Genomic DNA, 43,326 nt, shown 5'->3' with positions numbered 1-43,326 from the left:
GGCGCGGTGCCAGCTGGCACCGCGCCTCCTGGCCGTCAGACGGTCGCGTCCGGAATCCGCCGCTCGCCGCCCAGCCGCGCGATCCGCACGAGCGCCGCGCGCTCCGTCCCCGGCTGGTGCCCGAGCACGGCACCGATGCCGTCGAGCACCACGCCCGCGGTCCGCCGGACCGGGAACTCCACCGGCCCGACCGCAGGCGTCCGCAACCCGAGCATCGAGCGGTGCCGCGGATCCAGGGAGACGACCGCGCCGTCGAAGAGCGCCCGGTACCCGGGGCGCAGCAGGCGTGCGAGGGGCGGGTCCTTGATGAACCGGACGACGTCGAGCGTCCGTGCGGTCGCGACGAGTTCCCCGCGGTCGAGGTACCCGTTCATCTGGGCGCGGAGCTCGGCGTCGGACTCGGGGGCGTCCTCGACGCCCATCAGCCGGCCGGCGATCGCCCATTCGCGGACGTAGGCGTCGGCACCGCCGGGGATGGGTTCGCCCCACAGCTGCGCACTGCGGAGGAAGGCGTCGGTGAACGCGAGGTGCACCCACCGGGCGAGGTCCGGGTCGTTCGCGGCGTACGGCTTCGTGACCCCGTGTCCGTCGACGTACTCGCCACGGACGCGCTCGTGGAGCTTCCGGACCCAGGCGCTCGCGGACCGGGCCGCCGTGGTGTCGCCGTGCGAGACCGTGTAGATCCAGCGGATCGTGCCGGCGAGGCGGCCGAACGGGTCCTCGCGGTAGCGGGAGTGGTCGGCGACGCCGGCGAGCGCCCCCGGGTGGAGCGCCTGGACGAGCAGGGCGCGGACACCCGCGAGGATCGTCTGCTTCCCACCGTGCACCGACCAGGTGGCGGAGCCGGGCCCGAAGAACCCGGCGTCCGTGCCCTGTTCGAGCTCGTCGATCCAGGCCGGGCGCTCCGTCGCACCACCGGTGAACGTGTCGTTGAGACGGGATCGGAAGGCATCGGCGACAGAGGGCATGACGCCATCGTCCGTCGTGCCCCTGACAACGCGCTCGGGTGGCCCGCTAGGTTGGTCGGCGTGAGCATCGACACGCCTCGTCCCTGGCTTGCCTCGTACGCCCCGGGGGTCCCGCACGACATCGACGAGCCGACCGGCTCCCTGTACGACATCGTGGAGGGGTCCGCCAGGCGCTTCCCGAAGAAGGTCGCACTCGAGTTCTTCAAGCGGACGACGACGTACGCCGAGCTCGAGGAGCAGATCCTCCGGGCGGCGAACGGCCTCCGCAAGCTCGGGGTGACCGCCGGCGACCGGGTGGCGATCGTGCTGCCGAACTGCCCGCAGCACATCGTGGCCTTCTACGCCGTGCTCCGCCTCGGCGCCGTGGTCGTCGAGCACAACCCGCTGTACACGCCTCGCGAGCTCCGCCACCAGTTCGAGGACCACGGCGCGAAGGTCGCGATCGCGTGGGACAAGTCGGTGGCGACGCTGCAGGACTTCCCCTCGGACGTGAAGCTCGACGCGATCGTCTCGGTCGACCTCACCCGCGCGATGCCGCGTGGAACCCGGATCGCGCTGTCGCTGCCGGTCGCGAAGGCCCGCGAGTCCCGGGCGAAGCTGACCACCACGGTGCGCGGCACGACGCCGTGGGACGACCTCGTGTCGAACCGGAAGCTGTCGAAGCGCCACCCCCGACCCGCCACCGACGACGTCGCCCTGATCCAGTACACGTCGGGCACGACGGGCGTGCCGAAGGGTGCGGTGCTGTCGCACGGCAACCTCATCGCGAACGCCGCACAGGCCCGGGCGTGGGTCCCGCAGATCCAGCCCGGAGACGGCAGCGTGGTCTACGCGGTCCTGCCGATGTTCCACGCCTACGGCCTGACGCTCTGCCTGACCTTCGCGATGAGCATGGCCTCGCGGCTCGTGCTGTTCCCGACGTTCGACCCGGCACTCGTGCTCGCTGCGATGAAGAAGCACCCGCCGACGTTCCTGCCGGCGGTGCCCCCGATCTACGCGCGGCTGCAGCACGCGGCGGACTCCGCGAAGGTCTCGCTCGAGGGGATCGAGATCGGCATCTCCGGGGCGATGGCGCTCTCGAAGGAGGTCGTCGAGCCGTGGGAGGCCCGCACCGGCGGCTACCTCGTCGAGGGCTACGGCCTGTCCGAGTGCTCCCCCGTCCTGCTCGCGAACCCGGTGTCCCCGGCCCGGCGCCTCGGGTCGATCGGCCTGCCGCTGTCCTCGACCGAGGCGCGGGTGGCCGACCCGGACGACCCGACGAAGGTCCTCGGGACCGACGAGCCGGGCGAGCTCCAGGTCCGCGGGCCCCAGGTCTTCCGTGGGTACTGGGGCAAGGCCGAGGCCACCGACGAGGTCTTCACGCCGGACGGCTGGTTCCGGACCGGTGACATCGTGGCGATCGACGCCGACGGGTACGTCCGGATCGTCGACCGTCTCAAGGAGCTCATCATCACCGGCGGGTTCAACGTCTCCCCGACCGAGGTCGAGGACGCCCTGCTCAAGCACCCGAGCGTGCGCGAGGTCGCGGTCGTCGGGATCACCCAGGCCGGCAACGAGCAGGTCGTCGCGGCCGTCGTGCCGAAGGACCCCGCGACGTTCGACGCCGATGCCCTGCGGGCGTGGTCGCGCGAGCACCTCGCCGCGTACAAGGTGCCCCGCCGGGTGGTCGTGGTCGAGGACCTGCCGCGCTCGATGATCGGCAAGGTGCTGCGGCGGAAGGTGCGCGACCAGATCCTCGGCGAGTAGCGGCGAACCCCTGGCGGCGCGCCCCTGGCGGCGCGCCCGTACCGCTAGGCGCGCGTCCGCTCCGGCACGGCCAGGACCGCCAGCCCGACGACCACCAGCCCGATGCCGACCCAGCCTCCGGTACCGACGTGCTCCCCCACCACGAGCACGGCGAGCACCGCGGCCACGACGGGCTCGAACAACGACAGCAGCGTCGCGACCGAGGCGCTCACGGACCGCAGCCCGACGGCGTACAGCGAGTGGCCGAGCACCGTCGGCACGAGCGCGAGGTACAGGAACACCGGCCAGTTCGCCGCGACCCCGAGCGACGCCTGCCCGCCCACGACGGCGAGCACCACGAGCGGGACCGCCGCGAGCCCGAACACCGCCCCGACGAGTCCACGCTCACCCGGCAGCGACGCGCGAGCCAGCAGCGAGGCACGATCCGCCACGGACACACCGCCGGGCAGCGCGACGGGAAGGGGCACCGCACGCATGCCCCGCGCGACCGCCCACGAGTACAGCGCGTACGTCAGACCGGCGAGCAGCGCACTCCCGAGGCCGAGCACGAGCGACCCGTCCCGATCGGAACCACCCGACGCGCCCGCATGCTCGGAGGACCGCGCGAGCGTCACGACGACCATCCCGACCACGCTCACCAGGGTGGCGACGACCCACTTGCGCGTGACGCGCCTCCCGTCCGCCACCCACTCGACGAGCCCCGCGAACACGGGCGACGACCCGATGGCCACCGTCGTGCCCAGCGCGACGCCCGCGTCGGCGAGAGCCGCGTAGAACGCGACCGCGTAGACGACGAGCGACGCCGCGCCGAGCAGCGCCCAGCGACGGCTCGCCGGGTCGGCGACCGCGCGGAGCGTGCCGCGACCGGCGCCGAGGGCGAGGACGATCCCGCCGAGGCCGAACGTCACGGCCCCGAACACGAACGCGGGGACCCCGGGCGCGAAGTGCGTCGCGGTGCCGGTGGTCCCCCACACGGCCGCGGCGACGAGGACCGCCGCGAGCCCGCCGACGGGCCTGGAGGCGCGGCTCGCGTCCGCCCCGCCCGTCACGACACGTGGACGCTCGGTCGACGGTTCACGTCGGGCTCCGCCTCGCGCAGCACCTCGCGCGTCACGGGGGCGACGTCACCGACGCCGGTGAACACGAAGCGGATGGCGTTGCGGATCGGGCTGCCCTCGTTCCACTCGAAGTAGATGCTCGGGACGACGCCGGCGATGTCCCGGATCGCGAGGAGCGTCGACGCGATCGTGTTCGGCACGTTGCCCGACCGGACCTTGAGCACGCGGTGCCCGTGGATGACGTGGCCCTCGACGACGAGGTCCTCCTCGAAGTCGGAGGAGTCGGCGGGCAGGACCTCGAGGAACATCGTCGGCACGCGGGCGGGGATGCCGGAGTCGCGGCGTTCCTCGCGCCCCTTCGACCGGTACGCCTCGGCCGTGCCGGCACCCGGTTCGTTCGCGATGATGCAGACCGAGCTGAACTGGTCGGCGTCGGCCTCGATGAACTGCCGGGCGGTGGCGTCGAGCTCGATCGACGACGCACGGAGCTCGAACGACCGGCGGACGCGGGAGACCAGCGAGACCACCACGATCGCGATGATGAAGATCGCGGCGATCCGGACGCCGTCCGGCCGCTCGATGACGTTCGCGACGGTCGTGTACACGAAGACCACCGCGATGATGCCGAACCCGATCGTGCGCTTCTTCTGCTGCTTGCGCCGGGCCGACAGCGTCACCGCGACCGCGGCGCTGGTGATGAGGACGAGCACGCCCGTGGCGTAGGCGCCGCCCTGCGCGTCGACGTTCGCCTGGAAGATGATCGTGATCACGAAGGCGATGAGCGTGAAGATGATGACGAGCGGCCGGGTCGCCCGCGCCCACTGCGGTGCCATGCCGTAGCGGGGCAGGAACCGGGGCACGAGGTTGAGCAGACCCGCCATCGCACTCGCACCGGCGAACCACAGGATCGCGACCGTCGAGAAGTCGTACACGGAGCCGAACACGCCGCCGAGGTACTCGTGCGCCAGGTACGCCAGCGCCCGCCCGTTCGCACCGCCGCCCGGCTGGAACTCCTGCTGCGGGATGAGGAACGTCGTGACGATCGACGAGGTGATGAGGAACGAGCTCATGATGACCGCGGCGACGGTGAGCAGGCGCTTCGTCCCGCGGATCCGCCCCTCGGGTCGGGCGCTCGTGTCGTCGGACGCGTCGCCGCGCACCTGCGGCATCACCGCGACGCCGGTCTCGAAGCCGGACAGGCCCAGCGCGAGCTTCGGGAAGACGATGAGGGCGATGCCGATCATCACGAGCGGGTTGCTGTGCTGCGCCGTGAGGCCGCTCCACCAGTCGCTCGCCACCATCGGGTTCTCGAACACGTGCCACAGGGACACCCCGACGACGACCGCGTTGAGCAACAGGTACACCGCGACGAGCGCGACCGCGATGCCGATCGCCTCCTTGAAGCCGCGGAGGAACACCACCCCGAGCAGGAGCAGCAGTGCGAGCGTGAGCGGCACCGGGATCTCGGTGAACCAGTGCGGCGTGAAGGGGTTCTCGGCGATGTGCGCCGTCGCGTCCGCCGCGGACAGCGTCATCGTGATCATGAAGTCCGTCACGGCGAACCCGAGCAGCACGAGCACGAAGAGCTTGCCGGCCCACCAGGGCAGGAGCTTCTCGAGCATCATGATCGAGCCGGCGCCCCGGAAGCTGTCCTGGGCGACCCGACGGTACACCGGCAGCGCGCCGAACAGCGTGACGAGCACGAGCACGATCGTCGCGATCGGCGACAGGAGCCCTGCGGCGAGCGCGGCGATCGCGGGCTGGTACCCGAGCGTCGAGAAGTAGTCGACGCCCGTGAGGCACATGACGCGCCACCACGAGTGGGTCTTCTCCACCTCGACCTGGTGCGGGCCCTGGTGCGAGGCGCCCTGGTCGGCCCCGTGCAGCATCCAGCGACGCACACGGGTGCTTCGGTCGAGGGGAGGCTCGGTCGCGTCGCGTTCCGCGGCCCGCTCGGCGTCTGTCGCGGTCACGGACACGATCGTAGGCCGTCCTAGCGCCGTGGTCTCGCGATCACCGCCGCGACACCGGCCACCACGAGCAGGACCCCGGCGGTCAGGCAGGCCCCGAGCAGGAGCGTCATCGGGTCGACGGTGAACCACGGCAGGGCGCTCACGGCCATCGCGGCGGCGAACACGAGGAGGACGACCCCCCAGAAGACCGTGCCGAAGCGGGGTGCACGGCGCGGGCGGCGAGCGGGTGCCGGGGCCCCGTCGAACGGGGTGGTCGGGGTGGTCGGGTCGACCGGGGTGGTCCGGTCGTCGGGGGTGGTCTCGTCGTTCGTCATCGTCTCGTTCCTCACTGGTCGACGGTCACGGCGCGCGGCACGTCGACGCCGCCGCCGATGACCCACACGTGCACGGTCGTGGTCTCGGCGGCGTCCGCCGATCGCGCTGCCCGGTTCTCGACGGTCGTCGTGCCGAGCGCGCCACCGAGGCTGTCGTCCGCGTCGTCGTCCGGACGGAGCTCGACGCCGTACCCGATGCCGCTCACCCGGACCCGGACGGGTGCGTCGGTCGGCAGCTGGACCTCGGCTCCCCCGGCTCCGAGCCAGAGGTTCACCGTCCCGCCGCCGTCGGCCTCGTCGAGCCCGCGGAGGTCCAGCGTCGGCCCACCGACCACCATCGCGTAGTTCCGCTCGGTGCCCGGCCGCACGTCGTCCACCCGCCAGGTGGTCCCGCCGACGACCGTGACCTGCGTGCCGGTCGGCAGCACACCCGTCACGACGAGCGCGACGACCCCGATGGTCGAGAACAGTCCGAGGCCACCGCTCTCCCGCCCGCGCACGCCGGCCACGACGGTCGCCACGGCGAGCACGGCGACCGCGGCGGCGATCCCGAGCACCGGCACGGGCAGGTCGGTCTGCTGCGCCCACACCGCGACGCCGGCTCCGACGACGAGGGCGAGGCCCAGGCTCACGGCGACGTACCCGGCACCGGGGAGCCGGTCGGCTCGCTCCGCGCGCCGTTCCGCCTGACGCTGCCGTTCCGCGCGCATCCGCTCGGTGTGCTGACGGTGTCGGTCCGCCGCGGAGGTCGTGTCCCACTGCCAGGAGGTGCTGCTCGCCCCCGCCGCGGACCCACCGGGAGCGACGTGGTCGGGTCCACCCGCCGTGGTCGCGCCCGTCGCCGCCCACGGCGTCGGCGTGGGGTCGTCGGCACTCGTCCAGAAGTCGCGCCGCGTGCCCGGCTCCGCCTGCTCGCCGGCTGCCGGCTGCGAGCCCCGGCGCGCCAGGACCACCACGAGCCACACCGCGCACCCCACGAGGGCGATCGTCCACGCGGTCCCGAGCGTGGCCGAGAGCCAGCCGGGCATCCCCCACGCCACCGGGACGCCCTGCCACCAGATGCCCTGGACGGCGGGGACGAAGGTCAGCACCACGAGGACGCCGATGGCGATGAGCGCCGGGTCGAGCACCCCGCGGATCATCCGCTCGACGTGGATGCGTCCGGACGAGTCCGGCAGCAGCGCCCACCCCGCCGCGTAGGCGAGGAACACCGGGCCGCCGAGGAGCGCCACGACGATCGCGACGCCCCGCACCACGAGCGGGTCGAGCCCGGTGCGCTCGGCGACGGCGCCGCACACGCCGGCGAGCCAGCGGTCGTCGGACCGGGTGACGTGGATGCCCCGGATCCAGTCGAAGAACCGTGTCGCCGACGCGGGGCCGCCGGTGTCCTGTTGTGTCATGGCCACCAGCATCGTGGCCGCCGACGGTCGGCACCATCGGGGTTCACCCTGATCGTCCCCTGATCCCCGCCCCCGAGCCCGCGGTCGGCGGACCCGGGGTGCCAGGATTGGCCCATGCCGACCGCCACGATGTCCCGCCCGGCCCTCCGGGTCGTCGGTGGCGTGTGCGGCGGGTTCGCTGCCCACACCGGGCTGCCCGTCGGCGCGGTGCGGCTCGCGACCGCGGTGCTGGCGGTGTGCGGCGGGGCCGGTGTCCTGCTCTACGCCTGGCTCTGGGCGACGACGCCGAGCCAGGGTCCGGCGACGCCGACGTCCCTGCGGGCGGTGCTGACCCGTCCCGCAGCGGAGGCCGAGGCCGCGCCGGACGAGCACGCGCGCCGGGCGCCGGTCGTGGAGATCCTGCTCGGCATCGCCCTGCTGACGGCGGGCGGCGCGATGGTCGCCTCACGGCTCGGCGCCGACGTCCCGCTCGCGTTCATCGTGCCGGCGATCGTCGTCGCCACCGGAGCGGCACTCGCGTGGCGGCAACTCGACGCCCTCCGGAACGTCCGCGCCGCGGGGTCCTCCGCCCTCGTCGTCCGGGCCCTCGGCGCGCTCGTGCTCGTCGTGCTCGGCATCCTGCTGTTCTTCACCTCGAGCACGCACCCGAACGTCTGGACGGTCCTCACCGCCGCGACCGCGGTGCTGCTCGGCGTCGCCGTCGTGGTCGCGCCCTGGGTGGTCCGGCTCGTCCGCGACCTCGCCGAGGAGCGCGCCGCCCGCGTGCGCGACGTCGAGCGGGCCGAGATCGCGGCGCACCTGCACGACTCCGTCCTGCAGACCCTGGCGCTCATCCAGCAGCGGGCCGAGCCGGGCTCCGACGCCGCACGACTCGCGCGGGCACAGGAACGCGAACTCCGGTCGTGGCTGTTCGCCGAGCAGGCCGAGCCGACCGCCGACCTCGGGGCCCAGCTCCGGGCGACCGCGGTCGAGATCGAGACCGAGTACCCGGCGCAGGTCGAGGTGATCGCGATCGGTCCGGCGCGCGCCGACCTGCCCGAGGGCATCGTCGCGGCCGCCCGCGAGGCGATGCTCAACGCCGCTCGGCACGCCGGCGGGACCGTCCGGGTGTACGCCGAGACCGCCCACGACCGCGTGGAGGTCACCATCGGCGACCGCGGGCCGGGCTTCGACCCCGCGGCGGTCCCGGAGGGCCGCTACGGCGTCCGCGAATCGATCGTCGGCCGGATGCAGCGCATCGGTGGCACCGCGACGATCGCGCCGGGGCCGGGACGCACCGGCACCGAGGTCCGTCTGGTCCTCCCCCTGACCGCCCCCGACCGGCCGACCGAGGAGCACCCGTGACCGACGACCCCACCGCGCAGCCGCAGGCCGCACCGCTCACCGTCGCCATCGTGGACGACCACTCCATCTTCCGGGCCGGCGTGCGCGCCGGGCTGCCGCCGCGCCTCCTGGTCGTCGGTGAGGCCGCGACCGTCGACGAGGCCGTCGACCTCGTCGCCGCGACCCGACCGCGCGTCGTCCTGCTCGACGTCCACCTGCCCGGCGGTGCGGGCGGTGGTGGCGCCGAGGTGATCGCGCGCGCCGCCCCGGGCCACCCGGACACCCGGTTCCTCGCGCTGAGCGTCTCGGACGCGGCGGACGACGTGGTGCGGGTGATCCGGGCGGGAGCGCGCGGGTACATCACCAAGAGCTCGTCGGAGGCCGACGTCGCCGAGGCGATCGACCGCGTGGCCGAGGGGGACGCGGTGTTCTCGCCGCGGCTGGCCGGTTTCGTGCTGGACGCGTTCGGCGCGGTGAGCGGCGAGACCGCGCAGGTCGACACGGAACTCGACCGCCTGTCGGCGCGCGAGCAGGAGGTGATGCGGCTCATCGCCCGCGGGTACGCCTACAAGGAGGTCGCCGCGGACCTGTTCATCTCGGTGAAGACCGTGGAGACGCACGTGTCGAAGGTCCTGCGGAAGCTGCAGCTGTCGAACCGGCACGAGCTCACGGCGTGGGCGCTCCAGCGGAAGCTCCTCTGAGCACGCGGTCGACGCCTCACTTCGAGCTGATGCGCGTGTACTTGTTCACCGACCACGGCACGAACACCACCAGCATCACCGCGATCCCGATCAGCACCGTCACGATCGGGTGCTGCATCGTCCAGATGTCCGGCACCGGCGCCGAGCCGACGTTGCCGAACAGCTCGCGGGCGGCCTGCACGAGCGACGACACCGGGTTCCACTCCGCGAAGACCCGCAGCACGAGCGGCAGCGTGTCGCTCGGGACGAAGGCGTTGGAGATGAACGTCAACGGGAACAGGATCATGAACGAGGCGTTGTTGATGACCTCGGGCGTCTTGACGCTCATGCCCAGCAGCGCCATCACCCAGCTGAACGCGTAGCTGAACAGCAGCAGCAGTGCGATGCCGGCGAGGAACTCCAGCGGCGACGAGTTCACCCGCCACCCGACCGCGAGCCCGGTGAGCATCATGATCGCCATCGAGATGCCGTTCAGCACCAGGTCGGAGTTCGTCCGGCCGACGAGCACCGCGGACGCCGACATCGGGAGCGTGCGGAACCGGTCGATCAGCCCTTCCTTGAGGTCCTGCGCCATCGCCGAGCCGGAGAACGTCGCGCCGAACACGACCGTCTGGGCGAAGATCCCCGCCATCAGGAACTGCGTGTAGTCGGTCCCCTGCACCTGGATCGCGCCGCCGTAGACCTGGCTGAAGAGCAGGACGAACATGATCGGCTGCAGCACCGCGAACACGAGCATGTCCGGCGACCGCTTGATCTTGATGAGGTTCCGCTTCGTGACCGTCCAGCCGTCCTCGAACCAGACCGCCGCGGGCGAGGTGACGACGACGGGCAGCTGCCGGCCGAGTGCCGTGGCGGGTGTGGTGGCGGTCATCGTGCCGCCTCCTTCTGCTTCGTGGCAGCCGGGTCGACCGCATCGTCGTCCGTCGCCGCGTGGCCGGTGAGCCGGAGGAACACGTCGTCGAGGGTGGGGCGTCGCATGCCGGCGTCGTGCAGCTCGATGCCGGCGTCACCGAGGTCGGCGAGCACCCGCTGGAGGGCCGAGGGTCCGGCCTCGACCGCGATGGCGTGGGTCCGGCCGTCGCCGGAGGCCTCGACCTCGCCGACGCCGTAGCGACGGAGGACGGTCGTGGCGGCGTCCGCATCGCCCTGGTCGACCAGCGTGACGACGACCCGGTGGCCGCCGACCTGGGCCTTGAGGTGGTCGGAGGTGCCCTCGGCGATGACGGTCCCGCCGTCGATCACCGCGATGTCGTCGGCCAACTGGTCGGCTTCTTCGAGGTACTGCGTGGTGAGGAGCACCGTCGTGCCCTCGGCCACGAGCCCCTCGATGATGCCCCAGAGCGCGAGCCGGCTGCGCGGGTCGAGCCCGGTGGTCGGCTCGTCGAGGAACAGCACGCGGGGGTTCATCACGAGCGCGCCGGCGAGGTCGATCCGCCGCCGCATGCCGCCGGAGAAGCCCTTCACGGGGCGGTCCCCGGCCTCGGCCAGGTCGAAGACGTCGATGAGCTCGCGCGCCCGTTCCCGCGCCGTCCGACGACCGAGGTGGTAGAGCCGCCCGATCATCTCGAGGTTCTCGAACCCGGTCAGGTTCTCGTCGACCGCGGCGTACTGGCCGGAGACCCCGATGGAACGCCGGGTGGCCTGCGGGTCGGCGATGACGTCGATGCCGTCGATCGTCGCCGTGCCGCTGTCGGGCGTGATGAGCGTGGTCAGCACCTTCACCGTGGTGGTCTTGCCGGCACCGTTCGGCCCGAGCAGCGCCTTGACGGTGCCCTGCGGCACCACCAGGTCGAGCCCGGCCAGTGCGTGCACGGGACCGGACTTCGATCGGTACGTCTTGGTCAGCCCGGAGGCTTCGATGATGGCCATGTCGCTCCCTTGTCGAGCATGGAACATATCAGATGGTCGGTGCCGACCGTGACGCGCTACACGTCGAAGTCACCACCGAAGTCGCTGAAGCCACCGCCGAAGTCGGATCCGCTGTCGCCCCAGCCCGCACTCTCGAACCCGCCGCCGTCGGACGCGCCGCTGTCGGACGCGCCTCCGTCACCGGAGTCGGCACCAGTGTCCTCCGAACCACCGTCACCCGCAGCATCGGTACCGCCGTCGAACGATCCGGGGTCCGGCAGGAAGGCGCTCATGATGGCCGAACCGATCACGTAGCCGGCGACCGTCCCGAGGATCGAGGCGCCGATCATGCTGCCGAACGAGGGACCGGAGCGCTGCCCGGCACCGCCGAACATCCCGCCGCGACCGTTCCCGACACCACCGAGCGAGCGCTCCATGAACCCGGGCTGCCGGATCTCCGAGCGCGTCGCGGCCTGGGCCAGGGAGCGCGGGTCGTCGCCGCGCGGGGCCTCGCCGGCCGGCGCGGACCGGGTGAACTCGTCGTAGACCATCCGGCGCTGCTCGTCCGTGAGCTTCGCGAAGGCCTCGGCGTGGACCTCCTCGATGCGCTCCGGCGGGGCCGTGCGGAGCAGGTAGCGGTAGCGCTCGACCGCACGCTCGTCGTCGGTCGACGCCTGCTGGCCACCGGTCGGGTCGCCGCCGCCCCACTGCGGCGTGCCGTACTGGCCGCCGGCCGCCGGCGCTCCCGTGGGCGCGGGCTGGTGGTAGGACTGCTGGCCGTAGCGGTACCCCTGCTGCTGCGGCTGTCCCCACTGGTTCTGCTGCGCGGCGCCGTTCTGGTCGCGCTCCGGACGTCCGAGCAGGCGGTCGAGGAATCCCATGGTCGATGCTCCTTCGGGTGCGCCCCGCCGGCGGCGGAGCAGTGCGGCCCGCCGTGGAGCGGTGCCGTGGACTGCCACCCTAGGGAGCGCCGGCGACCGCTGACTGAACGCCCGCACAGAGTCACCCGAGAGCCGGCGGTGCAGGATGGCCTGCGTGACCGCGGACCTCGACGAACTCCGACGGCTCCGGCGCGCCCGCAGCCGGATGGACCGCGCCTACGCCGAACCCCTCGACGTCCCGTCGCTCGCCGCCGGCGCCTTCATGTCGCCCGCCCACTTCAGCCGCCGGTTCCGCGCCGCCTACGGCGAGACCCCTTACGCGTACCTGATGACCCGGCGCATCGAACGGGCACAGGCGCTCTTCCGGAGCACCGGGCTCAGCGTGACCGAGGTCTGCCTCGCCGTCGGCGCGACGAGCCTCGGATCGTTCTCGTCGCGCTTCACCGAGCTCGTCGGGATGACCCCGTCGCAGTACCGTGCCACCGATCACGACGCCCTCGCCGGCGTGTGGAGCTGTCACGCCATGGTCGTCACCCGACCCGTTCGAGCAGGATCCGAGAAGCGCGGGGCGACCGGGCGGTCCTAGTCTCGCTGCCATGAGCATCCAGATCAGCGGCGTGCACGTGCTCGCCGACGACATCGACGCCGCCGTCGCCTTCTACGGCGACGTCCTCGGCTTCACCGTCCGAAACACCGTCGAGAACGGCGGGTTCCGGTGGGTGACCCTCGCGAGCGAGGACCACGCCGACCTCGAGCTCGTCCTGTCCGAGCCGCACGCCGGTCGGTCGCAGGAGGACGGCGACGCGATCGCCGCGCTCCTCGCCAAGGGCGGCCTCGCCATGCTGCAGCTCCGCGTGTCCGACCTCGACGCCACGTTCGACCGGATCACGGCGAGTCCCGACGCCGAGGTCCTGCAGGAGCCCACCGACCAGTTCTGGGGCGTCCGCGACGCGGCCGTCCGCGACCCCGCGGGCAACATGGTGCGGATCGCGCAGGCCTGACGGCCCGTCACGCGCCCACCTGTGGGCCGGGAGGCGCGGGTCGGGCCCGCACCGCGCCTCCAGGCCCACGGGGGTGACGCTCAGACGGCGGCGAGCGCCGCCGTCCACACGGCGTGCAGTTCGTCAGCCGCACCCGGGTGCGCCACCAGGAACGGCTCCCCCGCCGGCGGGAACCCGTCGACGGGGCCCTCCCGGGTGAGCACGACGCCGCCCGCCTCGTGCACGAGCAACACCGCAGCACCGTGGTCGATCGGGTCGAACGCCGACACGCACCCGCCGATCCCCCGCCCGGCCGCGACCTGCGCGATCGTCAGCGTGCCGGACCCCTGCACCCGCAGCGTGCACGAGCGGGCCGCGAGGGCGTTGAGGAACGCACCGAACCCGGGCCACGGCCGGTGTCCGTCGAGCTCGGTCCCGACCACGGCTCCGGCGAGGGCGCGCGGGGCGTCGTCGAGGCGCAGCGTCCGGTCACGGAGGGTGGCGCCGCGACCGCTCCGGGCCTCGAGCACCTCACCACGCCACGGATCGGCGACGACGCCGACGAGCGGACGACCGCCGCGGGTGAGACAGAGCGACATCGAGGTCCACGGCACCCCGTTCGCGAGGTTCGTCGTCCCGTCGACCGGGTCGAGGTACCAGCGGTGCCGGTCGCCGGGGGCCTCGCCGTACTCCTCGCCGGTGAACCCGTGCGTGGGGAACGCCGTCCGTACCCGGGAGCGCACGTGCTGTTCGACGAGTCGGTCGACGTCGGTGACGAGGTCGGCGGGGTGCGCCTTCGTGGTGACCTCGCCGACGGGGTGCTCGCGGGTGAAGGCGATCACCTCGTGGGCGATCCGGTGCGCCAGTGCCTCGGCGCGGGAGGCCACCTCGGTCTCGGTCGGCTCGCGGTCGCGCGCGGGCCAACCGTCCCGTTCCGCCGCTGCGAGTGCCGCTCGGACCGCGGCGACGTCGTTCGTGGTGATCGAGTCGACGCCCGACATCGCGGCCCACACGGCCGGCTCGGGGTCGTCCACGGTCCACACCGACACGACGAGGCCGAGGTCGTGCGCGGCCCGGACGGTGCGCGGCGTGACGAACGCGACGTCGAGGTTCAGCGTCGAGGGCGCGCGCGGCGCCAGGTCCTCCGCGGTCGGCGCCTCGAGCGACTCCCACGCGAGCCAGACGTCGGCGTCCGGGAGGACCTCGCGGACCGCCGCCATCGCCTCGGGCGCGCCGCACCACGCGACGCCGGTGCTCCCCCGGTGCGCCGCGACGGTCCGCGCGGCGACGAGGGCGTCCTCCGGGTCGGTCAGGTCGACGAGCAGCGAGGTCCGGCAGCCATCGAGCCGTTCGAGTGCGGCGTCGAGTCGCGGGATCCGGTCGAGGCCGTTCCCGAGCCGGGCGACGTCGCACCAGTCCACCTCGGACACGCGTCGGGCGTCGCCCCACATCCGGCCGAGGGTCTCGTCGTGGAGCAGCACGGCGACGCCGTCGGCGGTGCGGCGGACGTCGACCTCGATGGTGTCCGCGCCGAGGGCCTCGGCGACGGCGATGGCCGGCAGGGTGTTCTCGCGCCGGACGCGCGGCGCACCCCGGTGGGCGACGAGGCGTGGTGCGCGCACGGTGCGCCGGGCGTCCGGGGCAGCGTCGGTGGCGACCATCCGGCCCGTCGGTGCCTGCGCGGTCGACGTCATCCGCCGATCGTGCCGGACGCCGGCGAACCGGAGGTGACGTGCGCGTGAACGCGGCGTGCGCGTGGGCGGCCGTCGCCGACTGCGAGAATGGGGTGTGACCGAACGCACCTGGGGCTGGCTCGCAGCCGTGATCGACGTCGTGCTCATCGTCCTGTTCGCCCTGATCGGGCGCTCCTCGCACGGTGAGGCGAACTCCGCACTCGCGCTGTGGACCACCGCCTACCCGTTCCTCGCCGGGTGGGCGATCGCCTACGTGACGAGCGGAGCGTGGGCTCGCCCGCTGCGCTTCTGGCCCACGGGTGTCGTCGTGTGGGTCCTCACGGTGTTCGTCGGGTTGGCGATCCGGGTGGCGACGGGCCAGGGCGACGTGGACGGCAACCCGCTGCCGATCTCGTTCGTGATCGTCGCGACGATCGTGCTCGGGGTGTTCCTGCTCGGGTGGCGCGGGCTCGCTCGACTCGTCATCGGTGCCGTCGGGCGGCGCCGGCAGCGCGGGGCGGTGTCGGCCGAGCGCTGACCGTCAGGTGCGCCCGACCGCACGCCGGTCAGAACAGCCCGGCGCGCGGTGCCTCCGGCCCGTCGAACCCGCGGAACATGTCCGACACCAGGGCCTCGATCTGCGGCTCGACGAGTCGTTCGACCGCCTCGGCGATCCGCGGCCGGTGGTCGATGAGCGCCAGGCAGACCGCCGTGCCGGTGGAACGGGCGCACTCGTCGGAGAGGGCGATCTCGTGACGGAGCGCCGACTTCGCCTCGTCCGACAAGGGTTCGCGTGGCGCCTGCTCGTGCGCGCCCGTGCCGGTCAGCTCGCCGAGCGTGAAGAGGAACGGCTCCCCCGGTGACGGCTCCGGGTCGACGTCGAGGCCCTGGAACTCCGGCTGCAGGCCCTCGGTCGGCTGGTACCCGGCGTGACGCTTGCGTGCCGCGGCCCGCTCGAGTTCGCGCTGCAGCAGGGGCAGGTTCTTGGCGGTGTAGTCGTCGACGGCGTCCTCGATGATCGTCGAGATGCGGCCGATCAACGCGTGCTGGACGGCGTGCGGCACGTCCGGTCCGAAGCCCGCGGCGGTGGCGATCGGCGAACCGGTGCACTTGCGGCAGATGCGTGTCCGGGGCCGCGCGGTGCCGATCTGCCAGCGGGGCAGCCAGCGCAGCCAGACCTCGACAGCGCTGCGCACGCGTCCGTCGATGCCGTCCATGCTCCAAGCGTAGGCCTGGAGGCGCGGATCACCCCCGGCATCCCGCGGAAGTCGACGAAACGGCCGGGTCGTCAGTCCTTCGGCTCGGTCACGAAGTCGATGAGCTCCTCGACACGACCGAGCAACTGCGGCTCGAGGTCGGCGAACGTCCGCACCTGCCCGAGGATCCGCTGCCAGGCCCGGGCGATGTCGGCCTGCTCGGCGGCGGGCCACCCGAGCGCCTGGCAGATGCCCTTCTTCCACTCGATCGAGCGCGGGATCGTCGGCCACGCCTGGAGTCCGACGCGGGCGGGCTTCACCGACTGCCAGACGTCGACGAACGGGTGCCCGACGACGAGCACGTGCGCGCCCCACTTCCCGCGCATCACGGCGTCGGCGAAGCGGGACTCCTTCGAGCCCGGCACGAGGTGGTCCACGAGCACGCCGACACGACGGTCGCGCGAGGGCCGGAAGTCGTCGAGCACGTCGGCCAGGTTGTCGACGCCGGAGAGCTCCTCGACGACGACGCCCTCGACCCGGAGGTCGGCTCCCCAGACCTTCTCGACGAGTTCGGCGTCGTGCTTGCCCTCCACCATGATCCGGGAGGGCAGTGCCACCCGGGCGCGCTGCGACTCCACGGCGAACGATCCGGACGCGGTGCGGAGGCGACCGCCGTCGGACGCGTGCCGGACCGCCGGGGCCGAGCCGCGCCTCCCGACCGGCGGTGCAGCGGCGGCAGACCGCCCCACCGGTGCCTGCGGGCGGCCGAGCGTGACGAGCTCGCCCTCGAGCAGGAACTGCCCGGTGAAGGGGAAGGACCGCGTGCGCCCCTTCCAGTCCTCGAGCTCCACGTTGCCGGCCTCGAGCCGCACTACGGCGCCGGCCCAGCCGGTCGTCGGGTCCTCGAGGACCATGTCCCGCTCGAGCGGCACCTGCCGCACCTTCTGCACCCCGCGCGAGCGCCAGTCGCCCGAGAGCACGTCACTGCCGTACCGGTCGTCGTCCACCCGCACGAGGGTACTGTCGTCCCGGGCCCGGACGACGTCGACCGGCCGCACACCCCACCATCTCGACGGAAGGCACACCCTTGCGCGCTGCGATCATCCACGCTCCGAACGACATCCGTGTCGAGGACCGCGACCAGCCCGACCTCATCACGCCGAAGGACGTCGTGGTCAAGGTCGTCGCGGCGTGCGTGTGCGGGTCGGACCTCTGGCCGTACCGGGGCGTCACGCCGACGAAGCAGCCGCGTCCGATCGGCCACGAGCTCGTCGGCGAGGTCGTCGCGGTGGGCGACGCCGTCACGGACCTGCACGTCGGCGACTTCGTCATCTCCCCCTTCACCATGAACGACGGCACGTGCCAGGCCTGCCGCCACGGCATGACGACCGGTTGCGACCACCTGTCCGGCTTCGGCGGGAAGGACGCGTACGGCGACCCGGTCGGCGGCGCCCAGGCCGAGTACGTCCGCATCCCGGACGCCTCCGCGACCCTCGTCGCGGTGCCGGGCCCGGTCGACCCGGCGCTCGTCCCCTCGCTCCTCACCCTGTCGGACGTCTTCTCCACCGGGCACCACGCCGCGGTGTCTGCAGCCGTGGGCCCCGGCAAGACGGTCGTCGTGGTGGGCGACGGCGCGGTCGGGCTGTCCGCCGTCCTCGCCTCGAAGCGGCTCGGTGCCGAGCGGATCATCGCGATGAGCCGGCACGCCGACCGACAGGCGCTCGCGCGCGAGTTCGGCGCGATGGACGTCGTCGAGGCGCGTGGCGAGGAGGGCGTCGCGGCGATCCGCGAGCTGCTCGACGGCGACCTGGCCGACTGCGCGGTCGAGGCCGTCGGCACCGAGGAGAGCATGGACCAGGCACTGCACTCGGTCCGCCCGGGCGGCAACCTCGGCTTCGTCGGGGTCCCGCACGGGGTGCCGACGATCGGCACGCGGTACCTCTTCGACACGAACATCACCGTCGCGGGCGGCATGGCCCCGGCGCGCACGTACATCCCCGAGCTGCTGCCGGACGTGCTCTCGGGTGCGATCGAGCCGGGCCGCGTCTTCGACCTCGAGCTCCCGCTCGACGAGGCGGCGGAGGCGTACCGCGCGATGGACGAGCGTCGCGCGATCAAGGTGCTGCTGCGCCCGTAGCGCTCAGCCGCGACGTCAGACGTCCCGCGCCGCACGTTTCGCTCCGCTCGTTCCGCTCCGCACGTTTCGCGGAGCGGAACGCGTGTTTCGAATCGGTAAACAAACCTTTCAGTAAAGAAGGTTGTCCGTTACAGTCCTCGACATGACCACTCGAGGACGCACCCCCGGCCAGCCCGGCCTCCTGCGTGTCCTCAACGACCGGGCCGCACTCGAGCTCCTGCTCGACGACGGGCCGCTCACCCGCAACGAGATCGCCCAGCGCACCGGGCTCAGCAAGCCGACCGCGGCCGAGATCATCCGGCGGCTCGAGGCGGCGGCCCTCATCCGCGAAGCCGGCACCGCATCACAGGCCGGTCGCCGGGGCCCGAGCGCGGTGGTGTACGAAGCGATCACCGACCGCGACCTCGGCGTGGCGGTCGACGTCCAGCTCGTCGACGTCCGCAGCACCGTGGTGGACGCCGCCGGCCGCACCTTCCCGGTCGCGACCCACACGATGTCCCCGGCCGAGATGCGCGCGCCCGGTGCCGACATCGTCGCCGCCGCGATCTCCCGGGCCGCAGCGGCCGCGGGCGTCGACCCGGACCTCGTCACCGCGGTGGGCATCGGGGTCCAGGCGAGCGTCGACCACGCGACCGACACCCTCATCTTCACCGACGGCCTGCCCGGCTGGCCCCGTGACCGGGTCGCCGCGACGCTCTCCGCCGCACTCGGGGTCCGCGTCGTCATCGAGAACGACGCCAACCTCGCGGCGATCGCCGAACGGAACATGGGCGCCGGACGGACCCCCGGGTCGTTCGCCCTGTTCTGGATGGCCGAGGGCCTCGGCATGGCGCTCGACCTCGGCGGCCACCTGCACACCGGCGCGTCCGGTGCCGCCGGCGAGATCGGCTACCTCGGCGTGCCCGCAGACGCACGCTCCATCGACCCGACGGCCACGATCGTCGCGGACCTCATCTCCGAGTCCGCGATCATCGCACTCGCCGCCGAACACGGGATCACGGCACCGGACGGCACCGCTGCCGACTGGCGCCAGGTGCTCCCGCAGCTGCCCGGGCTCCCCGAGCAGCACCCGTTCACCACCGCCCTCGGCGAGCGCGTCGGGCACAACGTGCTCCCCGCCCTCGCCGTCGCCGATCCCGAGACGGTCGTGCTGCACGGCCCGACCGGGATCGCGGGCGGACCCGCCCTGGCCGCCGCCGTGACCGCCTGGCTCCGGACCCGCACGCGCTGGTCCACCGCCGTCGTGGCCCCCGGCGTCCCCGACACCCCCGTCCTGCACGGTGCGCGGCACGTCCTCATCGACGTCGTCCGCACCGCGCTCGCGGACCGGCTCGAGCGCATCAGCGACGATGTGCCCGCACCGGACCCGGCCGAGCGCCCCTGACCAGCACCACCCCACCCGCACCACTCGAGGCACCATCACCCGGCCCTGTCCCAGGGCTCTTCGGCGCGCCCGGAAACGACGTCGCACGCCCGGATCCGTCCGGCGTGCGGCACCGCGACCGCACCGCGTCGGAGCGAGACCAGAGAGCGAGTACCGCAGTGTCCCTCCCCCAACCGAACGTCCCGCACCGCCGGACGTTCCGCCGCATCGTCACCGCCACGGCCGTCGCCGCCGTGGGCGCCCTCGTCGTCGCGGGCTGCAGCTCCGGCAGCAGCGCCGACTCGATCGAGAAGAGCGCACCGAAGGAGCTCAAGGGCACCGTGTCCCTGTGGCACTTCTTCACCGGGCGCGAAGCCGGCGTCGTGAAGAGCGCCGTCGCCGGCTTCGAGAAGGAGAACCCCGGCGTCACGGTCGACATCCACGCCGGCCAGGACGACGAGAAGCTCCAGAAGGCGATCTCGTCCGGCCAGAACATCGACGTGGGCCTGTCGTACTCGACCGCCATCGTGGGCAGCTTCTGCTCCTCGGGCGCCTTCCGCGACCTGTCGCCCTACATCAAGCGTGACAAGGTCGACCTGTCGGACATCCCGAAGGCCGTGCAGTCGTACACGCAGTACAAGGGCACGCGCTGCACCCTGCCGGCCCTCGCCGACGTCAGTGCGCTGATGTACAACAAGCCGCTGCTCGCGAAGGCGGGCATCACGACCCCGCCGAAGACGCTCGACGAGCTCAAGGCCGACGCCCTGAAACTCACCACGTACAACGCCGACGGGTCGATCAAGCAGCTCGGCTTCAACCCGCTCATCGACTTCTACGAGAACTCCCCCGAGCACTGGGCCCCGATGGTCGACGGATCGTGGCTCGACGCGAAGGGCAACAGCGTGATCGGCACGTCCGACGCCTGGAAGAAGCTCATCACCTGGCAGAAGGGCTTCGTCGACGAGATCGGCTACGACAAGCTGAAGGCCTTCACCTCGGGGCTCGGCCAGGAGTTCGCCGCCGACAACGCGTTCCAGACCGGTCAGGTCGCGATGCAGATCGACGGCGAGTACCGGACCGCCTTCATCAAGGACCAGAAGCCGGACCTCGACTACGGCACCGCACCGACCCCGGTGATGGACGGCCTCGGCAACTACGGTTCGACCTACATCGCGGGCAACGTGGCGGGCATCGCGAAGGGGTCGAAGCACCCCGAGCTGGCCTGGGCGCTGCTGAAGTACCTCTCCACGAACACCGACGCGCAGGTCACGATGGGCAACGGGCTCAAGAACATCCCGACGCTCACCTCGGCCCTCGAGTCGCCGAAGCTCGAGGTCGACGAGAACTACAAGACCTTCGTCGACGTCGCGGGCGACAAGGACACGATGACCTCGCCGGGCACCGCGGACGGCGCCGCCTACATCGGCACCTTCACGAAGTTCTGGCAGGCGTACCAGCAGAACGGCGGCGACCTCGACGCGAAGCTCAAGAAGCTCGACTCGGACATCGACAACGCCAACCAGCTGGCTGGTCCGTGACCATGACCGACGTCACCACCCCTGAGACCGGCAGCCTGGAGGCGCGGCCCACCCGCGCCTCCCGGCCGCCGGCCAGCGCCGGGTCGCGTTCGACGGCCCCCGGGAGCCGGCCACGTCGGCGCCGCTCCGCCGAGTCCCGCCGTCGCCTGGTCGCGCTGACGATGCTCGCCCCGGCCCTGGCGGGCCTCGTGATCTTCTTCGCGTACCCGCTCGTCGCGTCGATCTTCTACTCGTTCACGCGCTACAACCAGCTGCAGGAACCCGAGTTCGTCGGGTTGCTGAACTACCGGTTCCTCTTCACCCAGGACCCGCAGATCGGCCCCGCGGTCGTGAACACGCTGTGGTTCGTGGTCATCCTCGTGCCGGTCCGGATCGTCTGCGGGCTGCTCGTGGCGGGACTGCTCAGCCGCGCGAAGACGGCGACCGGGTTCTGGCGGACGCTGTTCTACCTGCCCGCCCTGGTGCCGCCCGTCGCGAGCGTCGTCGCGTTCGTGTTCCTCTTCAACCCCGGCACCGGCCCCGTGAACCAGATCCTGCGGGTGTTCGGCATCGACGGCCCGCTCTGGTTCAACGACCCCGCGTGGTCGAAGCCCTCGCTCGTGATCATGGGCGTCTGGGTGATGGGCGACATCATGATCATCTTCCTGGCGTCGCTCCTCGACGTGCCACGCGACCTGTACGAGGCCGCGTCGCTCGACGGGGCGAACGGCGTCCAGCAGGTACGGCACATCACGCTGCCGACGATCGCGCCGGTCATCGGGTTCGCCGCCGTCACGGGGGTGATCGCGGCCCTGCAGTACTTCACCGAGGCCGCCGTCGCGTCGGGCGTCGCCAGCGGCAAGGCCACGATCGGCGGAGGCACCGCGGCGCAGCTCGGCTACCCGGGCACCTCGCTGCTCACCTACACCGAGCTGCTCTACCAGCACGGGTTCGCGAACTTCCAGTTCGGCTACGCGTCCGCGATGGCCGTGGTGCTGTTCGTGGTCACCGCCGTGGTGCTCGTCCTCACGATGCGCCGCATCTCCGTCTTCAGACCCGAGGAGTCCTGATGACCGCCGTGTCCCAGTCCCCGCTCGCCCGGGCTCCCCGCGGTGCGGCGTCCGGCTCCGCCCGCGGTCCGCGCCGCAGCCTGCTGGTCTGGATCGCCGAGCACGCCGCACTCGTCGCGCTCGGCGTCCTGACCATCGCGCCGATCGTGTTCGTCATCCTGACGTCGCTGATGTCGAGCAACCAGGCACTCACCGCGTCGATCGTGCCGCGCCCGTTCGACTTCTCGAACTACGGCCGGGTGTTCACCGAACTGCCGCTCGTGCAGTGGTTCGGCAACTCGTCGATGTACGCCGTGCTCGCCACCGCGTTCATGCTCGTCAGCTCGGTCCCGGCGGCGTACGCGCTCGCCCAGATCAAGTTCCGTGGCGCGAACCTGATCTTCACCGTGATCATCGTCGCGATGCTCCTGCCCCCGCAGGTCACCGCGGTGCCGGTCTACGTGATGTGGTCCGAGCTGCACCTCACCGGCACGCTCTGGCCGCTCATCCTGCCGAACCTGCTCGGCGACGCGTTCAGCATCTTCCTGCTCCGTCAGTTCTTCATGACGATCCCGAAGGAGTACGGGGACGCCGCTCGCATGGACGGATGCAGCGAGTGGGGCGTGCTGTGGCGCGTGGTCGTCCCCATGGCCCGCCCGGGCATCGCGTCGGCGGCGATCTTCATGTTCTTCCACTCGTGGAACGACTACTACGGCCCGCTCCTGTACGCCTCCGAGAACCAGGCCGCCTGGCCGGTGGCGTACGGGCTCGCCACGTTCCGCGGCCAACACGGCACCGATTGGTCGATGACGATGGCGATGACCGTCGTCGTCATGGTGCCCGTCGTCATCATCTTCTTCTTCGCACAGAAGGCATTCGTCGAGGGCATCGCGCTCACCGGCGTGAAGGGATAGCACCACAGTGAAACTCGCAGTCATCGGTGGCGGATCCACCTACACCCCCGAACTCGTGGACGGCTTCGCCCGGCTCCGCGACCAGCTGCCCATCGACGAGCTGTGGCTCGTCGACCCCGACCCCGTCCGACGCGAACTCGTCGGCGGTGTCGCGAAGCGGATGTTCGCCCACGCCGGCCATCCGGGCACGATCCACGTCACGGACGACGTCGTCGCCGGGGTCTCGGACGCCGACGCCGTCATGTTCCAGCTCCGGATCGGCGGGCAGGCCGCCCGGCACCAGGACGAGACCTGGCCGCACGAGGCCTGCTGCATCGGGCAGGAGACCACCGGGCCCGGCGGGTTCGCGAAGGCGCTCCGCACCGTGCCGGTCGTGCTCGAGTACGCGTCGCTCGTCAAGCGGTACGCCAAGCCGGACGCGTGGATCGTCGACTTCACGAACCCGGTGGGCATCGTCACCCGTGCACTGCTCGAAGCGGGGCACCGGGCCGTCGGGCTCTGCAACGTGGCGATCGGGTTCCAGCGGCGCTTCGCGAAGGAGTTCGACGTCGCTCCGTCGGCCGTCCGGCTCGACCACGTCGGTCTGAACCACCTGACGTGGGAGCGCGGCGTCCACGTGACGGACGGCTCTGGTGAGCGCGACGTCCTGTCCGACCTGCTCCGTGCCGACACCGGTGCCCTCGACCGGATGGCGGAGAGCGTGCACATGCCGGCCGACCTCATCCGGCTGCAGCACGCCGTGCCCTCGTACTACCTGCGCTACTTCTACAGCCACGACGTCGTGCTCGAGGAACAGCTGCACGCGCCCACCCGTGCCGAGGCCGTCATGGAGACCGAGCGGGCCCTGCTCGCGAAGTACGCGGACGAGTCCGTCGTGACGAAGCCCGCCGAGCTCGAGCAGCGGGGCGGCGCCTACTACTCCGAGGCGGCGATCGACGTGCTCTCCTCGATCCTCGGCGACCGCGGTGACGTGCAGGTCCTCAACGTGCGCAACGACGGCACGTTCCCGTTCCTCCCCGACGACCACGTGATCGAGGTCCCGGCCCGGGTCACCCGCGCGGCGATCACACCGTTGCCCGTCGCGCCGCTCGACGCCGACATGGTCGGACTCGTGTCGCACGTCGCCGGGTACGAACGCCTCGCCCTCGACGCCGCCGTGCACGGAGGCCGCGACCGCGTGCTCCGCGCGATGTGGGCGCACCCGCTCGTCGGGCAGGTCGACAAGGCCGAACGGCTCACCGATCTGCTCCTGGCCGCGAACGCGGAGCACCTGCCGTGGACGCGATCGGAGCAGCTGACGTGGGCGGGCTGAACGGAGCCGGAGCGTCCGGGGGTGGTGTCGGCACCGCCCGAGCGACCCGCCCGCCCGCACCCGTCCCGCCGGCGCCGAGCGACGTCGTCCTGGCCGTCGACGGTGGCGGCAGCAAGACGGACGTCGTCGCGATCGCACTCGACGGATCGATCGTCGGGCACGCACGGGGCCCCGGCTCGAACCCGCAGACCCGCGGGTGGGACGTCGCCGGGCCGATCCTCGACGACGTCCGGGCGCGGGTCGTCGGCGACCTCGGCGACCGTCGGATCCGGACGACGCACGTGTACCTGGCCGGGCTCGACCTGCACGACGAACTCGTCGCGGCGACCGAGGCGCTCGCGCACTGGGAGGCCGACGGCGGCGCGCCGCACGTCCTCGACAACGACCTGTTCGCACTGCTGCGGGCGGGGACGCTGTCGCCGGACGCCGCCGCGGTCGTCTGCGGCACGGGCATCAACGCGCTCGCGGTCCGGGCCGACGGCACCACCGCACGGTTCCCCGCCATCGGCGACGTCTCCGGCGACTGGGGCGGCGGCGCGTACCTCGGCAACCGTGCGCTGTGGCACGCAGCCCGCGCCGACGACGGTCGCGGACCGGCGACGGCCCTGGTCACGGCCGTCCCGGCGGCACTGGGTCTCCGCAGCGTCCGCGAGGTGACCGAGGCCATCCACTTCGGCCGCCTCGACCAGCGGGTGTTCAACCGGCTGTGCCCGGTGCTGTTCGAGGTCGCCGGCGCGGGCGACGCCGTGGCCACTGGTGTCGTCACGCGGCAGGCCGAGGAGATCGTCCTGCTCGCCGCGGTCGCGCTCGAGCGTCTCGGTCTGGGTGGCTCGGCCGCGAGCCCGGTGCCCGTGGTCCTCGGCGGCGGGGTGCTCGCAGCGCGGGATGCCTTGCTCGTCGAGGGCGTCGTCGACGGCCTCGCTGCCCGGGTGCCCGGAGCGGTGCCGACGTGGGTGACCGATCCTCCCGTGCTCGGGGCGGGGTTGGCGGCGCTGGAGTCCGTCGGGGCCGACGACGCCGCGCTCGACCGTTACCGGCAGGCCGTGCGCTCCCGCGCCTTCGCGAGCACCACGGCGCTGATCCGCTGACGCGGCGCGCGCGCCGCGCGAGCGAAAGCGACAGTGTGCCGCACGACGATCGCGGCACACTGTCGCTTCAGCGGCAGCATCATCGCGCGCACCCTGTGCGCTGTCGCTTCCGCGGCACGACCCACACTGCGCCTGGAGCGCACCCACGCACGGACGGGAGGCGCGGTGCCAGCCCGCACCGCGCCTCCCGTCCGACCGTGCTCGCGCCCATCCCGTGGTCGCGCGCCCCGAGACTCGGCCGGGCGGACGAGATGCGGGCCGCCACGCCGCGAAACTGTCCGCCGAGCCGAGACTCGGCGAGACCGCCGCCGCGCGCCCCGCCGCGCGCCCCGCCGCGCTACGCGCGCGCCAGCAACCCCAGCATGTCGACCACCCGGTTCGAGAACCCCCACTCGTTGTCGTACCAGGCGACCACCTTCACGTGCCGCCCCTCGTCGACACGGGTGAGCAGCGAGTCGAACACGCTCGACTCCGGCCGCCCCGTGATGTCCGTCGACACGAGCGGGTCCGCCGTGAACGCCAGCACCCCCGCGAGCGGCCCGGCGGCGGCAGCACGGTAGGCCTCGTTGACCTCCTCGACGGTGACGTCCCGCGACACCACGGTGTTCAGCTCGACGATCGACCCCACCGGCACCGGCACCCGGATCGCGTCACCCGACAGCTTGCCGTCGAGCCGCGGCAGCACGAGCCCGATGGCCTTGGCAGCCCCGGTCGACGTCGGCACGATGTTCACCCCGGCGGCACGCGCCCGACGCAGGTCGCGGTGCGGACCGTCCTGCAGGTTCTGCTCCTGCGTGTAGGCGTGCACGGTCGTCATGAACCCGTGCTCGATGCCCGCGAGGTCGTCGAGCACCGACGCCAGCGGCGCGAGCGCGTTCGTCGTGCAGGAGGCGTTCGAGACGACGGTGTGCACCGCCGGGTCGTACACGTCGGAGTTCACGCCGTACGCGATGGTGGCGTCCGCGCCGGTGGCGGGCGCGCTGATGAGGACGCGGCGGGCTCCCGCGGTCAGGTGTCCCGCCGCTGCGTCGCGCGCGGTGAACCGGCCGGTCGACTCGAGCACGACCTCGACGCCGAGGTCGCCCCACGGGAGCTCCGCCGGCTCACGCGACGCGAGGACGCGGATGCGCCGTCCGTCGATGACGAGGGTGTCCCCGTCGACCTCGACGGTCCCGGCGAACGGGCCGAGCGCGGAGTCGTACCGGAACAGGTGGGCGAGCGTCTCGGGTGCGGTGAGGTCGTTGACGGCGACGACCTCGAGGTCGTCGCCTCCCCGGGCGAGGAGCGCGCGGAGGGTGTTGCGGCCGATGCGGCCGAAGCCGTTGATCGCGATGCGGGTCATGTGGACTTCCTTTCGTTCCGCGGTCCATGCTCACGGCCCGGGAGGCGCGGCTCCAGTGGCTGGGAAGCCAGCGTTCGAAAGGATGTCGCCACCATTGCGGCGGTGCGGTCAGTCCTGGAAGGTCCGCCGGTACTCGGTCGGCGAGATCCCGAGGATCCGACGGAAGTGCGTCCGCAGGTTGGCGTCCGACCCGAGCCCCGCCCGCTCGGCGACCTGGTCGACGGCGAGGTCCGAGCGCTCGAGCAGCTCCCGTGCGAGGTCGACCCGAGCCCGGAGCACCCACTGCATCGGCGTGTACCCGGTGTCCTCGACGAAGCGCCGCGAGAACGTCCGCGGCGAGACCGTCGCGTTCCGGGCGAGGACCTCGAGCGTCAGCGGGTCGGCGAGGTGCCGGAGCGCCCACTCCCGCGTCTCGGCGAAGACGTCTCCGAGGGGCTCGGGCATGCTCCGCGGGACGTACTGCGCCTGCCCGCCGCTCCGGTACGGGGCACTCACGAGCCGCCGTGCGACTTGGTTCGACAGCCCGACCCCGTGGTCCTGCCGGACGATGTGCAGGCACAGGTCGATCCCGCTCGCCGCTCCCGCACTCGTCAGGACCGACCCGGCGTCGACGAACAGCACGTCCTCGTCCACGTCGACCTCGGGGTACCGGTCGCGGAGCACCCGCGTGTAGTGCCAGTGCGTGGTCGCACGGCGGCCGTCGAGCAGTCCGGCGGCGGCCAGGGCGAACGCCCCGGTGGAGATCGCCGCGATCCGGACGCCCCGCTCGTGCGCCTGCCCGAGCGCCGTCACCACGTCGGCGGGCGGTGGTGTGTCCGCGGGGAACCGGTACCCGGGCACGAAGACCGTCTCGGCCCACTCGAGGGCGTCCAGCCCGTGGTCGACCGCGTAGGCGAGGCCGTCTCCCCCGGCGATGCGTCCCACGCGGGGGCCGCACACCCGGACCTCGTACGGCATGCTCGGGCGGTTCGAGAAGACCTGCGCCGGGATCCCGACGTCGAGCGGCTTGGCCCCGTCGAGCACGAGGACCGCGACGCGGTGCAGGTGGGGCGTGGCCATGCAGCGACGCTAGCGCCCTCCGGGGACGTCAGGCGTCGCGGATCGCGAGGACCCGGTGCGGTGCCGCCCGCTCCGCTCGCCACCCGGTGGGCAGGACGTCCTGGAGTTCCGGCAGCGTGAAGCTCCGCCGGATCGAGCGCAACCCGTCGACCCGCACGAAGGTGCCGGCCGCGACCAGCGTCGAACCGACCGCGTACGCCCGGTAGGCCGAGCGCGACCGCCGGATGTCCGAGTGCAGGCTGCGGCTCGTCGCCAGCTGTTCGGAGTCCGCGAGGAACCCACGCCGCTCCTCGTCGCCGAGGTGGTGCAGCACGTGGTTCGACACGACGACGTCGAACCGCTCCCCCGCGGCGATGAGCTCGGCGCTCGACTGCTGCCGGAAGGTGACACCGCGCGGGGTGGACCGGGTCGCCGCGTCGATCGCCCGCGCGTCCGGGTCGGCCCCGACGACCTCGACGTCGAACCCGTCGGCGGCAGCCCACCGGACGAGCGCCCGCGCGAGGTCGCCGCCGCCGCACCCGAGGTCGAGCACGCGTCCCCGCCCGTTCGCGGGGAGCGCCGGCGCGACGTGCGTCCGCCACGCGGAGCGCCAGCCGCTCACGAGTGCGTTCACCACGGCGAAGCGTCGGAACGTCCGCGCGAGCGCGCGCGGGTCGCAGTCCGGGTCGTCCATGAGTTCGTGGAGGTCCAGTGCGCGCGTGGTCAGGTCGACGGCCGGGAGGCGCGGGTCGATCCCCTCGGCGCGGCTCACGAGACGCCCGTGGTCGCCGTCTCGACCGCGTGGTCGCGGGCTGTTGCCGTCGCGTCCTCGACCGCGTGGTCGCGGGCTGCTGCCGTCGCGTCCTGCTCGCGGGTCGGGATCGACGGTCGCGTGCTGCCGACGGCGGTGAGTCGGGCGGCCTCGACCGTCAGGCCTGGCCCGAACGCGAGCGCGATGACGGGGGCACCGTCGTCGATGCCGTCGTCGAGCACCTGGCGGAGCACGAAGAGCACCGTGGCACTCGAGACGTTCCCGTGGTCGCGGAGGACGGCACGGCTCGCCGCGAGGGCGGCGTCCGGCAGCCCGAGGGCGACCTGCGTCCGGTCGAGGATCGCGCGGCCTCCGGGGTGCACGGCCCAGGTCGGGACGTCGACGGCAGCGGAGCCCACGGCGGACAGCAGCGGTGCGACGGCTTCGGCGACCGTGGCGCCGACGAGCTTCGGGACGGCCGTGCTGAGCACCATCTCGAAGCCCTCGTCGCCGATGTTCCACGCCATCTCGGACGCGCCCTCGGGCACGACCGTCGTCGCGAAGTCGTCCAGGCGGAGCCCGGCACCCTCGGCGGTGACCACGGCGGCCGCTGCACCGTCACCGAAGACGCTGTTGGCGACGATCTGGTCCGGGTCGTCGCTGGCCCGGACGTGCAGCGTGCAGAGCTCGGCGCAGACGACGAGCACCACGGCGGACGGCACCGACTCGGCGAACGCCGCAGCGATGCGGAGCGCTGGGAACGCCGCGCAGCACCCCATGAACCCGATGTGCTGGCGGAAGACCGTGCGGGGGATGCCGAGTTCGGTGACGACGTCGAGGTCGGGGCCGGGCTGGGTGAACCCGGTGCACGAGACGGTCACCACGTGGGTGATCGACTCGGGTGTCACACCCGCGCGGTCCACGGCGTCGCGGGCGGCCGCCACGAACAGGGCCGGGGCGAGCTCGCGGTACCGGTCGTTCCGGGTGCCGGTCGACGGAGACCGCAGCACGCCGTGGTCGTCGCGGAAGGCGCCGGACGGCCGCGTGCTGTCGAGTTCCTCGAGCACCGTGTGCCGGTGCTCCACGGCGGAGGCGTCGAACGCGGCGGGGACGAGCCGCCTGCCGAGCCGGCCCAGGTCGGGCTGCGACGCGAAGAGGTCGCGCACCGCAGCCTGCTCGAGTGTCGTCTCGGGGACGGCGGTACCGATGGCGCGGATCGTTGCGGACACGACTCATCCTGTCACCGGGTCGCTGACGCGTCCCCAGGATCGACGGGAGGCGCGGTGCCAGCCGGCACCGCGCCTCCTGTTCGCCATGTGGTCCGGACTACGACTGCTGCGCGCGCTCCAGCACCAGCTCGCGGACGCGGGCGGCGTCCGCCTGGCCCTGCATGGCCTTCATGACGGCACCGATGATGGCGCCGGCGGCCTGGACCTTGCCGTCCTTGATCTTGGCGAGGACGTCGGGCTGCGCGGCGAGCGCCTGGTCGACCGCGGCGGTGAGCGCCGAGTCGTCCGACACGACCTTCAGCCCACGCGACTCGACGACCTGCGACGGCGACCCTTCGCCGGCGATGACGCCTTCGAGGACCTGGCGTGCCAGGCGGTCGGTCAGGTCACCGGACTCGACGAGGGCGATGAGCTCGGCGACGTGCTGCGGCGAGACGAGGTCACCGGGGGCGGCGTCCCGCGTGTTCGCGACACGGCTGATCTCACCCGTCCACCACTTGCGGGCGGCCTGCGGTGCGGCACCGGCGGCGACGGTCCCCTCGAGCTCGTCGAGCAGCCCGCCGTTCACGACGTCCTGGAACTCGAGGTCGGTGAAGCCCCAGTCGCCCTTGAGCCGACGGCGTCGTGCCACCGGGGCCTCGGGCAGGGAGGCGCGGAGCTCCTCGATCACGGCCGGGTCCGGCACGACCGGGAGCAGGTCGGGCTCCGGGAAGTAGCGGTAGTCGTCGGCGTCGGACTTCGGACGGCCGGCCGAGGTGCGACCGGTGTCCTCGTGCCAGTGCCGCGTCTCCTGCGTGATCGAGCCACCGGCGGCGAGGATCGCGGCCTGACGCTGGATCTCGTAGCGGATGGCCCGCTCGACGGCCCGGAACGAGTTGACGTTCTTCGTCTCCGTGCGCGTGCCGAGCTTCTCCTGCCCGCGGGGACGCAGCGAGATGTTCGCGTCGCAGCGGAGGTTGCCGCGTTCCATGCGGGCCTCGGAGACGCCGAGCGCCCGGACGAGGTCACGGATGACCTGCACGTACGCCGCACCGAGCTCGGGTGCGCGCTCCTCGGCGCCGAAGATCGGCTTCGTGACGATCTCGACGAGCGGGACCCCGGCACGGTTGTAGTCGACGAGCGAGTACTCGGCACCCTGGATGCGGCCCGTGGCACCGCCGACGTGCGTCAGCTTGCCGGCGTCCTCTTCCATGTGGGCGCGCTCGATCGGCACGGTGAAGATGGTGCCGTCGGCGAGCTCGACCTCGACCTCGCCCTCGTACGCGATCGGCTCGTCGTACTGCGAGATCTGGTAGTTCTTCGGGTTGTCCGGGTAGTAGTAGTTCTTCCGGGCGAACCGCGAGGACTCGGCGATCGAGCAGCCGAGCGCGAGCCCGAGCTGGATCGAGTACCGCACGGCCTGCGCGTTGACGACCGGCAGCGACCCGGGGAGCCCGAGGTCGACCGGCGTCACGTTCGTGTTCGGCTCGCCACCGAAGAAGTTCGGCGCGTCCGAGAACATCTTGGTCTTCGTCGCGAGCTCGACGTGGACCTCGAAGCCGAGGACCGGCTCGTACAGCCGGAGTGCCTCGTCGAAGTCCATCAGCGCGTCCTTCTGCGCCATCAGATCACACCTTCCTGCGCAGCGGACTGCTGACTCTGGTCGAGGTCCGGGATGCTGTCGATGAGCGGGCGGCCCCACTGCTGCTCGAGCAGGCGTTCGAGGGCGGCGCCGTACCGGTAGAGCCGGGCGTCCTCGCGCTGCGGTGCCATGAGCTGCACGCCCGTGGGCAGCGAGTCCTCGGGAGCGAGGCCGTTCGGGATGCTCATGCCCGGGACGCCGGCGAGGTTCGCCGGGATCGTCGTCAGGTCGTTGAGGTACATCGCCAGCGGGTCGTCGATGCGCTCACCGATCGGGAACGCGGTCGTCGGGGCCGACGGGCTGACCAGCAGGTCGACCTGCTCGAACGCGGCCTGGAAGTCGCGCTGCACGAGGGTGCGGACCTTCTGCGCCGACCCGTAGTAGGCGTCGTAGTAGCCGGCGCTCAGCGCGTAGGTGCCGAGGATGATGCGGCGCTTCACCTCGGGACCGAAACCGGCCTCGCGCGTGGCGGCCATGACGTCCTCGACGGTGGCACCGTTCTCGGGCGTCACGCGGAGCCCGAAGCGCACGGAGTCGAACTTCGCGAGGTTCGACGACGCCTCGGCCGGGAGGATCAGGTAGTAGGCGCTGATCGCGTAGGCGAACGACGGGGCGTCGATCTCGACGACGACGGCACCGGCCGACTCGAGCAGGGCGACCGTCTCGTGGAAGCGCTGGGTGACGCCCGCCTGGAAGCCCTCGCCACCGGCGAGTTCCTTCACCACGCCGACGCGCAGGCCGCGCAGCGTGTCCGCCTGCAGGCCCTCGCGCGCAGCGGCCGCCATCGACGGCCAGGCGTCGGGGATGCTCGTGGAGTCACGCGGGTCGTGCCCGCCGATGACGTCGTGCAGCAGCGCGGCGTCGAGGACGGTGCGCGACACCGGGCCGACCTGGTCGAGGCTGGAGGCCAGGGCGATCGCGCCGTAGCGGCTCACCCCGCCGTAGGTCGGCTTCACGCCGACGGTTCCGGTGACGGCGCCCGGCTGACGGATCGAGCCGCCGGTGTCCGAGCCGAGGGCGAGCGGTGCCTCGTGCGCGGCGACCGCGGCGGCCGAACCACCACCGGAGCCACCGGGGATGCGGTCGAGGTCCCACGGGTTGTGCGTCGGGCCGTACGCCGAGAACTCGGTCGTCGACCCCATGGCGAACTCGTCCATGTTCGTCTTGCCGAGCGGCACGAGGCCGGCGGCACGGAGCTTCGCGACCGGGGTGGCGTCGTACGGCGGCACCCAGCCTTCGAGGATCTTCGAGCCGGACGTCGTGGGCATGTCCTGCGTGCACAGGACGTCCTTGATCGCGATCGGCACGCCGGCGAGCGGACCGAGGTCGTCACCGGCGGCACGGCGGGAGTCGATCGACTTCGCCGCGGCGATCGCGTTCTGGTTGACGTGCAGGAAGGCGTGGACGTCGCCGTCCACCGCCTGGATGCGGTCGAGGTGCGCCTGGGTGGCCTCGACGCTCGAGACGTCGCGCGCCACGAGGGCGTCGGCGAGCGCCGCGGCGCTCAGCTTCGTGATGTCGGTCACTGCTCTTCTCCCAGGATGGCCGTCACGCGGAACCGTTCGCCGTCGGAGTCGGGTGCGCCCGAGAGCGCCTGCTCCTGCGTGAGGGTCGGACCGACCACGTCGGGTCGGGTGACGTTGCCGAGCGGCACGGGGTGGCTGGTCGCCGGGACGTCCGGGGTGGCGACCTCGGTGACCTTGGCGACGCTGTCGACGATGTGCGACAGCTCCCCCGTGAGCTTCTCGATCTCTTCGGGCGTGAGTGCGATACGTGCGAGGTTCGCCAGGTGGGCGACCTGCTCGCTCGTGATGTCAGGCATGGTGCTCCGTCGATCGGTTCGTGGATTGCGCACCAGTCTATTGGTGCCTCAGTGGCCCTTCTGCTTCCCCTGCGGCTTCTGTGGAGACTGCTGCGCCGGCTGCTGCGCTCCCGTCTGCTGACCCTGCTGCTGGCTCTGCTGCTGCGTCGCCGCCGCGTCACCCTGGGAACCGCCCGACGATCCGCTCGACGACGTGTGGCTGGCCTGGCCGATCATCGCCGGGTCCGCAGCCGGCAGCGTGCCACCGCCCACGGTCTGGTCGAGGTACGACATCATCGACTTGCCGACGCCGAACTTCGCGCTGTACCCGGTGGTCCCCTGCAGGAACGGCCAGTTCGCCAGGCTCACGTTGCCCTGGACGTTGCCGATCCAGGTCGCGTTCGTGTACTTCGTGCTCGACGCGACGAGCCAGTTCTGCACGTCACCGTCGGTGGTGCCGGTCTTCGCGAACTTCGGGGTGCTGTCGCCGGGGTTGGCGCTCGCGGCCGTGCCGGACCCGGTGAGGACGCCCTGCAACGCGTAGTCGACCGTCCCGGCCACGTCGGCAGCGACGCCCTGCGTGCAGGACGACGGCGTCGGGGTGATCTTCGTGCCGTCCGACTCGGTGACGGAGTCGATGGCGGTCGGCGTGCAGACGACGCCGCCGTTCGCGAAGCCCGCGTAGGCCTCGGCGAGGTCGATCGGGGACAGGTTGTTCACGCCGAGGATCGACGACGGGGTCTGTCCGAGCGCGCCGCCGGCCGCCGGGTGGATGCCCATCGACTGGGCGAGCTGCGCGATCTTGCACAGGTCGAGCTGCTTGCCCATCGCGGCGTAGGCGGTGTTGATCGACTCCGACGTCGCGGCCTGCACGGTCATCGACGACGGCACGTTCTCGGCGTTCGACACCGGCCAGGTCCCGCCGCTGACGTCCTGGCAGGTGTTCGTGAACTCCGAGTTCTGGAACGTGTGCTCGGTCGTCGACACCGACTGCGAGAGCGTGTGCCCGGTGGCGAGCCACTCGGCGAGCGTGAACACCTTGTACGTCGAGCCCGTCTGGAACCCGCCCGAGTTGCCGTACCCGCTGTCGGCGCTGTAGTTCACCGCGGTCGACCCTGCCGTCGAGGTGTCGCCCTGGGTGTACTGCGTGTTCTGCACCATCGAGAGGATCCGGCCGGTGCCCGGCTCCACGGTGACGTTCGAGCCGCCGACGTCGACGCCGGCCATCGTCGACGGGACGTAGGTCGACAGCGCGGTCTGCGCCTGGGACTGCAGGTCGAGGTCGAGCGAGGTGTGGATCTCGAGGCCCTTGGTGTCGAGCGTCGCGATGCGCTCGGCGGCCGTCTTGCCGAACGCCGGGTCCTGCAGCACCTGGTCGCGCACGTAGTCGCAGAAGTACCCGGCGTCGTACCCGGTCGCGGCCGAGGAGCAGCCGTTCGCCGTGGCGGTGATCTTCGGCGTGACCGGTGTCGCCTTCGCCTGCTCGAGCTGCGCCTTCGTGATGTCGTGGTGGACGTACATGCGCTGCAGCACGTAGTCGCGGCGTTCCTTGGTGGCCGAGTAGCCGTTCTTCGCGCCGTTGTCGGCGTTCGACGGCTGGTCGATGCGCAGGTTGGACGGGTTGTTGAGGATCGCGACGAGGGTGGCCGACTGGACGAGCGAGAGGTCCTTCGCGTGCACGCCGAAGTAGTACTCGGCACCGGCCTCGGCGCCGTACACGCGGCCGCCGAGCCCGACCAGGTTCAGGTACCCGGTGAGGATCTGGTCCTTCGAGTACTTCTTGTTCACGGCGATCGCGTACCGCATCTCCTGGAGCTTGCGCTGCGGGGTCACCCCGGCGGCGTCCTCGTAGCACGCGGCGACCTTCTTCTCGGTGTCCGCGGCGTCCTTGCCCGTGAGCTCCTCGCACTGCTGCACGAGGACGTTCTTCACGTACTGTTGGGTGATGCTCGACCCGCCCTGCACGTCACCGCCGACGACCGTCGCCGCCGCACCGCGGAGCGTGCCGACGACGTCGATGCCGCCCTCGTCGTAGAAGCGGGGGTCCTCGGTGTCGATCGCCGCCTGCTTGAGCGTCTTCGCCATCGCCCCGGACGCCACGGTCGTGCGGTTCTCGGCGTAGAACGAGGCGATCTTGACCTGCTGTCCGCCCTTCTCCGCGTAGACGGAGGAGACCTGCTGCGGCGTCTGGATGTCGAGGTAGCTCGGCAGGTCCTCGAAGAAGGACACCGCCCCGGACGTGCTCTCGCCCGCGACGGCGACCCCCGGCGTGACCGCCACGGCGACGAGCATGCCGGCCAGCGCCGACATCGCGACGAACGTCAGGAGAGCACCAGGCCATCGCACCACACGCATGCAGGGCACCGTACGGTCACGATCTGGACTGGTTCTGCCGTGGAACGAGTCCAGGCTGCACCGCCCCTCAGGTTGCCACCCAGGATCAGTCGCGGGGCTGGAGGTCCTGCGGTCGGACGAGGTACATGTCCGGCGACGCCTGCGGCAGCCCGTCGCCACCGCGCTCACCGCGCCGGACCTGCTCGCGCACGAGGTCCCCGCGGCCGACGGCGATGAGCGCCACGTCGTGCAGCGACGCCGTCCCCGGCTTGAGGTAGTCGTTGTGCCCGACCGGTCGGCGGAACACCTCGCCGGCCTCCTGCACGTCGACGCCGCCGGTCAGGTCGAGCACGGTCGAGCCGAACCCCGCGGAACCGGGATCGGTGCCGAAGTACCCGGAGCCGGCGATCGGGTCGCTGTGCGCGTCCCCGACGAACACCTGCCCGGCGCTGACGGCCAGGTCGGCCGAGGTGCGCACGTCGCTCCCCGGCGAGCCCAGGACCGTCAGGGTGTCCGCGCTCATCTCCCCCGAGGCCAGTGCCATGAGCGCCGCGGTCGACCCGTACGAGTGGGCGACGATGTTCACCCGCGGTTCGTCGCCGTCGCGGATCTCCCGGAGCCCGCCGACCGTCCGGGCGAGGCGCTCCCCGCCCGTCTTGGCCATGCCGAGCGACATGATGTTCGACAGGTCCGGCGTGCGGTAGCCCATCCACGCCACGACGGCGACGCCGTTGCCCGAGCCGGGCGCGGCCAGACCGGCCACGGTCGCCTGCTCGGTGTAGAGGTCGTTCGCGGTGTTCGTGAAGTCCGCCATCTGGCCGGTCACGGTGAAGAACATGCCGGGGACGACGACCGTGACGTCGGCGGCGGTGTCCAGGTCCCCGACGGCGATGGCCGCGCGCCCGGCCCCTCGCGTGTCGAGCGTGATGAGGTACCGGTCCGGTGCACCGACCTCGTGCACGAGCGCGTCGCGGACCTGGCCGAGCATCGCGGTCACGGCGGCCGCGGCCGAGTGGTCGGCGAGACCCGTGGCGAGGACCGCCCGGTTCGCACGGTCGCGGACCGCGTAGGGCACGCCCTCGAGGTTCCCGACGACGGACGGCGCGAGGGTCGTCAGGGTGTCGCGCTCGTCGTCCGTGAGTCCGGACCACCAGGCGGTGACCTCGGCGGCGGTCGGCGGGTCGTCCTCGGCGGTCGCGAGCACGTGACGGTCCTGCCCGGCACGGAGGAGGTCCGCGCCGCTGAGCGACGACAGGTCGGTGAGGAACGCCCGCCCGTGCTCGACGGTGACCCCACCCGACGCGGACGACGGCCCGGACACGGACACCGACGCGGTCAGGTGTACCCCGGTCATGACCGGTCGGGGTACTGAGGCACCCTCAGGGACCCGCGCGATCGCGTGCACGACGGCCACGGAGTGGGTGGCGGGCGCGACTGGGGCCTCGACCACTCCGAGCGAGTGCATCGAGGCGGTGAGCAGAGCCGCGGCGATGAGCAGCAATCGGGTCTCCCCCGGGAAGGCCGTCCCGTCGACTCCCTGCAGACGACGGGTGATGCTCTATCGAGTGTAAGGAGAATAGCCTTCCCGAGGACGTGCGCGTTGCAACTTGTCCCCCGAACTGGGTGGACACACAGGCGCGCCGTACCGCACCGACCGACGCCGGACGTGCTCCTGAGTCGGACTCAGTCCTCGGGGTCGTCCCCGGCCGCGTCGCCGAGCGCCGCCGGTCCCTCGGTCACCAGCAGGCGGAACTGCTCGGCGTCGATGATCCGGACCCCGAGCTGTTCGGCCTTGGTGAGCTTCGAACCGGCACCGGGACCGGCCGCGACGAAGTCCGTCTTCTTGCTCACGCTCGAGGCGGCCTTGCCGCCCGCGGCGATGATCGCCTCCTGCGCGCCCTCGCGGCTGTACCCCTCGAGGGAGCCCGTCGCCACGACGGTCAGCCCGCTGAGCACGCCGCCTTCTACGTCCGCGGCGCCCGGTCCGGGGTGCCCGGGCGTGGTGAACTGCACGCCCGCCGCCGTCCAGCGGTCGATGATGTCGCGGTGCCAGTCGACCTCGAACCAGTCGAGCAGGGCGTCGGCGATGATCCCGCCGACACCGTCCACCGCGGCGAGTTCCTCGCGCGAGGCGGCCCGGATGGCGTCGAGGGACCCGAAGTGGTTCGCGAGCGCGCGGGCTGCCACCGGCCCGACGTGCCGGATGCTCAGGCCGACCATGATCCGCCAGAGCGGCTTCGTCTTCGCGGCGTCGATGTTCGCGAGCATCTCGAACGCGTTCTTCGACGGGTACCGGCTCGGTTCGCCCGTGTAGTCCGCTCCCCGTGCGTCGGGGTCGAACGGCGGGTCGGTCTTCTTGCGCGCCCGGCTGAACGGCGTGACCCGCTTCGGCGCACCGTCGTCGGTGGTCTTCTCCATGCCGGTCTCGGCGTCGCGGACGATCACCTCGATCGGGACGATGTCCTCCATCGTCAGGTCGAACAGGCCGGCCTCGGTCTCGAGCGGGGGCTGCTCGGGGTGGAGCGGCTGCGTGAGGGCCGCCGCAGCGACCTCGCCCAGCCCCTCGATGTCGAGCGAGCCACGGGAGGCGATGTGCTCGACCCGGCCGCGCACCTGCGCCGGGCAGCTCTCCGCGTTCGGGCAGCGGAGGTCGATGTCGCCTTCCTTCGCGGGGGCGAGGGGCGTGCCGCACTCGGGGCAGTTCGTCGGCATGACGAACTCGCGCTCGCTGCCGTCGCGGAGCTCGACGACCGGACCGAGCACCTCGGGGATGACGTCGCCCGCCTTCCGGAGCACCACGGTGTCCCCGATGAGGACGCCCTTCGCCTTGACGACCTGCTGGTTGTGCAGGGTCGCCTGGCGCACGACCGACCCGGCGACCTCGGCCGGGGCCATCACCGCGAAGGGCGTGGCGCGACCGGTCCGACCGACGCTGACGACCACGTCGAGGAGTGTCGTGTGGACCTCTTCCGGCGGGTACTTGTACGCGATCGCCCACCGCGGGGCGCGCGACGTCGACCCGAGTTCCTCGTGCAGGGCGAGGTCGTCGACCTTGATCACGATGCCGTCGATCTGGTGCTCGACCGACGCCCGTCGCTCGCCGTAGTCCTTGACGAAGGCCAGCACCTCGTCGATGGAGTCGAAGACCCGGTAGTGCGAACTCGTCGGCAGGCCCCACGTCTGCAGGAGCTCGTACACCTCGGACTGCGCACGGACGTCGGTGTCCCGTTCGAGTTCGCGGACGGGCCACGCGCCGATGCCGTGCACGAGCATGCGGAGCCGACGGAGCCGGTCCACCATGAGCTCGCGCTTCGCCTCGGACTTGCCCTCCTCCTTCTGGCGGAGGGATCCGGCTGCCGCGTTGCGCGGGTTCGCGAAGACCCGCTCCCCCGCGTCGCGCTGCTTGGCGTTCAGTTCGTCGAACTGCTCGACCGGGAAGAAGATCTCGCCGCGGACCTCGACGAGGGGCGGGTGCCCGGAACCGGACAGGCGGTCCGGGATCGTGCCCATCGTGCGGACGTTGCCGGTGACGTCCTCGCCGACGACGCCGTCACCGCGCGTCGCGGCCGAGACGAGCCGACCGTGCTCGTACCGGAGGTTGATCGCGAGCCCGTCGATCTTCAGCTCGGTGAGGAACCGGACGCGCTCGGCACCGGCGTCGCGCTGCACCTTGACCGCCCAGTCGACGAGTTCGTCCGGGCTGAAGACGTTGTCGAGGCTGAGCATCCGCTCGGCGTGCTCGACCGGCGCGAACTGCACGGTCTGCGCCTGGCCGCCCACGGTCTGGGTCGGGCTGTCCTCGGTGAGGAGTTCCGGGAATCGCTGCTCGATCGCGTCGAGGCGGTGGACGAGCCCGTCGTACTCGCCGTCCGCGACCGTCGACCCGTTCTCGTCGTAGTACGCGTGCCGCAGCTCGTTGATGCTGGACCGGAGCCGGTCGACCTCACGCTGCGCCTGCGCCGCGTCGAGTGCGGCGGGGTCGATCGTCTCGAACGTCGAGTCCGCGGGCGTCGTGTCGCTCATGCCCTCAGTTCTACCGGCAACCACCGACCGGACGCGCAGCCGACGGGCAACCCGGGAGCGCCGCGCGGTCAGACGGAGGCGGGCACCGCCGACACCGTCGCGTCGATCGTGCACTGCCCGAGCACCCGGGTGCCGACGTACACGACCGCGGTCTGCCCCGGCGCGACGCCCGAGAGCGGCTCGTCGACGTCGATGACCAGCTGGCCGTCGGTCACCCGTGCGGTCGCGGGCACCGGGTCGGCGTGCGCCCGGATCTGCACGTCGCAGGCGAACGGCGTGGACGGGTCGGCGGGCGCGGTGCCGGCCCAGGTGAAGCGCGACCCGGACATCGAGGTCACGTCGAGCGCCTCCTTCGGGCCGACCACGACGGTGTTCTCTTTCGGTCGGATCTCGAGCACGAACCGCGGCTTGCCGTCCGGTGCCGGTCGACCGAGGTGCAGTCCGCGCCGCTGTCCGACCGTGTACCCGGTCGCCCCGTCGTGCGCACCGACGACCGTGCCGTCCCGCTCGACGACGTCGCCGGGGGCCGCGCCGACGCGGTCCGCCAGCCAGCCCCGGGTGTCGCCGTCCGGGATGAAGCAGATGTCGTAGGAGTCGGGCTTCTGCGCCACGGTGAGGCCTCGCGCCGCCGCCTCGGCCCGGACCTCGTCCTTCGAGGGCGTCGCTCCGAGCGGGAACATCGCGTGCTGGAGCTGCTCGGCGGTCAGGACGCCGAGGACGTACGACTGGTCCTTCGCCCACGCCGCCGAGCGGTGCAGCTCGCGCGCCCCGTCCGGACCGGTGACGATCGAGGCGTAGTGCCCGGTGCAGACGGCGTCGAACCCGAGGGCGAGCGCCTTCTCGAGCAACGCCGCGAACTTGATCCGCTCGTTGCAGCGCATGCAGGGGTTCGGCGTCCGGCCGGCCTGGTACTCGGCCACGAAGTCGTCGACGACGTCCTCCTTGAACCGGGCCGAGAAGTCCCACACGTAGTACGGGATGCCGAGCGCGGACGCGGCGCGCTGGGCGTCCATCGAGTCCTCGATCGTGCAGCAGCCGCGGCTGCCGGTGCGCAGGGTCCCGGGCATGCGGCTCAGCGCCAGGTGCACACCGACCACGTCGTGCCCGGCGTCGACCGCCCGGGCTGCGGCCACCGCCGAGTCGACCCCACCGCTCATCGCCGCCAGAACTCGCATGGCTCCAGGGTAACCCGCCGACGAAGCGGTACCGCGGGCGTACCGTTGTCCGAGCGATGACCTCCGAGACCCCTGCCTTCGACTTCCGGTCGGTCCTGCTGTCCGGGTTCCTGCCCGCAGCGCTCTTCGCGATCGGCGAGGGCGCGATCATCCCGATCATCCCGATCGCGGCGAGCTCCCTCGGCGCGAGCCTGGCGTTCGCGGGCTTCGTCGCGGCGCTCATCCTCGTGGGCGAGCTCATCGGGGACGTGCCGTCCGGGGTGGTGGTCGCCCGCATCGGGGAGCGCAACGCGATGATCGGCGCGGCGGTCGTCTCCGTCGTCGGGCTCCTGGTGTGCACGGCCGCCCCGAACGCCTGGGTCCTCGCGCTCGGGGTGTTCCTCGTCGGTGTCTCCACCGCCGTCTTCGCCCTCGCTCGGCACGCCTACATGACGACGGCGATCCCCCTCCACATCCGGGCACGGGCGCTGTCGAGCCTCGGTGGCGTGTTCCGCTTCGGCTACTTCGTCGGACCGTTCATCGCCGCCGGTGTCGTGCACCTGACGGGCACCACGCAGAGCGCGTTCTGGATCCACATCGTCTGCTGCCTGCTGGCGGCGGTGACGCTCCTCGTCCTGCGCGACCCCGCGACGGGCGCACGCGGCTTCCGCAGGCCGAGCCGCGCCTCCCGGCCCACGACGGACGACGCGAGCGACAAGACCGACGCGACCACCACGGAGCCGCCCGCCGACACCGGCGCGCAGTTCGTCCAAGAGGAGGCGCACGGCCTCTTCCGCACCATCCGCGCGAACCGGGCCGTGCTCCTCCGGCTCGGCAGCGGTGCCGGCCTGATCGGCGCGCTCCGCGCCGGCCGCCAGGTCATCCTGCCGCTCTGGGCGGTCAGCGTCGGGCTCGACGACTCGACCGCAGCGCTCGTCATCGGCATCGCCGGTGCGGTCGACTTCGCGCTCTTCTACACGAGCGGGCAGATCATGGACCGATGGGGCCGCCTGGCGAGCGCACTCCCCTGCATGGTCGGGCTCAGCATCAGCTACTTCCTGCTCGCGTGGTCCGGACACCTCGACGCCCGGGTGGGCTGGTTCGTCGCGATCGCGATGGGGATGTCGCTCGCGAACGGGGTCGGGTCGGGCATCCTCATGACGCTCGGCGCGGACCTCGCGCCGCGGGACCACCCGGCGCCGTTCCTGGGCGCCTGGAGGTTCACCGGCGACTTCGGGCAAGCCGCTGCACCGCTCCTCATCTCCGGCGTGACCGCTGTCGCGTCGATCGCGGTCGCGAGCGGGGTGATGGGGGTGCTCGGCCTGGTCGGCGCGGGCATCCTGTTGCGGTACGTGCCGCGGTACCTCCCACGGAAGCTGCGCTGACCGTCCGCCGAACGGCCGGTCGGGGCGGCCCAGGAGGCGCGGATCACGTCCGGCGCGCGGGTGGCGCTCGGTAGACTGCCGCTGCTCGCGGGAGTGGTGGAATCGGTAGACACGCAGGATTTAGGTTCCTGTGCCCCTGGCGTGAGGGTTCGAGTCCCTCCTTCCGCACCAGAGTCTGCGTCCTCACGCATCTCATACCACCGAGGGACGTTGCCGTCATCGGCGGACGGTACCCTCGTCCTGCGGGACGCCTCCCCGTGTCCCCGCCTCCACGACCGGAAGAATCATGCACTCCGTCGCACTCGCCCTGATCCCCTGGCTGGATCCGCAGTACATCCTCGACAACTTCGGGGCCATCGCCGTGTTCGTGGTGTGCGCCATCATCTTCGCCGAGACCGGGCTGCTCGTCGGCTTCATCTTCCCGGGCGACAGCCTGCTCGTCATCACCGGCCTCTTCGCGTTCGACCGCGGTGGCGAGATCGGCGGCATCCCCGTCTGGATCGCCGCGCTCATGATCGCCGCGTCCGCGTTCCTCGGCGGCGAGCTCGGCTACTACATCGGCAAGAAGGCCGGCCCGCCCATCTTCGAGCGCAAGGAGAGCGGGCTGTTCTCCAAGGCGAACGTCGACCGCACGAACGCGTTCTTCCACCGGTTCGGGCCCCTCGCGGTGATCCTTGCCCGGTTCGTCCCCGTCGTGCGGACGTTCCTGCCGATCGCCGCCGGTGTGGGCCGGATGAACTACAAGAAGTACTCGCTGTACAACGCGATCGGCGCCGTCGTGTGGGGCGTCGGGGTGACGTTCCTCGGGTACTTCATCGGGCACATCCCGTTCGTCGCGCACATCGTCCGCGAGTACATCGACATCATCCTGCTCGCGGCCGTCGTCGTGACGGTCGTGCCGATGGCGCTGACGTACTTCCGGAACGCGCGCAAGGCGAAGCGCGACGAGGCCGCGGCCGAGGCGGGGACCGAGCCGCAGCGCTGACGGTCCGTCCTGACGGACAGGAGGCGCGGTGCCGGCTGGCGCCGCGCCTCCTGTCCGTCGCGGGCCGTGCCGGGCCGCGCGCTCGCGTCGGGCCGCTCGGTCCGCTCACGTCGCCGAGCGGGCGAAATACGTCCCCCTCGGCGCCCCCGCGCCGCACATTCCGCCCGCTCGCCGCACGCCCGCCGCGCCGAGCCGCCGCCCACTCCGCCGAGCGGGCGAAGT

General features: G+C 72.2%; 37 protein-coding genes and 1 tRNA gene. 16 read left to right on the top strand and 22 right to left on the bottom strand.

Going from position 1 to position 43,326, the window contains the following annotated elements; genetic code table 11:
- Nucleotides 1–35: 35 nt before the first annotated feature.
- A complete protein-coding gene (locus BIV03_RS06230) occupies nt 36–968 on the bottom strand; it encodes an oxygenase MpaB family protein (protein WP_071295024.1) in 933 nt (310 codons plus the stop codon).
- A gap of 60 nt (nt 969–1,028) precedes the next feature.
- On the opposite strand from BIV03_RS06230, the gene BIV03_RS06225 reads away from it, so the two are divergent.
- On the top strand, nt 1,029–2,714 hold the full coding sequence (locus tag BIV03_RS06225; RefSeq protein ID WP_071295023.1) for a long-chain-fatty-acid--CoA ligase: 1,686 nt from the start codon (nt 1,029–1,031) through the stop codon (nt 2,712–2,714).
- Between the two features lie 44 nt (nt 2,715–2,758).
- Here BIV03_RS06225 and BIV03_RS06220 read toward each other — a convergent pair whose 3' ends face one another.
- The 4 genes from BIV03_RS06220 to BIV03_RS06205 form a co-directional block, all read right to left on the bottom strand.
- A complete protein-coding gene (locus tag BIV03_RS06220) occupies nt 2,759–3,763 on the bottom strand; it encodes an EamA family transporter (protein WP_071295022.1) in 1,005 nt (334 codons plus the stop codon).
- Nucleotides 3,760–5,673: an amino acid transporter gene (locus tag BIV03_RS06215; RefSeq protein ID WP_071295042.1), complete on the bottom strand. Its 1,914-nt coding sequence runs from the start codon at nt 5,671–5,673 to the stop codon at nt 3,760–3,762. The genes BIV03_RS06220 and BIV03_RS06215 overlap by 4 nt, the downstream gene beginning before the upstream one ends.
- A gap of 92 nt (nt 5,674–5,765) precedes the next feature.
- Entirely contained in the window at nt 5,766–6,059 is a 294-nt protein-coding gene (locus tag BIV03_RS06210; protein ID WP_071295021.1) for a hypothetical protein, read from the bottom strand.
- 11 nt (nt 6,060–6,070) lie between these two features.
- Nucleotides 6,071–7,459: a PspC domain-containing protein gene (locus BIV03_RS06205; RefSeq protein WP_071295020.1), complete on the bottom strand. Its 1,389-nt coding sequence runs from the start codon at nt 7,457–7,459 to the stop codon at nt 6,071–6,073.
- Nucleotides 7,460–7,573: 114 nt separating this feature from the next.
- Between BIV03_RS06205 and BIV03_RS06200 the strand changes: the two genes are divergently transcribed.
- Nucleotides 7,574–8,803 (top strand): ATP-binding protein, encoded by a 1,230-nt coding sequence (locus tag BIV03_RS06200; RefSeq protein WP_071295019.1) that lies wholly within the window; start codon nt 7,574–7,576, stop codon nt 8,801–8,803.
- Nucleotides 8,800–9,483: a response regulator transcription factor gene (locus BIV03_RS06195; protein WP_070416644.1), complete on the top strand. Its 684-nt coding sequence runs from the start codon at nt 8,800–8,802 to the stop codon at nt 9,481–9,483. The genes BIV03_RS06200 and BIV03_RS06195 overlap by 4 nt, the downstream gene beginning before the upstream one ends.
- A gap of 16 nt (nt 9,484–9,499) precedes the next feature.
- Here the strand turns inward: BIV03_RS06195 and BIV03_RS06190 are convergent, their stop codons facing one another.
- The 3 genes from BIV03_RS06190 to BIV03_RS06180 are packed head-to-tail and all read right to left on the bottom strand — an operon-like array spanning nt 9,500 to nt 12,212.
- Complete coding sequence (locus BIV03_RS06190) at nt 9,500–10,354, bottom strand: ABC transporter permease (protein WP_070416645.1); 855 nt, start codon at nt 10,352–10,354, stop codon at nt 9,500–9,502.
- Nucleotides 10,351–11,352: an ATP-binding cassette domain-containing protein gene (locus BIV03_RS06185; protein WP_071295018.1), complete on the bottom strand. Its 1,002-nt coding sequence runs from the start codon at nt 11,350–11,352 to the stop codon at nt 10,351–10,353. Before BIV03_RS06185 ends, BIV03_RS06190 begins: the two co-directional genes overlap by 4 nt.
- Before the next feature lie 56 nt (nt 11,353–11,408).
- Nucleotides 11,409–12,212, bottom strand: coding sequence for a hypothetical protein (locus BIV03_RS06180; RefSeq protein ID WP_071295017.1), 804 nt, complete (start codon nt 12,210–12,212; stop codon nt 11,409–11,411).
- A 205-nt stretch (nt 12,213–12,417) separates the two neighbouring features.
- Here BIV03_RS06180 and BIV03_RS06175 point away from each other — a divergent pair, with 205 nt between their 5' ends.
- Nucleotides 12,418–12,798, top strand: coding sequence for a helix-turn-helix transcriptional regulator (locus BIV03_RS06175; RefSeq protein ID WP_254790762.1), 381 nt, complete (start codon nt 12,418–12,420; stop codon nt 12,796–12,798).
- Nucleotides 12,799–12,808: 10 nt separating this feature from the next.
- The gene (locus tag BIV03_RS06170; protein WP_070416648.1) at nt 12,809–13,213 is read left to right on the top strand and encodes a VOC family protein; all 405 of its coding nucleotides are present in this window, start codon (nt 12,809–12,811) and stop codon (nt 13,211–13,213) included.
- Between the two features lie 80 nt (nt 13,214–13,293).
- Here the strand turns inward: BIV03_RS06170 and BIV03_RS18670 are convergent, their stop codons facing one another.
- Nucleotides 13,294–14,886: an inositol monophosphatase family protein gene (locus BIV03_RS18670; RefSeq protein WP_175475739.1), complete on the bottom strand. Its 1,593-nt coding sequence runs from the start codon at nt 14,884–14,886 to the stop codon at nt 13,294–13,296.
- Between the two features lie 94 nt (nt 14,887–14,980).
- Here BIV03_RS18670 and BIV03_RS06160 point away from each other — a divergent pair, with 94 nt between their 5' ends.
- Entirely contained in the window at nt 14,981–15,403 is a 423-nt protein-coding gene (locus tag BIV03_RS06160; RefSeq protein ID WP_071295015.1) for a DUF3054 domain-containing protein, read from the top strand.
- 28 nt (nt 15,404–15,431) lie between these two features.
- Here the strand turns inward: BIV03_RS06160 and BIV03_RS06155 are convergent, their stop codons facing one another.
- Together BIV03_RS06155 and BIV03_RS06150 are read right to left on the bottom strand one after the other, a co-directional pair.
- Nucleotides 15,432–16,082 carry a spermidine/putrescine ABC transporter substrate-binding protein gene (locus BIV03_RS06155; protein ID WP_070416650.1) on the bottom strand — a complete coding sequence of 217 codons (651 nt, stop codon included), beginning with the start codon at nt 16,080–16,082 and terminating at the stop codon, nt 15,432–15,434.
- Nucleotides 16,083–16,153: 71 nt separating this feature from the next.
- On the bottom strand, nt 16,154–17,068 hold the full coding sequence (locus tag BIV03_RS06150) for a DUF3097 domain-containing protein (RefSeq protein ID WP_071295040.1): 915 nt from the start codon (nt 17,066–17,068) through the stop codon (nt 16,154–16,156).
- Nucleotides 17,069–17,148: 80 nt separating this feature from the next.
- Here BIV03_RS06150 and BIV03_RS06145 point away from each other — a divergent pair, with 80 nt between their 5' ends.
- The 7 genes from BIV03_RS06145 to BIV03_RS06115 all read left to right on the top strand — a co-directional run bounded on the left by BIV03_RS06145 (nt 17,149) and on the right by BIV03_RS06115 (nt 25,441).
- Nucleotides 17,149–18,198, top strand: coding sequence for an alcohol dehydrogenase catalytic domain-containing protein (locus BIV03_RS06145; RefSeq protein WP_071295014.1), 1,050 nt, complete (start codon nt 17,149–17,151; stop codon nt 18,196–18,198).
- A gap of 142 nt (nt 18,199–18,340) precedes the next feature.
- A complete protein-coding gene (locus BIV03_RS06140; protein WP_071295013.1) occupies nt 18,341–19,582 on the top strand; it encodes an ROK family transcriptional regulator in 1,242 nt (413 codons plus the stop codon).
- 158 nt (nt 19,583–19,740) lie between these two features.
- Nucleotides 19,741–21,099 (top strand): extracellular solute-binding protein, encoded by a 1,359-nt coding sequence (locus BIV03_RS06135; RefSeq protein WP_083403239.1) that lies wholly within the window; start codon nt 19,741–19,743, stop codon nt 21,097–21,099.
- Nucleotides 21,100–21,101: 2 nt separating this feature from the next.
- Nucleotides 21,102–22,148, top strand: coding sequence for a carbohydrate ABC transporter permease (locus BIV03_RS06130; RefSeq protein WP_217637349.1), 1,047 nt, complete (start codon nt 21,102–21,104; stop codon nt 22,146–22,148).
- Nucleotides 22,148–23,041: a carbohydrate ABC transporter permease gene (locus BIV03_RS06125; RefSeq protein ID WP_071295012.1), complete on the top strand. Its 894-nt coding sequence runs from the start codon at nt 22,148–22,150 to the stop codon at nt 23,039–23,041. Before BIV03_RS06130 ends, BIV03_RS06125 begins: the two co-directional genes overlap by 1 nt.
- A gap of 7 nt (nt 23,042–23,048) precedes the next feature.
- Nucleotides 23,049–24,353, top strand: coding sequence for a 6-phospho-beta-glucosidase (locus tag BIV03_RS06120; RefSeq protein ID WP_071295011.1), 1,305 nt, complete (start codon nt 23,049–23,051; stop codon nt 24,351–24,353).
- A complete protein-coding gene (locus BIV03_RS06115; protein ID WP_254790760.1) occupies nt 24,341–25,441 on the top strand; it encodes an N-acetylglucosamine kinase in 1,101 nt (366 codons plus the stop codon). The genes BIV03_RS06120 and BIV03_RS06115 overlap by 13 nt, the downstream gene beginning before the upstream one ends.
- 337 nt (nt 25,442–25,778) lie before the next feature.
- On the opposite strand, the gene gap is transcribed toward BIV03_RS06115, so the two are convergent.
- The 11 genes from gap to mnmA all read right to left on the bottom strand — a co-directional run bounded on the left by gap (nt 25,779) and on the right by mnmA (nt 40,755).
- A complete protein-coding gene (gene gap, locus BIV03_RS06110) occupies nt 25,779–26,783 on the bottom strand; it encodes a type I glyceraldehyde-3-phosphate dehydrogenase (protein ID WP_071295010.1) in 1,005 nt (334 codons plus the stop codon).
- A gap of 108 nt (nt 26,784–26,891) precedes the next feature.
- Nucleotides 26,892–27,842, bottom strand: coding sequence for a GlxA family transcriptional regulator (locus tag BIV03_RS06105; RefSeq protein WP_071295009.1), 951 nt, complete (start codon nt 27,840–27,842; stop codon nt 26,892–26,894).
- A gap of 28 nt (nt 27,843–27,870) precedes the next feature.
- On the bottom strand, nt 27,871–28,593 hold the full coding sequence (locus BIV03_RS06100; RefSeq protein WP_083403238.1) for a methyltransferase domain-containing protein: 723 nt from the start codon (nt 28,591–28,593) through the stop codon (nt 27,871–27,873).
- On the bottom strand, nt 28,590–29,801 hold the full coding sequence (locus BIV03_RS06095) for a type III polyketide synthase (RefSeq protein ID WP_083403237.1): 1,212 nt from the start codon (nt 29,799–29,801) through the stop codon (nt 28,590–28,592). Before BIV03_RS06095 ends, BIV03_RS06100 begins: the two co-directional genes overlap by 4 nt.
- A 97-nt stretch (nt 29,802–29,898) precedes the next feature.
- Complete coding sequence (gene gatB / locus BIV03_RS06090) at nt 29,899–31,404, bottom strand: Asp-tRNA(Asn)/Glu-tRNA(Gln) amidotransferase subunit GatB (protein WP_071295008.1); 1,506 nt, start codon at nt 31,402–31,404, stop codon at nt 29,899–29,901.
- Nucleotides 31,404–32,948 carry an Asp-tRNA(Asn)/Glu-tRNA(Gln) amidotransferase subunit GatA gene (gene gatA, locus BIV03_RS06085; protein ID WP_070416659.1) on the bottom strand — a complete coding sequence of 515 codons (1,545 nt, stop codon included), beginning with the start codon at nt 32,946–32,948 and terminating at the stop codon, nt 31,404–31,406. The genes gatB and gatA overlap by 1 nt, the downstream gene beginning before the upstream one ends.
- Nucleotides 32,945–33,244 carry an Asp-tRNA(Asn)/Glu-tRNA(Gln) amidotransferase subunit GatC gene (gene gatC, locus BIV03_RS06080; protein WP_070416660.1) on the bottom strand — a complete coding sequence of 100 codons (300 nt, stop codon included), beginning with the start codon at nt 33,242–33,244 and terminating at the stop codon, nt 32,945–32,947. Before gatC ends, gatA begins: the two co-directional genes overlap by 4 nt.
- 48 nt (nt 33,245–33,292) lie before the next feature.
- Complete coding sequence (locus tag BIV03_RS06075) at nt 33,293–35,578, bottom strand: transglycosylase domain-containing protein (protein WP_083403236.1); 2,286 nt, start codon at nt 35,576–35,578, stop codon at nt 33,293–33,295.
- Nucleotides 35,579–35,663: 85 nt separating this feature from the next.
- Nucleotides 35,664–36,911, bottom strand: a complete 1,248-nt coding sequence (locus tag BIV03_RS06070; protein ID WP_175473698.1) for an alpha/beta hydrolase — start codon at nt 36,909–36,911, stop codon at nt 35,664–35,666.
- A 329-nt stretch (nt 36,912–37,240) separates the two neighbouring features.
- Nucleotides 37,241–39,580 carry an NAD-dependent DNA ligase LigA gene (ligA, locus tag BIV03_RS06065; protein WP_175475738.1) on the bottom strand — a complete coding sequence of 780 codons (2,340 nt, stop codon included), beginning with the start codon at nt 39,578–39,580 and terminating at the stop codon, nt 37,241–37,243.
- 68 nt (nt 39,581–39,648) lie between these two features.
- Entirely contained in the window at nt 39,649–40,755 is a 1,107-nt protein-coding gene (mnmA, locus tag BIV03_RS06060; protein ID WP_083403235.1) for a tRNA 2-thiouridine(34) synthase MnmA, read from the bottom strand.
- A 56-nt stretch (nt 40,756–40,811) separates the two neighbouring features.
- On the opposite strand from mnmA, the gene BIV03_RS06055 reads away from it, so the two are divergent.
- From BIV03_RS06055 to BIV03_RS06045, 3 genes are all read left to right on the top strand, one after another.
- The gene (locus tag BIV03_RS06055; RefSeq protein ID WP_071295004.1) at nt 40,812–42,119 is read left to right on the top strand and encodes an MFS transporter; all 1,308 of its coding nucleotides are present in this window, start codon (nt 40,812–40,814) and stop codon (nt 42,117–42,119) included.
- 87 nt (nt 42,120–42,206) lie between these two features.
- A tRNA-Leu gene (locus BIV03_RS06050) sits at nt 42,207–42,290 on the top strand.
- A 115-nt stretch (nt 42,291–42,405) separates the two neighbouring features.
- Nucleotides 42,406–43,104 carry a DedA family protein gene (locus BIV03_RS06045; RefSeq protein ID WP_070416665.1) on the top strand — a complete coding sequence of 233 codons (699 nt, stop codon included), beginning with the start codon at nt 42,406–42,408 and terminating at the stop codon, nt 43,102–43,104.
- Nucleotides 43,105–43,326 lie beyond the last annotated feature (222 nt).

The organism is Curtobacterium sp. MCBA15_016 (assembly GCF_001865105.1).
Lineage (GTDB): Bacteria > Actinomycetota > Actinomycetes > Actinomycetales > Microbacteriaceae > Curtobacterium.
Note: the sequence above shows the minus strand (reverse complement) of the source record. Positions and strands in the feature narration are given on the sequence as shown.

Bases quoted from the DNA above. Each gene is read 5' to 3' on its own strand.
- BIV03_RS06230 (WP_071295024.1), bottom strand. From the start codon at position 968: ATGCCCTCTGTCGCCGATGCCTTCCGATCCCGTCTCAACGACACGTTC.
- BIV03_RS06210 (WP_071295021.1), bottom strand. From the start codon at position 6,059: ATGACGAACGACGAGACCACCCCCGACGACCGGACCACCCCGGTCGAC.
- BIV03_RS06205 (WP_071295020.1), bottom strand. From the start codon at position 7,459: ATGACACAACAGGACACCGGCGGCCCCGCGTCGGCGACACGGTTCTTC.
- BIV03_RS06200 (WP_071295019.1), top strand. From the start codon at position 7,574: ATGCCGACCGCCACGATGTCCCGCCCGGCCCTCCGGGTCGTCGGTGGC.
- BIV03_RS06190 (WP_070416645.1), bottom strand. From the start codon at position 10,354: ATGACCGCCACCACACCCGCCACGGCACTCGGCCGGCAGCTGCCCGTC.
- BIV03_RS06185 (WP_071295018.1), bottom strand. From the start codon at position 11,352: ATGGCCATCATCGAAGCCTCCGGGCTGACCAAGACGTACCGATCGAAG.
- BIV03_RS06180 (WP_071295017.1), bottom strand. From the start codon at position 12,212: ATGGGATTCCTCGACCGCCTGCTCGGACGTCCGGAGCGCGACCAGAAC.
- BIV03_RS06175 (WP_254790762.1), top strand. From the start codon at position 12,418: ATGGACCGCGCCTACGCCGAACCCCTCGACGTCCCGTCGCTCGCCGCC.
- BIV03_RS06170 (WP_070416648.1), top strand. From the start codon at position 12,809: ATGAGCATCCAGATCAGCGGCGTGCACGTGCTCGCCGACGACATCGAC.
- BIV03_RS18670 (WP_175475739.1), bottom strand. From the start codon at position 14,886: ATGACGTCGACCGCGCAGGCACCGACGGGCCGGATGGTCGCCACCGAC.
- BIV03_RS06155 (WP_070416650.1), bottom strand. From the start codon at position 16,082: ATGGACGGCATCGACGGACGCGTGCGCAGCGCTGTCGAGGTCTGGCTG.
- BIV03_RS06140 (WP_071295013.1), top strand. From the start codon at position 18,341: ATGACCACTCGAGGACGCACCCCCGGCCAGCCCGGCCTCCTGCGTGTC.
- BIV03_RS06130 (WP_217637349.1), top strand. From the start codon at position 21,102: ATGACCGACGTCACCACCCCTGAGACCGGCAGCCTGGAGGCGCGGCCC.
- BIV03_RS06125 (WP_071295012.1), top strand. From the start codon at position 22,148: ATGACCGCCGTGTCCCAGTCCCCGCTCGCCCGGGCTCCCCGCGGTGCG.
- gap (WP_071295010.1), bottom strand. From the start codon at position 26,783: ATGACCCGCATCGCGATCAACGGCTTCGGCCGCATCGGCCGCAACACC.
- BIV03_RS06105 (WP_071295009.1), bottom strand. From the start codon at position 27,842: ATGGCCACGCCCCACCTGCACCGCGTCGCGGTCCTCGTGCTCGACGGG.
- gatB (WP_071295008.1), bottom strand. From the start codon at position 31,404: ATGGCGCAGAAGGACGCGCTGATGGACTTCGACGAGGCACTCCGGCTG.
- gatC (WP_070416660.1), bottom strand. From the start codon at position 33,244: ATGCCTGACATCACGAGCGAGCAGGTCGCCCACCTGGCGAACCTCGCA.
- BIV03_RS06075 (WP_083403236.1), bottom strand. From the start codon at position 35,578: ATGCGTGTGGTGCGATGGCCTGGTGCTCTCCTGACGTTCGTCGCGATG.
- BIV03_RS06070 (WP_175473698.1), bottom strand. From the start codon at position 36,911: ATGACCGGGGTACACCTGACCGCGTCGGTGTCCGTGTCCGGGCCGTCG.
- ligA (WP_175475738.1), bottom strand. From the start codon at position 39,580: ATGAGCGACACGACGCCCGCGGACTCGACGTTCGAGACGATCGACCCC.
- mnmA (WP_083403235.1), bottom strand. From the start codon at position 40,755: ATGCGAGTTCTGGCGGCGATGAGCGGTGGGGTCGACTCGGCGGTGGCC.
- BIV03_RS06055 (WP_071295004.1), top strand. From the start codon at position 40,812: ATGACCTCCGAGACCCCTGCCTTCGACTTCCGGTCGGTCCTGCTGTCC.
- BIV03_RS06045 (WP_070416665.1), top strand. From the start codon at position 42,406: ATGCACTCCGTCGCACTCGCCCTGATCCCCTGGCTGGATCCGCAGTAC.